Genomic DNA, 56748 nt, shown 5'->3' on the forward strand with positions numbered 1-56748 from the left:
ACTCACTCGGGTAGGGCTTGGGCACAGCAACATCCTTCCAGGCCCACCCCTCGGGCAAGCCAGATCAGATGTCACCTACTCGTGCAGCAATCCCAGGCCCTCGGTGACGACGTGAAGCACAAATACACGCGCCCGTACCGGCCGCAGACCAACGGGAAGATCGAGCGGTTCCACCGCACCCTCGCCGACGAATGGGCCTACGCTCGCCACTACGACTCAGACCCGCAGCGAGCCGCCAGCTACCCCGCCTGGCTGCACCACTACAATCATCACCGACCCCACACCGGCATCGGAGGCCAATCACCCATCGACCGCGTCCACAACGTCCGTGGGAAGAACATCTAGCGCGCCTGCGCTGACGTCGGCTTTGGTCGTTCCGGCATGTTGCCGAATCGGTCGAAAAAGCTTCCCCGGACAGAAGCTGCACGTCACGGCCCCGAGTAACACACAGGAGCGTGCGCTTACCGCGGCCTCCGGCCTCGCTATGTTGAACGTTGGGAGGGAAACATGGCCTTGTTGGGCGCGCTCGACGAGATTGCTGGCGGGACACCACAGCAGACTCGGTCGTTCTTCCATGTGATCGGAGAACGAGCTATTCCAGACACACGCGTCAATTACCGCGTCCATTGGCTGACGTTGGATGGGAATGGCCGCGACCGAACCGTAGCGCTAGCGCAACATCTCTATTTCAAGATCGCAGACTATTGCACCCCGCGTAGTCGGATCCTTGAGGCTCGCGCACGCGATGACCGCGAGGGTGGCAACGTCCAGATGATGATGTTGCAGGAGGAAGCCCGTCGCTTGTTTATCGATTCGGACACCTCTGGTGAAGGTGGAGAACTCTTGCTCTATTTCCTGCTGGAAGCCGAACTCGGGCTTCCGCAGGTGCTCTGCAAGATGCCGTTGAAGACTAACTCGAAGATGCCCATTCATGGTGTCGACGGCGTCCACGCGGGGCTTCTCGACAAGGGAGGACTTGCGGTCTACTGGGGGGAGTCGAAACTGTACGCGGACGTGCAGTCGGCGATGACTGACTGTTTCACGAGCATCGCCCCGTTTCTTCTCGACGATGGGACGGGCGACGCGCACCGCGACCTCGTACTCGTGCGCGAGAGGCTCGATACCGGCGACCGCGAGCTGTCATTGAAGCTCGTCCAGTACTTCACCGATGATGCTCCTGAGCGCACCAAGCTCGAGGTTCGTGGGGCATGTCTGGTGGGTTTCAGTCACGACGGTCATGGCCACCCTTTCGAGGACGACGAAGTCACGATGCTCGCGGAGGTCGAGGAGCGTGTCGATGCGTGGGCGAAGAGTGTCGGTACCCGGGTGTCGAATCGTGAGATCGAAGGTTTCGAGATCGAGTTCTTCTGCATGCCGCTGCCTTCTGTGGAGAAGTTGCGGACCGCATTCAACAACCTGCTGAGGCATAAGTGAACGACGACGAATACTGGGCCGAGGTATCCACCCTCACTGCATTCACCGAGGGTGTCCGGCTCTCGACGCTCAAGTCCACTCGCGGCTTCTTCGCCAGCGTGCGACCGAGTGAGCCCACTCCAACCCTCGATTGGGGTCGTCACCTACTAGCGGCAAGTCTCGTGACCCTTCACGCGCCGGAAACTGTGCAGGCGGGAGCCCTCCGAATCGTGCAGGGGTGCCTCCAGGATCCTGATGCATCCGCATCGCATAAGGAGGCCGCGGAGTACCTATTGCGTCGGCTCGGGAACGGACGAGCGGCGGAACTCGCCCACGACAAGGGGCTCGCGCCGGACAGTGGCGATGAGATCGCGGCCACTCCACTGTCGCTTGACCTCATTCGTCGAACTCTCGAACTCAGCGTCGACGGGGGAGGCGAGCGCATCCCCGTGAACCAGTTCCAGCGGCAGTTTTGGGACTCGGCCGAAGAATCGCGTTGGACGAGTGTCTCAGCGCCGACCTCTGCTGGGAAGTCCCACATCGTTCGGTTATGGCTGGCGGCACAAATCGCTTCCCATGAACGGTACCGGGCTGTGTATCTGGTACCCACGCGCGCGCTTATCGAAGAGGTTAGCCGTGAGCTGGAAACCACGCTGGGAAATCGCGCGACCGTTACCACGATGCCCTGGGATACACGCGTCGAGGAGAAGCCCCATGAGGTCTACGTTCTAACTCAGGAGCGTCTGCACATCCTGTTGCGCAAGCAGCCGGACATGTCCTTCGACTTGCTGTTCGTGGACGAGGCGCAGAAATTGAATGACGGTGCGCGCGGTGTGCTGCTCCAGAGAACCTTGGACGAAGCGGCTCGCCGGGGTGAGCCGAAGATTATCTTCGCCAGCCCGCTGACTTCGAACCCGGAGCTCCTCGTCGCTGGCGTCCGCGGGACATCGACCGCCTTCGTGAGCGAGACGGTTACGGTCAATCAGACCCTGATCCACGTCAACCAGCGACGCTACCGTCCCACAACGTGGGACATGGTCGCACTCGTTGACGGAGAGCGGATTGCGATCGGTGAGTTTGATCTGTCGGCTCGGCCAACGTCTCTCAGAAAGCGACTGTCGCTTGTAACCGTTGCGCTCGGGAGTCAACACTCGGGCAATGTCGTGTACGCGAACGGGGCAGCCGAAGCCGAACTGGTCGCCGGGCAGATCTGCGATGCGCTCATCGAACCTGGTTGGATAGCGTCGAAAGAGACGCTCGAAGTCGTCGAGCTCATCGAGAAGACCATTCATCCCCAGTATCTCTTGGCTGCATACCTCAAGCAGGGCGTCGCGTTTCACTACGGGAACATGCCACTTCTTGTCCGGGAGGCGGTCGAGCGGCTGTTCCGTAACGGAGACATTCGGTACCTCGTCTGCACCTCGACCTTGCTCGAAGGGGTAAACCTGCCCTGCCAGAATCTCTTTGTCAGAGCGCCTCGCAAGGGCAACGACACCTTGATGTCCGCATCAGACTTTTGGAACTTGGCGGGTCGAGCGGGTCGATGGGGCGTGGAATTCCAGGGGAACATCGTGTGCGTCGACACAGAAGTCGCGAGTAACTGGTTGGAGGTTCCCACGCGCCGTTCACGGCAGCCGATGGCACGAGCTACAGACGCGATCTTGCACAACTACTCGGATCTGCGACAGTACATTGAGGACGACACACCCGTGGATGCGGCGCGGACCGCTCCGATCTTTCAGGCGCTGTTTGGCATCCTCACGACCGCTCGGAGGCAAGGGCTGGAGTTACAAGAGTTGCCCTGGCTCCAGTCGACGGCTGACCAGTCTGCGGTGCTTTCGAACCTCATCGACGAGAAGCTAGCTCCTCTAACCATCTCTCCGGGGACTCTTCAGGTCCACGCCGGCATCAGCCCGATCTCGATGCAGCGATTGCACGACCACTTCCAAGCGGTCGGCAGGAGAGACGCATTCGAACTGCCCCCACCGGAAAGCTACGACGCCGTTGATGCGTACCTGCGTGCTATCGCGATTTGCTTCAGATTCCTTGGCGCCGACTTCACTCAGAACGAGGGGCGGCAGTTCGCGCTCGCGCTTCTCTTCGTCGAGTGGATGAAGGGCCGCCCCCTCGCGGTTCTCATCTCCAGTCGGTTGCGGTACCTGAGGCGAGCTGGCAGAAAGCACACCCTCGCGGTGGAGATTCGGAGTGTGCTCAAGGACGTGGAGCAGTACGCGCGCTTCGAAGGACCGCTTTTTCTCGCGTGCTACGCCGATGTCCTGAACGAGGCAATTCCGTCGGAATCGAAGCATGAGGAAACTCGGGACATCGCGATGATGATGGAGCTAGGCGTGTCTCGAGTGACGGAGGTGTCGATGATGAGTCTCGGTCTCTCCCGCACCAGCGTCGTGGCACTGTCCGAGCACATCATCAAGGATGATCTCACCCCCGAACAATCACTGGAGTGGATCGCATCGCACGACATCGGCGCCTACGATCTACCCGCCCTCGTCGTCGCCGAGATCGCGAATATGACCCGCCGCCGAGCCGGCGTTTAATAGGCACTGCTCACAACATAAAGGGGGAGCCGTGGGTGCTAAGCCAGTCACTCTGCGTACGTTTCGGTGGGGCACCATCAAGGAAGCGAAGGCAGCGTTCCAGAAGATCTTGCGCGGATATGGACTGAACGAGGAGGTAACGGATCCCGTACATGTGGCGATGCTTCACGAGCTTCTCGAGCGGCACCCGCGAGGGCAGGAGAAGACTGGGGCCGGCGTCGACCACTTCTACATCGGACGCACCCAGCAGGAGGACGGCGCCGTCCGCTACTGGAGCGGTCGAGGCATCTGGATTCGCCGAGTGGACGGTAGTCCTGCTGATCTTGGCTATACGGCTGCCCTTGTGGGGCCATCTCCGAAGGTGGACGCCAAAGACGCCATGCGGCATGCGGTGAGTTCGCGCCGCGATGATTACCGTGATAGTCGATACGTGGATCGTTCGGACGTGTCGTGTTTTCTCAGCGGTGAGCCACTTGATGAGTCGGACGCGCAGGTGATCTATGTGGATCCAGCTTGGGAGCAGATTACGTATCGGTTCGCCCAAGCCGAGGGCGGATGGGAGCAGCTGCGGGTCAATTCTGGAGACGGTGCCGCGCAGATCGGCGGTCGACTTGCGGATCCAGACGTACTCCGGAGGTGGTTGGAGTTTTTCGACGCTCACGCCAACATGGAGCTTGCGTCACGGTCAGCGGCAGCCCGGCGCCCATGGCCCGACGAAACGGCATGGGATCCGTCACTTTGAGTTGACGCGATGAATTCGTCCGCGCCTGACCTGCTCAACGTCTGGTGCATCGGCTTCCGCGCTTGCGCGCTCCACATGGGTACTGTGCGCTCAGGTGTGCCGGAACTCGGCGATGTCATCGACCCAGTCGTCGGTGATCGCCTGGATCGCTGCGAGGCGATCTGGAAAGTCTTTATGGGTGGCCATCTGAGCAGTGCGCCCGAATCGGAACTGCCACTTCCCAGTTGGGGAGTACAGGCACGCCGCGACGACATCGAATCCGTCTGTCGTGTAGAAGCGCGACGCCGGGTCACCCTTAGACGCTCGCGTCTTCTGCACCTCAACCTTGAACTGGCCGCTCGCTGAGGTCCGCGGGCTTGCGTTCTTGCACTCGACGCGAAGAACTGTGCCGTCTTCAAGCGTCACGTTGAAGTCGTGCATCGCGTCGACGTCGAGTCGCTCGACTGTCTCGATTCCGAGCGCGCCGGTCAACTGCTGTTCGAGGTGGTGCTCGGCGACACCACCGCGAACCGCGACGGAGAGGCGGTTCCGTCCGCGAATGATGTCCAGGATCTGCTCACTTGTCAGCGCGAACTGCTCCTCCAGGGCGTGTCGCCGGGGCGCTTCATCGGGCAGCGGCGGGGTAGCCATGTCGAGAGCAGCGGTGTACCGCAGGGCAGGATCGAGGCGAAGCGCGGTCGCGCGGCGCTCGAGCCGGGCGTAGTCGATTAGCCGGTTCGGGGTGAATGCGACCACTGTTTCGAGGTTCGTGGGTGAGCGAGCCTCACTTCGCTTTGCCCCGGCGCGGTTGATCTTCTCCCACACGTGCCAGCTGCTCCGGGCCGCCTCATCGATATCGGCCTCCTTCGCGTAGAAGGAGATTCCCATGGGGAGGGGATCCCACAGATTGGAGTCGAGACCGAGAAGCACTCCGTCCATGAGGTCGACGCCGACGATCATCGTGACGTCGACGCCAGCGATATCGCGCCCGACCGGATGATCCCGCTCCCAGCTCTCCTCGGCACCGTATCGAAGCTGGCCTCGCACCTCGTCGTCAGGACGCCCTTTGGTTGCGACCTTCGTGATCCTGAATGGATAGATGAGCATGCCGATTCGCTCATCGGAGTCCAACTGGACTCCGAGGTAAACCGGCGCACGGCTTGGATCGCTGGCGTAGATGACACGGCCCCCGGAGGCCTCGATGGAACTGACCAGGAACTCGTGGACGTCCGCTCGGCCGCTCACCCGGTAGACCTCTCCGAACGCGCGGCCGGCAACGGTCTGTTCCTCCACAAGCCCTCCTGGCGTCGACAAATCCACAGATCGCATTGGCTCCGATCGCATGTCGGCGCCTAGCGGCAGACTGATGTCGACGATACTTGTTTGACGCGACAGTCCCGGCCCTCGGCGACGGCGCGTTCCTGGCGGATTGAGGTGACAGATGGCCGAGGAGCTCCCCGTGGTGAGCTTGTTCTCCGGCGCAGGCGGGCTGGACCTCGCGGTCGACAGAAGTGACGCGGAGCCACTCGTGACGAGCGACACTGGGAGCGGATTGCTTCGCGTCAACGTCGCCACCGATTACAATGAGCCGGCACTCCAGACCCTCACAGCAAACTTCGCCGACACGGCAACGCTGACAGGCGATATTCGAGAAGTGACGACGGAGCAGATCCTTGCGCGGGCGGGACTTCGCGCCGGGGAGCCGGTGCTGGTCGTCGGCGGGCCGCCGTGCACGCCTTTCAGCAAGTCCGGATTCTGGCTCGAGCAGAAGCGCGAGAGCAGGGACCCCAACGCGTCTCTGCTTGACGAGTACGTCCGAGTTGTTGCCGAGTCTCGACCCGAGGCATTCATCCTTGAAAACGTCCAAGGTCTGACCTACAAGACCCACAAGGCCCAGTTCGAACGTCTGCTGAAGGGCCTCGGAGAACTCGGGTACAACCCTCAGTGGAAAGTGCTGCTGGCCGCCGACTACGGCGTCCCACAGCTCCGCCGCCGCGTCTTCGTCGTCGGCCGCCGAGATGGGGAGAAGTTCGAGTTCCCAGAGCCAACGCACTCGGGTTGGAGCGAACACTCACGACGGATTGACACGAGCAAGCTTCCGCACGTGACGGCCGGAGACGCGTTCGCGGATCTGCCTCGCTTGGTCCGCGCATCAAACGATGAGATCGTCGACGGAAGCTACGGGGAACTCGCCGCCGAGATCCCACCCGGGCAGAACTACCTCTGGCACACGGATCGCTATGGCGGGCGGAACCATTTCGAGTGGCGCAGCCGCTACTGGACATTCCTCCTTCGACTCGATCCCAATCGGCCTTCGACGACCCTCCAGGCTCAGCCGGGGCCCTGGGTCGGGCCATTCCACTGGGAGAACGTCCGCACCTCAAATGGGGACGAGCGAGCGCGACGCCTGCGAGTCAACGAAATGCTTCGCCTGATGTCTTTCCCGGACGACTTCAAGATTGCTGGATCACGTGCCGACGTGCAACGGCAGCTCGGAAACGCCGTTCCGCTGGAACTTGGCAAGGCAGTCGTACGCGCCTTGGTGACTCAGCTCGGGTACATCGACCACAGAGCGAGTTCTCGCCTTGTCGCCGCTGGATAGCTGGCACACTGCGATCGGTCTGGAGTCGCTGATCCCTCAGCGCCTAACTTCCTAATCGCGGGATCGTGCTGGATGTCCGACCGACGGACAGGACGGATGCGAAGTGGTCGCGGAGATCCGGATCGCACACATAGATGTAGGTTCCCAGGATTCCTCTCGTCAGCAGCACGCCATAGATGTTCCGGATCAGCGTAAGGAGATCCTCGTCGGTCGTCTGCCGTCGTAGCTTCTTTAGGTTTTCCTTGCCCTTCTTGTCGCGGTAGGCGTCGCGGTCCATGACCACCTGTCGCCTGAACTCGTCGTATCGGAGATCCCCGCCGATGATCACGCCGGCGTAGTTCAGGTCGTAACCCTGCACCGTGTGAATGGAGCCGACCTCGTCGATCGATGTCTTCGAGTTGATCCAGTCTTTATCGGTTCGGTTCCAGACGAACTCGGTTCCCTCGAGTTTGAAGTCGAAGCCGGGTTTGTTGCCACGCGTCTTCCAGTCCCAGGCGTAGCCGGCGACAAGTCGAGCGAGGCCGACCTCGCGGTCGCGTTCGCGGATCGCTTCCTGCATGTCGACGACGCTTCCAAAGAACCGCAGGTCGTACTCGCCGAAGTCCGGGCGGTCCCCGGCGCGAAGCTCGCCTTGAAGAAGCTGGCGAATGAATCCCACGTAGTCTGCGTCCGCCCGCACTCGCATCTGCGTCGCCAATGGGAAACACCGATGCGATCGCTTCGCAGCTGCGACCTCAATGGCGAGAGTCTCACTCGGGAGGTCCGCTGGCCGCACGCCTTGGCGCTCGTCGATGAGCAGGATCTGGTGCGTGCTCTGGGCGCGGATCCAGTCGAGCTGGGTCTTGCTGAGATCATCGGAACCGAAGAGGCGTTCGTTGATCTCGATGAAGTCGCGGTTGCGCATACCCGAGGACTGGTTCGCGCGGCGATTGAGCCGGTGCGTCTCGTCGACGATGAGCAGGTCGAACGGTATGGACGACTTGCCGACGTCGAACGGGTTCAAGACGAGGTCTTCACTGACCTTCGGCGTCTTCTTGAACACCTTCTTGATCGAGTTTCGAAGCGACTGCTGAGGTACGACGAACCCGACGCGAACGCCCTTCAGTAACTCGCGGTTCTCCGGGACAAAGAACTCCGAGAAGAGTGAGTCTTGCTCGATCTCATCCGTATCTTCGTAGTCGCGAATGTCGGCCAGCAGCTTCATAAGGAAGATCGCCACGATCGTCTTGCCCGTACCCGGATTGCCCTGGATGACGCTGGTCGATCGTGTGCCCGTCGCGAGGTCCGCGAGCAGCGATTCAACGATCTGCTCGACGGCGATGGCCTGCTCTCTGGTGAGGACCTTGAAAGGCGAGAGCTTGAAGAGATCGCTGTTCTCGATCTCGGGGATGCTGCGCTGAAAGATCCCGTCCGATCGCAGCTGCTCGAAGATGTCACGGAAGCTCTCGCGGTATTGGTCGCGCTCGTAGTACCGCGCGTCGATGATGCCCTCGTTGCCATTGAGCACTGTGAAGTGACCGTCGCCGGCGAGCCAGCGGATGAGGTGCGACTCGAGGTCGAGACACGCCGACTTGTTGAACCTCTCGTCAATGACCACACGCACCCGGCGGAACCCCGCCTTTGATGGATTCTGGATGTGCTGACGCATGCGTGACACAGCACTGACCGTCTCGCCGACATAGACAGATGGCGCATTTGGGGAGCCGGCGCTGTCGAGAACGTAGACGACGGGCCAGTTCGTCCGCCGTTCATCGCCGGACGCCCAAGTTGAGATCGCGGGTGTGGTGAAGTCGAGCCGTTCGATCTCAAAGGGCGTCATACTTCGTGCTCCGCCCTCTCGATCGATCGGCGGGGTACTTCGAGCCTGTTACCGCGAGCTTCTGCAGGACGATCTCGTCCAGGTCGACTCCCAGTTGAGCGGCGAGCAGTGTGCAGTAAGTGACGACATCGGCGAGTTCATCGCGCACGCGAACATCGTCTGCATCGTCGCTCCACTGGAAGCACTCGAGCAGCTCGCCAGCCTCGATCGAAATGCTCTTCGCGAGGTTCGCCGGCGTATGAAACTGAGCCCAGTCGCGCTCGCGCACGAACTCCGACAAGGCTTCACGAACTCGCTCACTCGTCACGGTGTGACGGTATCGCACAGCGGCCTCCCCTCCGACATCCAGCCAATTCAGCGATCGGGCGCGGCGCAGTGCTCGTCGTCAAACGGCTGCTAAGCGACGCGCGCAAGCGCGGAGTCTGCAAGGAGTGAGCGGCGAGAACGGAGGCACGAACGATCGCTACACTCTCGGCGTCGGAGGGAGGCGGCCCCTCCAACCCAACGCCAGTTGACGACGTCCTTGAGCATCTATCCACATCTTCGACCGGTGGCGTTGACGACGTCCGATCAGTGTCCGACACTGGCCCGATACTGACCCGCAACCCGGGATTGATCCGAGGTCGAGATGGGCACCATCACCCCGTACGAAACGGCGAAGGGCCGCCGCTACCGCGTGCGCTACCGCAAGCCTGATCGCACCGAAACGCAGAAGCGCGGCTTCACGACGATGCGCGAGGCGAAGCTCTACCTGTCCATGGTCACCGTGTCCAAATCGAAGGGCGAGTACATCGATCCCGTGGCGTCGCGGGTGCCGGTCCGGATGTTCGCCGACAGTTGGCTGCGGTCGAAGCAGCCGCCGATGTCGAAGCCTTCGTACTACATGACGCTCGAGCGGGCGTGGAAGAACCACGTCGCTCCAGTCTGGGCAGACAGGGAGATCTGGTCGATCCGGCGGTCTGAAGTTCAGGACTGGGTGTCGGAGCTCGCGACGCAGAAGTCGCGCACGGTCGTTCTCCGCGCGCTGGGAGTCCTCGCAGGCATCCTCGATGTCGCCATCGATGATCGTCGCCTTGCGAACAATCCGGCGCGACACATCCGCAATCTCCCTCGGAGCGGACCAGGCAAGCGCCGCGTCTATCTTTCGCACGACCAGGTGGCGACGTTGGCGGTATGCTCGGCGTATCCCACTATGGTCCTGACCTTGGCCTACACCGGCCTGGGCTGGGGCGAGGCGACCGGGCTGCGCGTGCGCAGTGTGAATCGACTGCGTCGACGCTTCGTGATCGAGGAAAACGCGGTGATGATCGCCTACGAGATCCACGTCGGCACGCCCAAGACGCACGAGAAGCGCTCGGTCCCTTACCCCGAGCGCCTCGCGCCGATGATCGAACAGGCCTGCGCAGGCAAGGGCCCGGAAGGGCTGCTCTTCGGCGACGGCGTCAACCACATGCGCAACTCCGGCGCACAGGGATGGTTCGCGAACGCGGTCCGTCGCGCGCAGGCTGTGGACCCATCGATCCCTCGGCTGACGCCTCACGACCTCCGTCACACCGCCGCATCACTCGCGATCAGCTCCGGCGCGAACGTGAAGGCCGTGCAGCGGATGCTCGGGCACGCATCGGCGGCCATGACGCTCGACACCTACGCCGACCTCTTCGACGACGATCTGGATGCCGTCGCATCGCGCCTCAACGACGCCATGCCGCTCGTGGCGCTGCCGTCAGGTCCGCAGACCCGCTACGCCCGACCGACGTAACGCCGGAGAGCAGACTGCTCAACTTTTCGACGAGGCTCAGGACGCCCGAAATGCTCGATTTCGTCGTCCTCAGGCGTCGAACGACGCTCCGTGAAGGGCGTCGAATCTGCCTCGTTTTCGGCTCACACGTTTCTCAAATGCGGCCAAAAAGCGGCCAAAAACACATTCTGAGTGGTCGGACCTCAGAAGAAACTCCTGGTCAGAGGCAAAAAGAGACTGTGCCCCTGGAGGGACTCGAACCCCCAACCGTTTGCTTAGGACGCAACTGCTCTTCCATTGAGCTACAGAGGCTGACCCGACCGAGTCTACCGGGGCTCCACGGTCAGGCAGCCGTCAATGCTTGCGCTCGATCCACCACTCGGTGAACTCCCTCGCGCGACCGTCCGGACCGAAGCGTACGAGCCACAGGTTGTCGTACGTCCCGATCTTGGCGCCCGCGGCATAGGTCGTGACGCCGCGAATGGCGGCGGCATCCGTCGTCTCGATCTCGACGTGGCCGTCGAACGTCCACTCCCCCGGCTCGTCGCGCTCATCGCTCCACAGCGCGAGGATTCGGTCGATGCCGACGGCGGGTTCGAGATCGTCGGGCGACCCGCGATACACCGCGTCGTCGGTGAACAGCGCGCGGATCGCATCCGGTTCGTTCGTGCGCCACGCCTCGACATAGCCGCTCAGAAACCGCTCCGCGTTGCTCATGCGACGACACTGGCACGACGCTCACCCCCGCGCCAGGGCGGTTCCTCCGTATTGCGTGGGAATCGGGGCGGATCGCCGGCGCACGGTTGCATCCCGGCGCGGATCTCGGAATCGTGGCCGGTCCTATTGCCCGAAACGGAAGGACCGACATGCTCACCATGACCGATACCGCCGCTGAAGCCGTCAAGGCGATCGTCTCGCGCGTGCCGAACGTGCCCGACGAGGGCGGCGTGCGCATCCGCGACACCGGCACCGCCGAAGGCTTCGAGCTGAGCGTCGCACCGGCGCCCGAAGAGACCGACACGGTCGTCGCCGAGAGCGGCGCGAACGTGTTCCTCGACGTCGGCGCGGCCGCGGCGCTGGATGACCGCGTGCTCGACGCCGAACTCGCGCAGGACGGCTCGGTGCGCTTCGCCCTGGGCACCCAGGGCTGAGACATTTCGCGAGGCGGGCTCCTGCGGGGGCCCGCCTTCGTCGTGTCAGGAGATCGCGTGCCTGATCACACCGTGCGGCTCTGGGCGACGTAGACCGTGTTCGACGAGGTTCCGCCGGTGACGGGGTTGTCGAAGTCCACGACATGCGCCGCGCCGTCATCGAAGACCTCGGCGAGCACGGTCATGAACTCGGCGTCGGGCGGGTCGTCCGACCACAGCGCGAAGACCCCACCCTCGACCAGGTGCCGGTCGAGGGCGCGCAGGCCGTCGGCCGTATAGAGGTCGGCGTGGGTCGGGTCCAGTTGGTGCCGCGGGGAATGGTCGACGTCGAGCAGGATCACGTCGTACCGCGCATCCGCATCGACCGGCTCACGGCGCATCAGCGCGAAGAAGTCGTCGCTGACGAGCGTGGTGCGCGGGTCGCCGACCAGCTCGCGCGAGGCGGGGAGCAGCATCCGCTCATGCCAGCCGATCACCGCATCGAGCCGATCGATCACGGTGAGCGCCGAGACGCGCGCGTCGCGCAGGGCGGCGACGGCGGTGTATCCGAGCCCGAGTCCGCCGACGAGCACGGTGAGCTGGCTCCCGGATGCCGCGGCCAACCCGAGGTCGGCGAGCGCCTCTTCGGCGACGGTGAACAGGCTCGACATCAGGTACTCGTCGCCGAGCTTGACCTCGTAGATCTCCTGCCCCACCGAAGGTTCCGACCGTCGCCGCAGGGCGAGGTCTCCCATCGGCGTGGGTTGCCAATCGAGCTCTTCGAACCTTGCGATCACAGGTGTCCCGTCGTAGGGTGCCCACACTACGCGGCGGGGCGCTCCTCCCCCACTTCCCAGCTCGCGGCCCGGTGCTCCGGCGCGCGGATCAGCGGAAGTCGCGCGACTGGTGGTGCACGCCCACCCGCAGATCCTCGACGCGGTCGGCGACGAGGTTCGTCACCCCCTCGACCGAGCGTTCGAGCAGGCCCCGCACGATGAGCGCCGGCGCATCGCGCACGACGCGGCGATACCGGTTCCACACCCCCACCGAGCAGATGACGTTGACGATGCCGTGCTCATCTTCGAGGTTGAGGAACGTGATTCCGGATGCTGTCGCCGGACACTGCCGATGCGTGACAAGCCCGGCGACTTCGACTCTTCTCTCGGCCTCGTGCGTGCGCAGCTCGCGAGAGGTGAGCACGCCGCGCGCGTCGAGCCTCGACCGGTAGTGCGTCAGCGGATGGTCGTCGACCGAGACACCCGTCGCCCACAGGTCGGCGGCGAGCACGTCGTAGCTCGTCGGATCGGTGAACAGCGGCGGCTGCACGAAGGCGAGCGAGTCGGGCAGGAACTCGGCGCGATCCTGCGCGGCGGCCCCGGCGAGCCACGTCGCCTCGCGGCGGGTGAGTCCGAAGCAGTCGAAGGCTCCGGCCGTCGCGAGGGCCTCGACCTGGGCGGCCGTGAGGCCCGTGCGGCGGACGAGATTGCGCTGGTCGCGGTAGGGGCCGGCCGCCTCGCGCTCTTCGACGATGCGGGTGGCGACGTTCTTGCCGATGCCTTTGACCGCGGCGAGGCCGAGACGGACGGCGTAGGCGCCGTCGCGGCGGTGGGCGGCGGAGTCGTCGGGGGCGGTGGGGTCGAAGTCTCCGGTGGGGGGTTGGTGGCGGTGGGTGCAGGAGGGGAGGCCGGTGGGGGGTCTCGACCCTTCGGCGGGCTCAGGGACCGGTTCGTGGAGAGGGGGCGACCCTTCGGCAGGCTCAGGGACCGGGGCGGGCGACCCTTCGGCGGGCTCAGGGACCGGTCTCGACCCTTCGGCGGGCTCAGGGACCGAGGCGGGCGACCCTTCGGCGGGCTCAGGGACCGGTTCGTGGGGAGGGGGCGACCCTTCGGCGGGCTCAGGGACCGAGGGCTCGAGCAGGGGGTCGACGCCGGAGGCGTGGAGGTCGGGGCGGCGCACCTCGACGCCGTGGCGGCGGGCGTCGGCGACGAGCGTCGCGGGCGAGTAGAAGCCCATCGGCTGCGCGCGCAGCAGCCCGGCGAGAAACGCCGCCGGATAGTGCAGCTTGATCCACGAACTGGCATAGACGAGCAGCCCGAACGACAGCGAGTGCGATTCGGCGAACCCGAAGTTCGCGAACGCCTGGATCTTGGCGTAGATCGCGTCGGCCTCCTCTCCCACGAGGCCGTTCCGCGCCATCCCCTCATAGAGCTTGGTCTTGAGCGAATCGATGCGTTCGATGCCGCGCTTCGAACCCATCGCGCGGCGCAAGAGGTCGGCATCCTCACCGCTCACCTCGCCGATCGCGACCGCCATCTGCATGAGCTGTTCCTGGAAGACCGGCACCCCGAGCGTGCGCTCGAGCACGGGTTTGAGCTTCGGATGGGCGTACGTGACCTCTTCGCGCCCCAGCTTGCGCCGCACATACGGGTGCACCGCCCCGCCCTGGATGGGCCCGGGCCGGATGAGCGCGATCTCGATCACGAGGTCGTAGTAGCGTCGCGGCTGCAGTCTCGGCAGCAGCCCCATCTGCGCGCGGGACTCGACCTGGAACACCCCGATCGAATCCGCCCGGCACAGCATGTCGTAGACCCCCTTCTCTTCCTTCGGCAGGGTCGACAGCTCCCACTCCTCGCCGGTCGCGGCGCGGATCATGTCGAAGCAGTACTGCAGTGCGGCGAGCATCCCGAGGCCCAGCAGGTCGAACTTGACCAGGCCCATCCAGGCGGCGTCGTCTTTGTCCCACTGGATGACCGTGCGCCCCTCCATGCGCGCGTGCTCGATCGGCACCACCTCACCCACGGGCCGGTCGGTGAGCACCATGCCCCCGGAGTGGATGCCGAGGTGCCGCGGCGCCTTGAGCAGCTCGCCGGCGAACTCGAGCACCTGATCGGGGATGTCATGTGCGTCGGCAGGCCCGGCAACCGAGCGGCCCGACCCCCCCGCGCCCTCCGGTGGTCGAGTAGTCGACGACGTCGGCGTATCGAGACCCGGAGCCCACCGCTCGACCTGCTTCGACCAGGCATCCTGCTGCCCGGGCGAATGCCCGAGCGCCTTCGCCATGTCGCGGATCGCGTTCTTCGGCCGGTACTGGATGACATTCGCCACCTGCGCCGCCCGCTCGCGCCCGTACTGCTGGTACACCCACTGGATGATCTCTTCGCGCCGGTCCGAGTCGAAATCGACGTCGATGTCGGGCTCCTCGTCGCGCAGCGACGACAGGAACCTCTCGAACGGCAGGTCGAAGGCGATCGCGTCGACGGCGGTGATGTCGAGCAGATAGCAGATGGCACTGTTCGCGGCGGATCCGCGCCCTTGACAGAGGATGCCGCGGCGCCGAGCCTCTTGCACGATGCCATGCACGATGAGGAAATAGCCCGGGAAGTCCTTCATCTCGATGACGCCGAGCTCTTTCTCGATGCGGGCGCGGTTCGCCTCGGACAGATCGGGATACTTGCGCGGCACCGCCTGCCACACGAGGTGCCGCAGCCACGACATCGGCGTGTGCCCCTCGGGCACCTTCTGCTTCGGCAGGGCGGGTTTCGCGCGCCGCAGCGGGAACGCCAGTTCGTCGGCGAGCGGCACGGTGCGGGCGACGGCATCGGGATGCCGCGTGAACCGCTCGGCCATCTCGGCCCCCGAGCGCAGGTGCGCTCCGGCGTGCGCGGGCAACCATCCGTCGAGCTCGTCGAGTCCGCGGTTGGCGCGCACGGCCGCGACGGCGGCGGCGAGCAGCTGGCGCTCGGGCACCGCATAGTGCACGTTGTTGGTCGCGACGGTCGGCAGCCCCTTCTCGCGCGCGAGCCCGGCGAGCACGTCGTTGTCGCGGGTATCGAGCGGGGAGCCGTGGTCGATCAGCTCGACATAGACCCCGTCGCGGCCGAACAGGTGCACCAGGCGGTCGAGCTCGCCCGCGGCGGCGCCTGCTCCGGAGGCAGCGAGCGCGCGGCGCACGCTGCCCTTGCGGCATCCGGTCAGCACGGCCGTGTGTCCTGAGAGCTGCGCCGACAGCTCGTCGAGGTCGTACTGCGGCCGCCCCTTCTCGGCCCCCTGCAACTGGGCGTGCGTGAGGGCGCCCGCGAGTCGGTGATACCCCTCTTCGCCGCGCGCGAGCACGAGCAGATGCTCGCCGACGGGATCGGGCTGACCCGCCTGCGGGGCGGGCAGATCGAGCGACAGCTCGGCGCCGAACACGGTCGCCAGCTGCCGGGTCTCGGCGGCTTCGGCGAACCGCACGATGCCGTAGAAGCCGTCGTGGTCGGTGACGGCGAGCGCGTGCAGTCCGAGCCGCTCGGCCTCTTCGGCGAGCTCTTCAGGAGACGAGGCCCCGTCGAGGAACGAGTACGACGAGTGCGCGTGCAGCTCGGCGTAGGGCACGACGTCGGCGGGGCGGTCGATCGGCATGGGCACGTAGGGTCCGCGCTTGCGCGACCACGCGGGACTGTCGCCGCCGTCGGCTCCGGCGGGGCGGTGATCGGGGCGGCGCCGATCGCTCAGCACGCGCTCGAGGTCGGACCACGACACCGACGGGTTGTTGAAGCCCATCAGTCGTCCTCCCACCCTTCGACAAGCTCAGGGATCGAGCCAGGGGCGAGGGCGGGGGCGGGGGCGAGGGGCGACCCTTCGACAAGCTCAGGGACCGGGGCGGGGCCGGGGGACGACCCTTCGGCAAGCTCAGGGACCGGGGCGGGGCCGAGGGGCGACCCTTCGACAAGCTCAGGGACCGGGGCGGGGTCGAGGGGCGACCCTTCGGCGAGCTCAGGGACCGAACCAGAGGCGAGGGGCGACCCTTCGACAAGCTCAGGGATCGAAGGGCGCAGGCACTCAGTCATACGCCCCCTCCGCCGTCCACCGGCCGCTCTCGCAGACGAGCAGCCATGCGGCGCCGTCGGCGTCGACGACCTGAAAGCGGTGGGCGCGGCGTGCGCGCGCGGCATCCCACCCTCGTTCGATGACGGGCCAGGGCCCCGCCCACGCCTCGATCGCGCGGCGGCGGCCGCCCTCGACGAGCACGCCGGGCGCCGCCGAGAGGGTGCCGCGCTCGTCGACCTCGACGGCGTACCCGCCGAGCGTGGTCACCTCGACCGTCGGCGGCTCGGTGAACACGGTCGTCGGCAGCGGGTCGGGAAGGCTCCCCGGCCACGGTCGCGCGCGCTCCCTGTCGAGCACGGCGCGGTCGCCCCACGGCACGAGCACCTGCCGTTCGGCGAGCCAGCGTCCGCCGCCGATCGCGGGTGTCGCGACGGCGCGGTGGCCGAGCATCGCCTGCACGCGCGAGAGGGCGTGGTGCACGTGCTCTTCGGGTCCCGAGCCGAAGAGCGCGGGGCGGTGGTGCGCCGCGGCATCCACCGCTTCGGGTGCGATCCGCACGAGCGTGACGCCGCTGCGCAGCGCCTCGGAGTCCTCGCCCAGCTGCCACCGCACGCGGTCGACGACGGCCGCCGCGTCGAACGACGCCGGATGCAGCCACACCCGCTCACTGCGCTCACCCCGATCGCCGACAAGCTCGACGCGCAGCTCGGTGCAGACGAGATCGAGCGCGCCGAGTCCCCCGATGAACTCGTCGGCGGCGATGCGCATGCCGAACGCGACCTGCTCGGCGATCTCGATCGGCGACTCGAACGCGACCTCGCGGTGCAGCTCGGGCGGCGGCGTGCGGGGGTCGACGGGCTGCGAGTCGCGCCCGCCCGCGAGCGCGTGCAGACGGATGCCGCGGGTCCCGAACCTCTCGCGCACGCGCTCGTCGGGCATGGCCGCGAACGCGCCGAGCGTATGGATGCCCAGGCGCGTGAGGAGGCTGATGAGGTCGTCGGGGGCGTGTTCGGTCTTTTTGGCCGCGGTGTTGTCGAGCGCGGTGATGGGGAGCGGTGCGAGAAAGCCGGCCGCTCCCCCGGCGGGCACCGTGAAGATCGGCTCGGCACGGGTGGATGCCGCCATCGCGGCCCGCTCGGCCGTGAAGGGTCCGTCGGCGATGCCCGCCCGCACGTCGGGCAGGCCGAGCTCGCGCAGAGCGGTGACGAGCACGCGCGCGGCGTCGACCTCGCCGCCGTAGTAGCGGGCGGGGCCCTTGGCCTTGAGGGCGCAGAGTCCGGGGCGCACGAGCTGGACTCCGGGTGCGCGCTCTTCGATGCACGCGATGACCGGGGCGAATGCGCGGTGGTCGCGGGCGTCGTCGGCGGGGACGATCTCGAGCGACGGGCAGCGCGCCTGCGCGTCGCGGCGGCGCTGCCCGCGGCGTACGCCCTCGACCCGCGCGGCGGCCGAGCACGCGACGACGCGGTTGGCGTGGACGATGGCGATCGGGCGGGCGGCTTGGGCGGACGACCCTTCCGCCCCCGACCCCGGCTCGGTCCCTGAGCTCGCCGAAGGGTCGATCCTCGACCACGGTTCGGTCCCTGAGCCCGCCGAAGGGTCGGTCCCTGAGCTCGCCGAAGGGCCGACCCCCGACCCCCGGTCGGTCCCTGAGCCCGCCGAAGGGTCGGTCCCTGAGCTCGCCGAAGGGTCGATGGGGGTGAGTGCCGTGATCGGCCAGTCGGGGAACCAGAGCACGAGAGTGCGCACGCTCATCCGGCCTTCGACCATTCCGTGGGGCGTTCGGTGCCGTGCTCGACCCGGGTGAGCCTCGCGGGGGCGGCGGCGACCGTGCCCGCGGCATCCGGAAGCAGCATGCGCCCCGTGCGGGCCACGGGCCACCGTCGGCTCGCCGACGTCACGGTCACGGTGCGTTCGGCGAGGTAGCCGTGGCCGCGGCCGACGCCCGTCCACGAGGCGTCGCCGACCTCGAGCACGGCTTCGGCTTGCGGCCAGGGTCCCTGCACGAGCAGCACGGCGCCCCGGTCGCGCAGCCGGCCCGCGAGCCGGGCGATCTCGCCGTCGGGAGCACGCCCCGCGGGGCGTACGGCGACGACGGGCAGCACGTCGGCGATCGTCGCGGCGACGGCGAGCCAGCGCCGGCCCGGGTCGGGCACGAGCACGAGGCGTGAGAGGTCGACGCCCATCGATTCGGCTGCTTCGGCGCCGAGGCGCGGCATCCCGATCACTCCGCACCACGAACCGTCTTGCGAGGCGCGGGCGAGGAGGGCGAGCAGCAGCGAGGTCGAGCGCGGGAGCGAGTAGGCGCTGCCGGGGCGCAGGCCACCGCCGGGAAGCAGATCGGCCAGCGCGGGGAGCACCGGCAGCACGGGCGCATCGAGCTTGCGCCCCTGCATGCGCTCGACCTGAGCGCGCAGTCGGGTCAGCTCGTCTGCGTGTGCGGCCACGATCCCCCTCATTCCACCAGGCTAGAACTGATGTTCTATTAACTCAATCCCGTGGAATGACGCTACCCCGCACTTCCGACACCTATGTTCGACTCTTGACCGCGAGACTGCAACGGCAGGCCGAGACCGTGGGTAAACCCCACGGTCTCGGCGCTCGGTTGCAGTCTCGGCGTCAGAGGGGTCGGACGAGCGACGCCGTCGTCGCGATGCGGGCGAAGCCGCCCTCCTGCAGCACGAGCGCCGTCGAGGCCATGAGCTCATCGGCCGTGCGCGTGACGACGCCGACGCCGGCGATCTCTCCGGTCAGGTCGAACGTGCGCGTCGCATCGAGGACGACCGTGACGTCGTAGCCGAGGTTGCCCGCCATGCGCGCCGTCGTCTCGACGCACATGTTGGTCTGGATGCCGCACAGCACGAGCTGCGTGATGCTCCGCTCCTGCAGCCAGGCGTGCAGATCGGGGTCGCCGTAGAACGCCGAGTTGACGTCCTTCGTGACGAACAGCGCGGGGTCGACGGCGGCGACGGCATCGACGAGCGCGTTGCCTTCGTGCGACGGCGCGAGCGGCGATCCGGACGACGTGGAGTCGTGCCGCACGACGACGATCGGCTCGCCGGCGGCGGTCCACGCCTCGATGAGCGCCGCGACGTGGGCCTCGCACGCGGGGTTGGTCGTGGCACCCCAGAAGTCGAGGTCGTCGAAGGCGCGTTGCATGTCGATCACGATGAGAGCTCGGGTCATGCGCCCATCCCATCACGCGCACCCCGGCCCGCGGCATCCGTCGGCTGCCAACCCTCGCCCGAAAACGGCGAGACTGCATCGGGGCGCCGAGAAAGCGGGTGAACCCCACGGTCTCGGCGCGCCGTTGCAGTCTCGCGGTCAAGAGGGGGCGCGGGTGCGCGCGGGCGAGCGCCGGGCCGCGGGGGAGCGCCGGGCCGCGGGCGAGCGCCGACGCGCGGGCCAGCGCCGGGCCGGCGAGCGCCGTGCCGCGGGCGAGCGCCGCCCAGGCGACCCCGCGCTCGAACGACAGGTCAGGCCGCGAGCGCCAGGTAGGGCTCCCAGCGGGGGTCGGCGCGGTCGGTGCCGCGCACCGTCCACTGCCCGCCCCGCGGGACGCCCGGCGACAGCCGCAGCTCCCACCGCATCTCCTGCGGCGTGCGGTCGCCCTTGATGTTGTTGCAGCGCAGACAGCACGCGACGAGGTTCTCCCACGAATCGGCGCCGCCGCGCGAACGCGGCAGCACGTGGTCGATCGTCGACGCCGGCGTGCCGCAGTACGCGCAGCGGTGACTGTCGCGGCGCAGAACACCGCGGCGTGTCACCGGCACGCGTCGGGCCCCCGGCATCCGCACATAACGCGTCAGCAGGATGACCGCGGGTCTGTCGTAGACCCCGCGCGCTCCCCAGACAGGATCATCTTCGACGAGTTCGATGACGGTCGCCTTCTGGTTCAGCACGAGCACGATGGCCCGTTTGAACGACACGACAGCGAGCGGCTCGTAGCCCGCATTCAGCACCAGTGTGCGCATTGCTCATCCTCTCGAACGTCCGAGACGGCTTCTCGGGTTGTTCGGTTCGTGACGATGAGTTCCGACGTCAGGGTACGAAAAAGGCGCTGTCGATTACAGACAGCGCCTTGGCGCCACGGTAGGACCGTGGCATCCGTTCGTGCAATGCCGCAGGACGAGGCGACCTAACGCATCCATGGTTCGGATGCGAGGAATGCTGCCCATGGGCTCCCTCCGCTTCTCTCAGCGTCGGGGATCAGGCTAACCCACCACACCGACACCGCGGCCGGTTGAGCGTGAACCGGAGGTGTCGTGTCGCCGACGAGCCGATTGCGCTATTGGCCGGCCCCCGGCCACCGAACCGTACCGATCCCGTCCAACTCGACGTCGACGACGTCCGCTTCGACCGAAACGGTCGGGTTCGACGAACCGCACCAGCCCGACCCGAGCGGATGCCGCCACCCGCCGTCCCCCGACGGATCAGCCGGCGTCACCGACGAGCCGATCGCGCCACCGTCCCGCCGGCCCCTGGCCACCGAACCGCATCGATCCCGCCGAACTCGACGACGACGACGTACGCCTCGACAGAAACGGTCGGGTTCGACGAACCGAACCGAACCGACCGAGCGGATGCCGCCACCCGCCGTTCCCCGACGGATCGGCCGGCGTCACCGACGAGCCGATCGCGCTACTGTCCCGCCCCTGGCCGCCGAACCGCACCGATCCCGTCGAACTCGACGTCGACGACGTACGCCTCAACGGAAACGGTCGGGTTCGACGAACCGAACCGAACTGACCCGACCCGAACCAACCCAACCCAACCCGAGTGGCTACCGCCACCCGCCGTCACCCGACGGATCAGCCGGCGTTGGCGACGAGCCAGGCCCACGGGTCGACGAGGCCGTTGTTGACGCGCACCTCGAAGTGCAGGTGGTTCGCGGTCGAGCTGCCGGTCGAGCCGACGAGTCCGATGAGCTGTCCCGCCTCGACCGACTGACCGGCGACGACCTGGCGGCTGCCGTAGGTCATGTGGCCGTACAGGGTCGACACGCGCTGTCCGGCGATGACGTGATCGATGACGACCGCGACGCCGTATCCGCCGTAGGCCTCTTGCGCGATGCGCACGACACCGGCCGCCGCCGCGTACAGCGGCGTGCCGCCGGGGGCCAGCAGGTCGACACCCTGGTGGTAGCCGGAGTCGCCGATACCGCGGCCCTTCGTGAAGTTGAGGATCGGCCAGCGCACTTCGCCCGTGCCGGGCGAGACGAGGTTGATGTTGACGGGCACCGACGAGACGCTCGACGACGCAGCGGCGGCTGCCGCCTGTGCGCGGGCGCGCGCGGCCGCGGCTTCGGCGGCCTTCTTCTTGTTGATCTCGTCTTCGGTGGTCGCCGAGTAGCTGTCACGGGCGAGCTCGGTGCCCGAGGCATCCGAGGCGACGACGAGCGACTGCGCGTCGACGGCGGACATCTGCTGCAGCGTCTGACTGTCCTCGATCGGCATGCGCGTGCTGGCGGCGTAGGCGGGGATCGCGACGGTCGCGACGAGTCCGCCCACCATCGTCAGGATGACGAGGCTGCGCACCGGCCCATGTCTGCGGGCGGCGGTCGGTCGGGTCGAGCGCGTCTTCGTCGAGCGCTTCTTGATCCATGTTCGCGATGTCGCGGGGGTGACCGGACGGTCTTGCGACTCGATCGCGGTCTGGTCGTACTCTTCAGCCAAGCTGTCCTCCGGCGCCTCTGCGCCGTGGCGCTGGCTCGTCAACACTCGATGTCGGGGCACGATGTGCGGGTTTCACCGCGCAGACGACGAACCGATGAGGCAATCCGCGCGGAGTCCGTCGGCGGGCTTCTCACCTGTGGACCGTTTGAGGTTACCCGATGGTAACGAATCTGTCACGTTACCCACCTGGCAGACCCCTGGACGTCACGCCGCGTCGTCGAGCAGGAAGATGTGCGAGGCGATCTCGATGGGCAGTTCGAGGCCCTCTTCGCTGCCGTCCATCTGCACGAGCACGTAGCCCTCGTTGTACCGGAAGTCGCCCTCCGCGCCCGGCAGCACACCGGCCGATTTGAGTTGCTGCAGCAGTTCGGGATCCACCTGAGCGGGCTCGGCGAGTCGGCGCACCGTGCCGCGGATCGGCTCGCCCGCCTCGTTCATGCGCGCGACGAGGCCCACGACGTCCTGCTCGAATTCGACGGCCGCCACGTCGCCGAGCTGATCGAGCCCGGGGATGGGGTTGCCGTACGGCGACTCGGTGGGGTGGCCGAGCAGCTCGATGAGCCGGCGCTCGACCTGCTCGCTCATGACGTGCTCCCAGCGACAGGCCTCGTCGTGCACGTAGGCCCAGTCCAGCCCGATGACGTCGGAGAGCAGGCGCTCGGCGAGCCTGTGCTTGCGCATGACGTCGACGGCCTTCTGGCGCCCCGCGTCGGTGAGCTCGAGCGTGCGGTCTTCGGCGACGACGACCAGTCCATCGCGCTCCATGCGCCCCACGGTCTGCGACACCGTCGGACCGGAGTGGCCGAGCCGCTCCGAGATCCGCGCGCGCAGCGGCTGGATCTTCTCCTCTTCGAGCTCGAGGATCGTGCGCAGGTACATCTCGGTGGTGTCGATGAGATCAGTCATGCGGGCGCCCTCGTAACAATGGAACAGGTAAGGCCAGCCTATCCCGCAGGGCGGACACCGGGCCGCGGCATCCGGGTCCGGGTCAAGGGCCCGGGTCAAGGGCCCGGGTCAAGGGCCCGGGGCGGGCATCTCTAGAATCGACGCATGTCCCACGTGCTGCTCCCCCGCGAGATCCTGCCCTCCGACGGACGATTCGGGTGCGGCCCGTCGAAAGTGCGGCCCGCCCAGCTCGAACTGCTCACCGGACGCGGCGCCGCCGTGCTCGGCACATCGCACCGCCAGGCGCCCGTGAAGGACCTCGTCGGCAGTGTGCGCGCGCGCATCGGCGAGATCTTCCGCCTGCCCACGGGATACGAGGTGATCCTGGGCAACGGAGGCTCCACCGCCTTCTGGGATGCCGCGGCTTTCGGCCTGATCGAGCGCCGGTCGCAGAACCTGGTCTTCGGCGAGTTCGGCGGCAAGTTCGCCAAGGCCGCCGCCGCGCCGTGGCTCGAGGCTCCCGACGTGCGCAAGGCCGAGCCGGGCACCCGCGCCACGCCCGAAGCCGTCGAGGACGTCGACGTGTACGCCTGGCCGCACAACGAGACCTCGACGGGCGTGAGCGCGCCGGTCGAGCGCGTGCACGGCGACGACGGCGCCCTCACCGTCATCGACGCGACGAGCGCGGCGGGCGGCATCGACTTCTCGGCGCACGAAGCCGACGTCTACTACTTCGCGCCGCAGAAGAACCTCGGTTCGGACGGCGGCCTGTGGCTCGCTCTCGTCTCGCCGGCAGCGATCGAGCGGATCGAGCGGATCGCGGCATCCGATCGGTACATCCCCGAGTTCCTCAGCCTGAAGAACGCCCTCGACAACTCCCGCCTCAACCAGACCCTGAACACCCCCGCCCTCACGACGCTGCTGCTGCTCGATGACCAGCTGGGCTGGATCCGCGACAACGGCGGGCTGCAGTGGGCGGATGCACGCACGCGCGAGTCGTCGGATGCCCTCTACGCGTGGGCCGAGGCCGCTGCCTACGCGACGCCGTTCGTCGCCGATCCGGCCGACCGCTCCCCCGTCGTCGCCACGATCGACTTCGACGACTCGGTCGACGCCGCCGCCGTGGCCAAGAGCCTGCGCGCCAACGGCATCCTCGACACCGAGCCGTACCGCAAGCTCGGCCGCAACCAGCTGCGCGTCGCGACGTTCGTCTCGATCGAGCCCGACGACGTGCGCCAGCTCATCCGCTGCATCGAGATGACCGTCGAGGGCCTGTCGGCGTAGCCGGTAGGGCTGGACTGGGCTGAGCTGGGCAGGGTTGGGCTGGGCTGGGCCGGGGCAGGGTTGGGCTGGGCCGGGCTGAGCTGGGCCGCGTCCCGGTGCTACGCGCTACCGAAACCTGCACTCGCGCCCGTTTATCCAGGCGCGCCTGCAGGTTCTAGTAGCGCGAGCGGATGCTGCACCCCGACCTCAGTCGTCGGGGTCATCCTCGTCGGGGTCGCCGCCGGAGCCATTGGCCGCGCAGCAGGCTGAGCTGAACTTGGCTGGGCAGGGTTGGGCTGGGCAGGGTTGGGCTGAGCTGAGCCGCATCCCGGTGCCCCGCGCTACCCAAACCTGCACTCGCGCCCGTTTATCCAGGCGCGCCTGCAGGTTTTAGTAGCGCGAGCGAATGCCGCACCCCGACCTCACTCACCGGGGTCATCCCCGTCGAGGTCGCCGCCGGAGCCATTGACCGCGTAGCAGGCTGGGCTGGGCTGGGCTGGGCTGGGCTGAGCTGAACTTGGCTGGGCAGGGTTGGGCTGGGCTGAGCTGAGCCGCATCCCGGTGCCACTCGCTACCCAAACCTGCACTCGCGCCCGTTTTTCCAGGCGCGCCTGCAGGTTTTAGTAGCGCGAGCGAATGCTGCATCCCGACCTCAGTCGTCGGCGTCGTCCCCGTCGGAGCCGTCGTCGGAGCCATTGACCGCGTAGCAGGCTGAGCTGAACTTGGCTGGGCAGGGTTGGGCTGAGCTGAGCTGAGTCGCATCCCGGTGCCACTCGCTACCGAAACCTGCACCCGCGCGCGTTTATCCAGGCGCGCCTGCAGGTTTTGGTAGCGCGAGCGGATGCTGCACCCCGACCTCACTCACCGGGGTCATCCTCGTCGGGGTCACGGCCGGAGCCATGACCGCGTAGCAGGCTGAGCTGAACTTGGCTGAGCTGAACTTGGCTGAGCTGGGCTGGCCTGAGCCGCCATACCGGTGCCACGCGCTACCCAAACCTGCACTCGCGCCCGTTTTTCCAGGCGCGCCTGCAGGTTTTGGTAGCGCGAGCGGATGCTGCATCCCGGCCTCAGTCGTCGGCGTCGTCCCCGTCGGGGTCGTCGTCGGAGTCGTCGTCGTCGGAGTCGTCGTCGTCGCCCGAGTCATCGTCGTCGCCCGAGCCATCGTCGTCGTCGTCCGAGTCGTCGTCGTCGCCCGAGCCATCGTCGTCGTCGTCCGAGTCGTCGGCGTCGTCATCGTCCGAGTCGTCGTCGTCGTCGGAGTCGTCGTCGTCGGAGTCGTCGTCGTCCGAGTCGTCGTCCGAGTCGGCGTCGTCCGAGTCGTCGAGCTCGTCGATGTCGACGCCGTCGACGTCTCCGGAGTGGAGGATCGAGGATCCGTCCTCGTCGAAGTCCGCGGCATCCAGGTCGTCGAGATCGTCGTCCAGGTCATCCTCGTCGAGGTCGTCGTCGGAGCTCTCGGCGTCGGCGTCAGCGCTCTCGGTCTCCGCGGCGGCGGCCTGCGCGGCCTGGTAGTCGGCGAGGCGCTCGTCCCACGGCACCCACTCGGGCGCGAGCAGCGCTCCGTCGCCCGGCAGCAGCTCGGCTTCGAGCACCGTCGGATCCTCGTCGGCGGCGCGCGCGAGAGAAACGGTCCAGAACCATCCGGGGTAGCCGGAGAGACGGTTCTGGAACCGCAGCGAGACGACACCGTCGGCTTCGACACGGTGTCCCGCGGCGGGGCCGATCGTCGTCTCGGGAGTGATCTCCTTCAGCGCTGCGAGCGCGAGGTCGTGCGACGCGAGCAGCACGGCGTCCGGCGTCACGGGGGCCTCGGTCTCTTCGCCGTCACGGGCGGAGCCGTCCGCAGTCGAACCGTCCGCGGTCACACCGTCGCGGGCAGAACCCTCCACAGTCGAACCGTCCGCAGTCGAACCGTCCGCAGTCGAACCGTCGCGCGCGGAACCGTCCGCGGTCACACCGTCGCGCGCAGAACCGTCCGCAGTCGAACCGTCACGGGCAGAACCGTCACGGGCGGAGCCGTCGCTGACGGAACCGTCGCGCGCGGAACCCTCCGCGACCAACCCGTCGCGCGCAGAACCCTCCACAGTCGAACCGCCCGCGGCCGAACCACCCGCGTCGTCGCCACCGGTCGCGCCGGTCTCGTCCCGACCAGCGTCGGCGTCTGCCGCGTCGGGCTCAGGCATCGAGTTCATCGGCGACCTTGCGCAGTACCGCGGCGACCTTCTTGGCGTGCGAACCGCTCGGGTAGCGGCCGCGACGCAGGTCGCCGCCGATGTCGTCGAGCAGCTTCACGAGGTCTTCGACGATGATCGCCATGTCGTCGGCCGGCTTGCGCGAGCGCTTCGAGAGACTCACGGGAGCTTCGAGCACGCGCACCGAGAGCGCCTGGAGTCCGCGCTTACCGTCGGCCACGCCGAACTCGAGGCGCGTGCCGGCTTTGAGCGTCGAGGTTCCCGCGGGCATCGCCGTGGCGTGCAGGAAGACGTCCTGGCCGTCATCGGATGTGATGAAGCCGAACCCCTTCTCCTCGTCGTAGAACCTGACCTTGCCGGTGGGCATGCGAACCTCGCTGGATGAACGGCCCGCGGATCGCGGGCAGGGCGGAACCGGAGCCGTCGAGACCCCACCCTCAAGACTACGGCACGGCACGACGAGAGTAGGCTGGAGCGGATGAGCACGCGACCCCCCGCCGACGACGTCCCCGCGCGTCGGATCGACAGCATTCTGGCGTTCACGGCCCTGGGCCTGCTGGTGGTGTCCATCGTCTGCTTCTTCTCGATCATGATCGGCACGGCGACGGGGCTCGAGCAGGCCGACTTCGCCTCGGGCATCTGGCCGGTCGTCACCGTCGTCGTGTGGGTCGGCCCGATCCTCGCGTTCGCGATGATCCTGTTCATCCTGATCTCGAGCTTCGTACGCAGAGGCCGCGCCAACCGCGGAGCCTGAGTGGTCTCCGATGAGCGGGGCCTCGCGACGTGGCTGGCACGGCGCGACGACACCGCGCTCGCCGAGACCTTCGCCGCGCGCGGCGTCTCACCGGGCGTCGGGTGGCACGACTTCTTCGATGCCGCCGCGGCGCTTCTCGAAGCGGCATCCGTCGACCGGGCGCTGACCACCCTGCCGCGGGCCGCGCTCATCGCCGCGGCCGCCGGCGACGCCTCCCCCGTGCCCGAGCGGCTCGCCCTGCGCGATGACGCCGGGCGCCCGTACGCCGCGGTCGAGTCTCGCCTCACCGCCGCCGCGCAGGCGAACCCCGACGCCTTCCGCCCCTCGCCGACCCGGCCATCGACCCCGACCGCCGGCGAGGCCGCCGCCGCGGAGCGCGCATTCGCGACGTCGGGAGCCCTCGCCGACGTTCTCCTGGCCTGCCTGCACGCCCCCCTCACCCGCACGATCGCGGGAGCCGTGAGCGCCGTGGACCGGCGACGACTGATGGATGCCGGTGCCGTCGAGTCGCCCGATGAGCTCGACGAACTCGTGGTCTCGGCCTCGATGGCCGGGCTCGTCGTCGCGGTCGACCGCGAATGGGTCGTCACCGAGGCGGGCGATGCGTGGCTCGAGGCGTCGACCCTCGAACGCTGGTCGACCATCGTGCACGGCCTCATCACGCGGATGCCCGACGGGCTTCGCACGGCTGCGGGCGGCATCGTCGACCCGCGGGACTGGGCCGACGCGTACCCGCTCGACACCGACTGGCCCGCGCGGGCGCGGCGCCTGCACACGGTCGCGCGACGCTGGGGTCTCGTCTCGGACGACGGCACCGAACCGGTCTGGACCACCCGGCTGCGCGCGGGCGCAGACCTCGACACCGCCGCCTTCGCGGCGCAGCTGCCCGCCGAGATCGATCGGGTCTACCTGCAGGCCGACCTGACCGCGATCGCCCCCGGTCCCCTCGCCCCCGCACTCGATCTGCGGCTGCGGCGCATCGCGCACCGCGAGTCGCGCGCGCAGGCGTCCACCTACCGGTTCACGGCCCAGTCGCTCGCGACGGGCCTGACCGAGGGCGAGACCGCGGCGTCGATCCGCGACTTCCTCGGCGCGCTCTCGCTCACCGGCATCCCCCAGCCCCTCGACTATCTCGTCGAGAGCACCGCCGTGCGCCACGGTCTCGTGCGCGTGCACCGTGATGAGCGGACGGGCACGACGCGTGTCGAAAGCGCGGATGCCGCAATCCTCGACGCCATCGCGGTGGACCAGGCGCTGCGCCCGCTCGGCCTGATCCCCGAGGCGGGGATGCTGACCTCGCGCGTCGCGCGCAACACCGTGTACTGGTCGCTCGCCGACGCGCGATACCCCGTCATCGCGCTCGATCCGACGGGTTCGCCCGAGTCGCTCCATCGCGGCGCGCCCACGCTCGCCGCAGCGCCGACCCGCACCCCCGCCGACACGTACGCGGGCCTCATCGGGACGTTGCGCGACCGGCACGAGGGCGACACCGACGCGGCGTGGCTCGGGCGCGAGCTCGAGCAGGCGGTGCGCCTGCGCGCTCTCATCGAGATCACGGTGCGCCTGCCCGACGGCTCTGAGCGCGTCTTCGCCCTCGAGGCCTCGGGCTTCGGCGGCGGTCGCCTGCGCGGCCTCGACCGCGCCGCCGACATCGAGCGCACGCTGCCCGTGTCGCACATCGTGGGCGTGCGCCCGCTCTGACCTCGGCGGCGTTCCGCGAGGCCCCGTCCCGGAGGCCCCGTCCCGCGAGGCCCCGTTCCGCGGAACCCCGGCCTCAGCCTGCCGCGAGGTGACGGCGCAGTTCGACGACGATGTCGTCGAGGTAGTCGTCGACCTCATCGGCGACGTAGCCGGCTCCGAACCGACGTGCCCTGAACTGCTGGGTGACGATGCCGTCTGCGGCGGCCGCGGAACCGCGCCCGGCCTCGGCCGCCGCGAGCGCGTCGGCGCAGACCACGAGGAAGGCGTCGACCTCGTCCACGTCGTACAGCTCACGACGCAGACCGGACAGGCCCCGCGCTGTCGCGAAGCGCCTTCTGCGGATCTCAGAGCTGTGCATGCCGCGAGCGTATCCGAGGCGGCGGGCACGAACTCCGCCTCTTTCGCCTCCGACCCGCCCACCCCGGCGGGCACCGGTAGACTGGACGGCTATGTCTGACGGCCCCCTCATCGTGCAGAGTGACCGGACGGTGCTGCTCGAAGTAGCCCACCCGGACGCTGAGAACGCCCGCCACGAACTCGCGATCTTCGCCGAGCTCGAGCGCGCCCCCGAACACATCCACACCTACCGCGTCACGCGGCTCGGACTGTGGAACGCCCGCGCCGCGGGCCACGACGCCGAGGACATGCTCGCGACCCTCGACCGGTGGTCGCGGTTCCCCGTGCCGCCCTCGGTGTCGATCGACATCCGCGAGACCGTCAACCGCTACGGCCGCCTCGTCATCGACCGCACCGACGAGGGCGACCTCATCCTCAAGTCGACGGATGCCGCCGTGCTGGCCGAGGTGTCCAAGAACAAGCGCATCCAACCGCTGCTCATCGGCCACCCGTCGCCGGACACCTTCCTCGTCGACGCGTGGGCGCGCGGGCACATCAAGCAGGAGCTGCTCAAGATCGGCTGGCCCGCCGAAGACCTCGCCGGCTACACGCCCGGCACGCCGCATCCCATCGAGCTCGAAGAAGCGGACTGGCAGCTGCGCCCCTATCAACGCAAGGCCGTCGACATCTTCACGGAGGGCGGCTCGGGAGTCGTCGTGCTCCCCTGCGGCGCCGGCAAGACCCTCGTCGGGGCCGCCGCCATGGCCGACACGAAGACGACGACGCTCATCCTCGTCACGAACACCGTCAGCGCGCGCCAGTGGCGCGACGAGCTGCTCAAGCGCACGTCGCTCACGCCCGACGAGATCGGCGAGTACTCGGGACAGGTGAAAGAGGTCAAGCCCGTCACGATCGCGACCTACCAGATCCTCACCGCCAAGCGGAAGGGCCAGTACGCGCACCTCGCACTGCTGGACGCGCTGGACTGGGGCCTCATCGTCTACGACGAGGTGCACCTGCTGCCCGCGCCGGTCTTCAAGCTGACCGCCGATCTGCAGGCCCGCCGCCGACTCGGCCTGACGGCGACGCTCGTGCGCGAAGACGGGCGCGAAGGCGACGTCTTCAGCCTCATCGGCCCCAAGCGCTTCGACGCACCCTGGAAGGAGATCGAGGCCCAGGGCTTCATCTCACCCGCCGTCTGCTACGAAGTGCGCGTCGATCTGCCCGCGTACGAACGCCTCGAATACGCCGCGGCGGCCGACGACGAGCGCTACCGCCTGGCCGCCACCGCCCCGGCGAAGATCGATGTCGTGCGCCGGCTCGTCGAGCGGCACAAGGGCGAGCGCATCCTCGTCATCGGACAGTACCTCGACCAGATCGAGGTGCTCTCAGACGCCCTCGGCGCCCCCAAGATCACCGGCGCGACGCCCGTCGACGAACGCGAAGAGCTCTATCAGGCGTTCCGCGAGGGCGAGATCGAGGTGCTCGTCGTGTCGAAGGTCGCGAACTTCTCGATCGATCTGCCCGAGGCATCCGTCGCCATCCAGGTCTCGGGATCGTTCGGATCACGCCAGGAAGAGGCTCAGCGGCTGGGACGCCTGCTGCGCCCCAAGCAGTCGGCCAACACCGCGAGCTTCTACACGCTCATCGCCCGCGACACGGTCGACCAGGACTTCGCCCAGAACCGCCAGCGCTTCCTCGCCGAGCAGGGTTACGCCTACACGATCCTGGATGCCGACGGTCTCGCCGCCTGACGGTTCGCCCGCAGCATCCCCAGATCACACCCTCACGCCGCCGCGAACTCCGCGATGCGCCGAGCGACAGCGGCGGGCTGCTCGTCGGCGAGCCAGTGCCCCGCGTCCGCGATCGTCTCGATCGCGACGTCGGGCATGTGGTCCTCGACGCCGGCGAGCGCTTCGCGCGGCACGACCGGGTCGTCCGCACCGAGCAGCACGAGCGTCGGCATGATCGGCAGTCGGTCGCGATAGCGACCGAGCACGATCCGCAGGAACTCCGGCACGACGAGCTGCCGGTACTTCTTCGACCCCGCCCGCGCCTGCGCCCGATCGCGCAGATCGGCGAGATACGCGTCGATGTCGGCCGCCGACACGCCGCCGCGATGCGCGAAGGTCGCGAACAGCCACCGCGGCAGCCGCTGCCGACCGCCCCGCAGCAGCCGCGCGCCGAGCCCCGGCACGGCGAGCGCGTACTGGAACCACAGGTACTTCATCGACCCCACCATCGACCCCGTCATGCGCAGGTACATCGGCGGCACCGACATCACGACGAGGCGAGAGACCCGCTCCGGATGCCGCATGGCGAGGTCCGCCGCCACGAGAGCGCCGATATCGTGACCGACCACGACGGCGCGCTCGATGCCGAGAGCATCGAGGAGCCCGAGCGCGTCATCGCCCAGGACCTCGAGCCGATACGACCCGCCCGGCGCACCGCTGCGTCCGGATCCGCGAAGATCGGGAACGACGACGCGGGCATCGTTCGCGAGCAGCGACGCGACTTCCGCCCATTCCCGCGAACTCTGCGGAAACCCGTGCAGCAGCACGATGGGGGTCCCCGCGCCCATCTCGACGACGTGCAGATCGACGCCCGCGAGCGACACGGTGCGCTCGACGGCGGTGGCAGCATCCCCCGTCTCGTCCATGGCGCGATCGTACTACGTTCGTAGTGCTGTGTCACTACATCCGTAGTGCGACTGATACGCTCGCCGCATGCCCAGCATCCGGGAACGTGCTCTCGACGCAGCCGTCGAGCTCATCGGGACCCAGTCGATCCGGGCACTCACGCATGCCCGCGTGGACGAGCGGGCGGGCCTGGCCCGCGGTTCGACCTCCAACCACTTCCGCACCCGCTCGGCCCTGCTCGCCGGCGTCACGCAGTGGATCGCCGACCGCGAAAGCAGTGACCTCGGCGCCGCGGCCTCACGTCCGTTCGACGACGTCGACGGCTTCGTCGACCTCTTCAGCGACGCGATCGAGCTCCTCACCGGGGTCTACGCCGTGCGCACACGCGCGCGGTACGCCCTCTTCCTCGAGGCCGCGTCCGACCCCGACCTGTTCGCGCCCCTGCACGCGCAGCGCGAGGGCCTGGCGACGTGGGCGCGGAACCTTCTGACGGCACTGGGTGCGCAGCATCCGGATGCCGCGACGCAGGCCTTCATGGCTTTCAGCGACGGCATCATCCTCCATCGCCTGAGCGTCGAGCCGGACGCCCCCGTGCGCCCGGTGGTCGCGATCGCCGTCCGCGGCTGCCTCGCCGCCTGACCGCGCGCGTCCACCGCCCACCCCGAACCGGTCGCCCGGGGCAGGACCGGCCGATTCCGCCGGAATTCCGCCTGTTCTGGCCAGAACACCCGGTGCCGACGAACGGGCTCAGGATGCCGCCGAGCTCGCGTGCGCGGGAGCGTGAAGGCGGCTCGCACACAGATATCCAGCATCCGCATCACTTCCGGTGCCAGTATTGGCCTATGACCGCACCGCGCATCCTCGTTGTGGACGACGAACCGAACATCCGCGACCTGCTCATCACGAGCCTCCGCTTCGCCGGGTATCAGGTGAAGGCCGTCTCGAACGGAGCCCAGACGATCTCGGCTGTGCTCGAAGAGGAGCCGGACCTGATCATCCTCGACGTCATGCTGCCCGACATGAACGGGTTCAGCGTCACCAAGCGCCTCCGGGGCGCCGGCTATACGGCGCCGATCCTCTTCCTCACGGCGAAGGACGAGACCGAAGACAAGATCGCCGGCCTCAACGCCGGCGGCGACGACTACGTCACGAAGCCGTTCAGCCTCGATGAGATCGTCGCCCGCATCCAGGCGATCCTGCGCCGCACGATGCAGGCCGACGAAGAGTCGGTCATCCGCGCGGGCGAGCTGACGATGGACCAGGACACGCACGACGTGCAGGTCGGCGACGTCTCGATCGATCTGAGCCCCACCGAGTTCAAGCTGCTGCGCTATCTCATGCTCAACCCGAACCGCGTGCTGTCGAAGGCGCAGATCCTCGACCACGTGTGGGAGTACGACTTCAACGGCGACGCCGGCATCGTCGAGAGCTACATCTCGTACCTGCGCCGCAAGATCGACCCGCACTCGACCGAGCCGCTCATCCAGACCAAGCGCGGCTTCGGGTACATGCTGAAGGTCGGCAAGACCACCTGATCGGCCGCACAGACGCGAGGGGGCCGCGTGGCGCACCAGACTGACCCGGTCACCCGATGGTGGCGCGGAACGAGCCTGCGTGCCAAGGTGACCGGCGTGACCGTCACGGTGCTCGCGCTGGGGCTCACTGCGACCGGTGCGGGTGCGAGCGTGTTCCTGCGCAACGCTCTCATCGTCAACCTCGAGAGCACCGTGCAGCAGGTCGCGGCGACCGAGATCGGCCTCGGGCTGTTCGACATCACGCTCAACGAGGGCGTCGTGGACGCGACCGAGAAGGAAGAGGTCCCGCGCACCGATTACCACGTCGCCCTCTACCAGTCCCTCGATCCCGGGGAGCTCGTCATCTCGGCGGGCGCGGGCGCACCGACACCGGCGTTCCCCGCCGACTATTCGCTGCAGAAGGCCCATGGCGAGGGCCCGGCGCCGTTCGAACTCACCGATCCGGAGACGGGGACACGGTTCGTCGCGAGCGTCGTGCCCCTCGAGCTGCCGGGCGGCACGTTCGTTCCGCAGCTCGTCGCCGCCTCGGTCGCCCCCGTCAATCAGGTCGTGACGACCTTCCTCAGCATCTACTCGATCCTCGCGCTCATCGTGCTCGTGATCGGGGCGTTCGCGACGCGCTGGCTCGTGACGTTCGCCTTCCGCAGCCTCGGCCAGGTCGAATCCACCGCCATGGCGATCGCGGCGGGTGACTTCGGGCAGCGCATGACCGACATCGAGCCGACGACGACCGAGGTCGGGCGGCTCAAGACGGCCATCAACGCGATGCTCGGCCGCGTCGACACCGCGATCACGCAGCGCGATGCGACCGTGCGGCAGATGCGACGCTTCATCGGCGACGCGAGCCACGAGCTGCGCACTCCCCTCGTCACGGTGCGCGGCTACGCCGAGCTGTACCGGATGGGTGCGATCCGCAGCGAAGAAGACATCGCGCAGTCGATGGACCGCATCGAGAGCGAAGCGAAGCGCATGGGGTTGCTCGTCGAGGACCTCCTCGCGCTCGCGCGTCTCGACGAACGCCGCGACGTCGTGATCACGCCGGTCGACCTGCGACCGATCGCCCGGGATGCCGCGCTCGACGTGCGCGCGACGGCGCCCGGTCGCCGTGTCACGGTGATCGACACGACCGCCCACGAGCCTCCGCGCCCGCCCACGACGCCGCGCGAGGACATTTCGGAGAGCGAGCGCAAGCGCCCCTCGACCTCGGCGATCGCGGCGCTTCTGCGTCGCAAGCCCAAGCCCGCGCCGACCGACCCGGCGCCGGATGCATCCCCGGCCGAGCCGGCCGAACCGCCCATCGTCGCGCATCCCCCCGCGAATCCGGTGCCCATCGTGCTGGGCGACGAGAACCGCGTGCGGCAGGTCGTGACGAATCTGCTCGGCAACGCCCGGCGCTTCACCACGGCGGACTCGCCGATCGAACTGCGGATCGGAGTCGATGCCGCGGCATCCACCGGATGGGTCGAGATCGTCGACCACGGCGAGGGTGTGCCCGATCAGATCAAGGAGAAGATCTTCCAGCGCTTCTGGCGCGCCGACACGTCGCGGACGCGCGAGACGGGCGGTTCGGGTCTCGGCCTGTCGATCGTCGCGTCGATCGTCGAGGCCCTGCACGGGTCGGTCGGAGTCGTCGACACCCCCGGCGGGGGTGCAACCTTCCGCTTCTCGCTTCCGCTGGCGAAGGGACGGGATGCCGCCGAGCATCTGCACCTCGAGACGCAGCCGCTCCCCCGTCTGCCGCAGAGCCTCGCCGACGACGCCGGTCGCTGACGGCTCCTCCCCAACCGAGCCCGGGGATCATCCGTCCACCGCTCGGTCGGCACGGCCTCGGCGAGACGGGCCGGGCGCCTACCGTTGCGGCAGAGCGGGCAGCATCCGGCAGCCCCGTCCGGAAGGGTTTCGTCCATGGCCGTCTTCTCCGTCGACAGCGACGCCGTCCTCTCGTCCACGACCGCCGTACGCGGCACGATCGACCGGCTGCAAGCCGAAGTCGCCGCGCTCATGGGGCAGCTGACGCAGCTGCAGGGTTCGTGGACGGGCGCGGCGTCGGTCGCCTTCCACTCCAGCGTCGAGCAGTGGCGCGCGACGCAGCGCACCGTCGAGGACTCGCTGACCGGGCTCAACGCGGCACTCGCCACGGCGGGCCGCCAGTACGCCGACGCCGAGCAGGCCTCGATGAGCCTGTTCCGGTGAACGACGAAGGGCCTCTCCGCTGGGGAGAGGCCCTTCGCTGTGAGGCTGGGGCCTCGATACGCCGCCTACGGCGGCTACTCGACCTTGACCCATCGCGGGTCAACGCGGCTTCGCCGCATTGACCCGCGCTGCGTCAAAAGTCCATGCCACCGGTCGGGTCGGCGGGCATCGCCGGGGCCTTCTCAGGCTTGTCGGCGACGACGACCTCGGTCGTCAGGAACAGCCCGGCGATCGACGCGGCGTTCTGCAGCGCCGAACGCGTGACCTTGGCGGGGTCGATGATGCCCTGTGCGAACATGTCGCCGTACTCGCCCGTGGCGGCGTTGAGGCCGTGACCCGTGGGGAGTTCCGAGACCTTGTTCGCCACGACGCCCGGCTCGAGACCGGCGTTCAGCGCGATCTGCTTGAGCGGTGCCTCGATGGCCACGCGGACGATGTTCGCGCCGGTCGCCTCGTCACCCGAGAGTCCGAGTTCCGACAGCGCCTTCTGGCCCGCCTGGATGAGCGCGACGCCACCACCGGGGACGATGCCCTCTTCGACGGCCGCCTTCGCGTTGCGAACGGCGTCCTCGATGCGGTGCTTGCGCTCCTTCAGCTCGACCTCGGTGGCCGCGCCCGCCTTGATGACGGCGACGCCGCCGGCGAGCTTGGCGAGACGCTCCTGGAGCTTCTCGCGGTCGTAGTCGCTGTCGGTGTTGTCGATCTCGCGACGGATCTGGGTCACGCGACCTTCGATCTGGTCGGCCTCGCCGGCACCCTCGACGATCGTGGTCTCGTCCTTCGTGACGATGACCTTGCGCGCACGACCGAGCAGGTCGAGCGTCGCGTTCTCGAGCTTGAGGCCCACCTCTTCGGTGATGACCTGGCCGCCCGTGAGGATCGCGATGTCCTGCAGCTGAGCCTTGCGACGGTCACCGAAGCCGGGCGCCTTGACGGCGACCGACTTGAAAATGCCGCGGATCTTGTTGAGCACGAGCGTCGCGAGAGCCTCGCCCTCGACGTCCTCGGCGATGATGACGAGCTCCTTGCCGTCCTGGATCACCTTGTCGACGACGGGCAGAAGGTCCTTGATGTTCGAGATCTTCTGGTTCGCGATGAGGATGTACGGGTCCTCGAAGACCGCCTCCTGGCGGTCGGGGTCCGTGACGAAGTAGGGGTTGATGTACCCCTTGTCGAAGCGCATGCCCTCGGTGAGCTCGAGCTCGGTGCCGAAGGTCTGCGACTCCTCGACCGTGACGACGCCTTCCTTGCCGACCTTGTCGATGGCCTCGGCGATGAGCGCGCCGATCTCTTCGTCAGCGGCCGAGATCGATGCGGTGGCAGCGATCTCCTCCTTCGTCTCGACCTCCTTGGCCGAAGCGAGCAGCTCGTCGGAGATGGCCGTGACGGCCTTCTCGATGCCCTTCTTGAGGCCGATCGGGTCGGCGCCGGCTGCGACGTTGCGCAGACCTTCACGCACGAGCGCCTGAGCGAGGACGGTAGCCGTCGTCGTGCCGTCACCGGCGACGTCGTCGGTCTTCTTCGCGACCTCCTTGACGAGCTCCGCGCCGATCTTCTCGTACGGGTCGTCGAGCTCGATCTCCTTGGCGATCGAGACGCCGTCGTTCGTGATCGTGGGGGCGCCCCACTTCTTCTCGAGTACGACGTTGCGACCACGCGGGCCGAGCGTCACCTTGACGGCGTCAGCCAGCGTGTTGAGGCCGCGCTCGAGGCCACGACGGGCCTCCTCGTCGAAAGCGATGATCTTTGCCATGTCTGTCTCGTCCCTCCCGGACGTTGGCTTGCGGAATTAGCACTCAAAGGTACGGAGTGCTAACGCTCATTCTGGCACTCGACCTATGCGAGTGCAAGCCGCGCCCCGTGTCACTCGGTCGGCGCAGGCTCAGGAGGAGTCGAAGTGCGGTCGAGACCGATGACGATCGTGAGCTGCTTCGTGTCGGGATCGCCGAGCTGATACGCCTCGCTCTGCTCGATCTCGGCTCCGCCGATGACGTCGGCGAGGCCGAGGGCAGCGGCCTCGTCGTCCGCGTCGAGATAGAAGACGGTCGTCATCGCGAAGTCGTCGCTGCCGGCGCCGCTGGCCAGAACGCTGTCGGCGGGCCAGCCCGCGGCGACCACGACGTCTTTCAGCTGGGTCGCCAGCCCCTCTTCGGGCGTCGCGTTCAAGACGTTGACCGCGTAGGTCGTGTCGATGACCGGCTCGACCTGCACGGTCGGCTCGGGCGTCGGCTCCGGCGTGGGGAAGAGCTCGATGCGCCCCGATGCGAGCAGCGTGCCGAAGATCCCGATGACGATGAGCACGATCGTTGCGAGGACGGCCCACAGCAGCACGACCCAGCCGCGCATGCGGGGGTTCTCGGCGCGATGGGCGCCCACGCGGCCCACTTCTGCCGGGATGTCATCGAAGCGATCCCGCGGGAAGGTCGATTTCGGCACTCCCCGATGCTACCCGTCCGCGCGACGAAGCCTCGCGCGCTCACGCGCGTCGCGCAGACGCCGGAGCCGCTTCACGAGCATCGGATCGTGGGCCTGCGCCTCGGCCGTGTCGAGCAGGCGACCGAGCAGCTGGTAGTACCGGGCGGGTGAGATGCCGAGGTCGGCCCGGATCGCCTCTTCTTTCGCGCCGGCGTGCCGTCGCCACTCCGCCTCGAAATCGAGGAGGGCGCGGTCACGGTCGCTGAGGGGCACGTCTTCACGCTAACGCGCCGGAGCCGCTGCGCCCGCGCGCCACTCCACGCTCCGCCCGAGCGGATCGACCGCCGCCAGCGGCACGCCGTCGCGGCCGAGCACGAAGCCACCCCACGTGGCCGGGTCGATCGGCGGATGCCACGCATCGTGCAGCCCCGGCGGATCGATCGTCACCCACACGGCCTCGAGGCGCTGCACGATCTCGATGAGCCGGTCCCGGCCGCGGCGTGGGATGTGCGGCAGCACACCGGGCGTCGTGACGACGACGCGCGCGCCCTCCGGAGCCCGGCGGACGACCCCCTCCAGCTCGCCCGGCTCGGTCGCATCGCCCCGCACGAGCAGCGGCGGATCGGCCGCGACGATGTCCAGCGCCGCCGTGACCCGCTCGGCGCGACCGGTTTCGCCGGGCCACACGAGGGCCGTGAGGAAACGGCGATCGGCCGGATGCGCGGCATCCTTCGGATCCAGGTCGATGCCCGCGCGCCACACGATCTCGGGCAGCCGCAGTTGCGGACGACCGCTCAGGGCCGACGCGAGGACGACGGCCGACTCCCCCTCGGACGGGTCGAGGTCCGGACCGCCGTCGTAGCGGTACGAGTAACGGTCGGGATACAGGCACAGTCCCGCGCTCGCGCCCACTTCGACGAGGGCGATCGGGCCGTCGATCGTGCTGAGGGCCGGCAGGAGCGCGGCGCAGCGCAGGGGTTCGTTGGTCTGCAGACGGCGACGGGATGCCTCGGCGACGAGGTCGTCGGCGTGCTCCGCGACCCACGCCGACCACTCGGCGAACGGCTTCTCGGGGGCGCCGAGCATCCGCGCGACGGCGAACACGAGGGGCGGCTGCCGCCGGGTCTCGGGGATCCGCGCGAGGATCGCCGCGGTGGGCGCGTCGCCCGCGACGCCGGCCGCCCAGTCTTCGTACAGCGCCGATCGCCCCCGCGCCTCGGTCACGGCGAACCGCGCGTAACGATCGGCGGTGGCGGCGGCATCCGGATGCATGTCCTCATTCTCGCGGGGACATCACGAGTCGCGCGCCGACCCCCGACCTTCCTCCCGACCTCCGAAGTCCACGACGTTCGGAATCTCGCACCAACCCCGGAATCTCGCGCCAACTCCGGATCCATCACGACCCGCACTCCGAACCTGGCCCCGCCCTCCGAAGTCTGTGAGGCGTCAGACGACGGCGGTGTCGCACCGTGCCATGCGAAGGAACAGTGGAGCGCGGACTGCGGTTGAATGAACAAGAGCACCGAGGAGGACGACATGGCGTACGAGATCGACAAGAGCGACGAGCAGTGGCGCGCAGAGCTGACCCCCGAGCAGTACGCGGTGCTGCGCGAGGCGGGCACCGAGCGCGCCTGGACAGGCGAGCTGCTCGATGAGAGCCGCGCGGGACTCTACGCGTGCGCGGCGTGCGGTTCGGAGCTGTTCCGCAGCGGCACGAAGTTCGACTCGCACTGCGGCTGGCCGAGCTTCTACGAATCGGTCCGGCCCGAGGCGGTCGAGCTGATCGAGGACAACAGCCACGGCATGGTGCGCACCGAGGTGCGCTGCGCGACGTGCGGTTCGCACCTGGGACACGTGTTCCCCGACGGCTTCGGCACCCCCACGGGCGACCGGTACTGCATGAACTCGCTGTCGTTGTCATTCGCCCCCGAGGGCGAGGCGTGACGGCCCCCGCACCCTCTCCCCCCGCCGCGGACGCGGCGCGCGGAGCCTCGGGGCGCGTGGGCCCGACCCTCGAGGCGGTGCGCGCGCGTCGCTCGTGGTCGAAGGTCACCGACGAGGCTCCGACGCACGACGAGCTGCTGACGCTCGTGTCGGCCGCCGCCCGCGTCGCCGACCACTCGTCGCTGCGTCCGTGGCGGCTCATCGAGCTGCGCGGGCCCGACCGCGAACGCCTGGGCGCGGCGCTGGCCGAAGCCGCCGGCGATGACGAGCCGTCGCGCAAGCCGCTGCGCGCACCCCTGCTCATCGCGGTCGTCGCGAGCTACCGCAAGAGCCACAAGGTGCCGCGCTGGGAGCAGGAGGCCGTCGCGTCGGGGGTCGCGCACATGCTCAGCCTGCTACTCGATGACGCGGGCTGGGGCGTCATCTGGCGCACGGGGTCGCACACGCGCTCGAAGCCGGTCGCGAAGGCGCACGGCCTGGGAAAGCGCGAAGAGCTGCTCGGCTGGCTCTACGTCGGCGGCAAGCCCTCGGCGAAGACGGGCAGTCGCCGCGAGGTCGATGCGCGATCGCTCATCTCGCCGATGCCGACGGGCACGAAGAAGTCCTAGTCACGTCCGCGCCGCGGCCGTCTCCACGGCGCGACGGCGACGATGACCGACGCCAGGGCGATGCCCACCATGATGCTCACCTGCAGGATGCCGGGGGCATCGGCCGCCGGCCACAGCGCGTCGAGCACGACCGACGTCACGAGCTGACCGACGACCGTGCCCAGGCCCAGCAGCAGCACCCCCGTGTGCGCGACGAGCGCCGCCGACAGGAAGATGTAGACGACCCCGAGCGGCCCCGCGATGTAGAGCCACGGCTCGGTCGGAAACGCCCGCGGCGGTCCCGAGACGATGCCGCTCACGATGGCCGCCACGACGAGCACGAGCGTTCCGCCGATGAAGTTCACGAGCGTCGCCGTGAGCGGCGTGCCGACGCGCTGACGCAGTCGGCCGTTCGTCGCCTGCTGCCACGCGATCCCGACTCCCGCCAGGAACGGCATCACGATCATCCACAACGGGATGCCGCGCACGCCGTCGCCGACCAATGACACGCCGACCGCGACGAGCGCGAGGAGCCCCCCGAGCAGGCGCGGGATCGTGACGGCGACGACGCCGGCCGGCCCGAAGCCGAGCCGGTCCAGGACGAGCCCGTTCACGGCCTGTCCCGCGACGACGCCCACCGTGAAGAGGGAGACGCCGATGACGGCGACCGCGAGGCCCTGCGTGGCGACCGTCAGGGCTCCGGCGGCGCCGCCCACCAGCATCCACCAGGGAATCGATCGTCCGCGCATTCCCGCGACGAGCGTGCGGAAGCCCCGCCTGCCCTGGGGAAGCGCGGCGGAGAGCACGATGGCGAGCACGAGCCCCGTGCCGAAGGACACGCCGCCCGCGAGAATTCCATCGTCCAGGCGCATGCCGAGGACGCCGTTGATGCGCGCCTGCACGGCTGTCAGTGCCCCGATGAACGCGGCACCGGCGAGCGCGATCCAGACGGGCAGACGTCCACCGCTGCCACGGGAGTCAGCCGTCACGAGCCGGCTGCGGGATTTGAACCCGCAACCCCCTGTTTACAAGACAGGTGCGCTGCCAATTGCGCCAAGCCGGCGAAGTCACCCATTCTATCGGGATGCCGCGGGCTACTCGGTCGCCGATGAGCGACCGCCGCGGGTCACTCCGCCGGGGTCGCGGTGGGAGTCGGCGTGGGGGTCGCCTTGTAGTACGCGTCGCTCGCCATCGTCAGCACGAACTGCGCGAACTCCTTGGGGTCATCGAGCGCTCCGACGTAGGGCGCGCCGTTGACGAGCACCATCGGCGTTCCGGTGAGCGCGACGCCGTCGGTGTCGGGCAGTCCGGACAGAGCGCGCTCGGTCGCGGCCTTGGCCCACGCGGCGAAGGACTGATCCTGGATGCACGCGCGCACGACCTTGGGCGAGTCGACACCGCTCGCCTGCGCGATGTCGGCCAGGACGACATCGGTGAAGCCGTCGGAGTCGAGCTCGGGCTGCTGCGAGAGCAGCGCGTGGTTGTAGGCGAAGAAGGTGTCGCGCGAATGCGTCGCGACGCACGCCGCCGCACTCGCGGCACGCAGCGAGTACTTCGTGCCGTTGGACTTCGCCGTGAGCATCGCGACGGGGTAATAGGTCAGGTCGGCGGCACCCTCACCGACCCATTTGGACAGCTGCGGGGCGTTCGCGAGCTGGAACTCGCGCGAACCCGCCGAAAGGTAGTCGACGTAGACGCGGATGTCGACGACGGACTGCTCGGTGGGCTCGGGCGTCGCCGTCTCGGCAGCGGTCTCTTCGGGCTCGGCGCCCTCGTCGGCCGCGGGAGTCGGCGTCGGGGTCCCCGACGTGGGCCCGCCCGTGTCGGCGAGACCCGTGGCGCTGGTGACGAAGAAGCCGTCGTCGGCGACGTTCGCGGGGCTCAGCTGAGGCTTGGATGCCGCCGAGCCGACGGCCCACGCCACGACGACGGCGGCGATCGCCACGATGGCGACGACGGATGCCACGACCGACAGGGCCCGCAGGCGTCGCGTGCGCGCCTGGCGCGCCTGCACCTGCTGCGCCTTTTCGCGCACGGCATCACGACGTTCGCTCGGGGCGTTCGAAGACTCGTCGCTGGACATGGGACCTCTCGGGGCGGTGCGTTTCGGCCGGTATCGGCGGGGGCGCGCCGCGAGAAGGACGGGGGGCTTCACCACGATCGGGCCGAGGACGATGCTAACCAGCCACCCTGGGAAATGACCAGAAGCGGGCTCGGCAGACCCCGTGGCATACTGGCCGTGCGCCCATAGGCGGGCGCGCGGGATAGCTCCCGCTCATCCATCACTACGGATCGTCCGGCACGTACCTGCCGGTGAAGGAGAAGAAAGCATGGCGTCCGTCACGTTCGACAACGCAACCCGCCTGTATCCCGGGGGCACGCGCCCCGCCGTGGACAAGCTCAACCTCGAGGTCGCCGACGGTGAATTCCTCGTCCTGGTCGGTCCATCCGGCTGCGGAAAGTCCACCTCGCTGCGCATGCTCGCGGGCCTCGAAGAGGTCAACTCGGGTCGCATCCTGATCGGCGACCGCGACGTCACCGATGTTCCGCCGAAAGACCGTGACATCGCGATGGTCTTCCAGAACTACGCGCTGTACCCGCACATGACCGTCGCCGAGAACATGGGCTTCGCGCTCAAGATCGCCGGCATCGGCAAGGAGGAGCGCGCGACCCGCGTGCTCGAGGCCGCGAAGCTGCTCGACCTCGAGGAGTACCTGACCCGCAAGCCGAAGGCCCTCTCGGGCGGTCAGCGTCAGCGTGTCGCCATGGGCCGTGCCATCGTGCGTCAGCCCCAGGTCTTCCTCATGGACGAGCCGCTGTCGAACCTCGACGCGAAGCTGCGCGTGCAGACGCGCACGCAGATCGCGTCGCTGCAGCGCCGACTGGGCGTCACGACCGTCTACGTCACGCACGACCAGACCGAGGCCCTCACGATGGGCGACCGCATCGCGGTCCTCAAAGACGGCCTGCTGCAGCAGGTCGGCAGCCCGCGCGACCTGTACGAGCGCCCGAACAACGTCTTCGTCGCCGGCTTCATCGGCTCGCCCGCGATGAACCTGTTCCCCTCCGACCTCGCCGAGGGCGGCGTGCAGTTCGGCACCGAGGTCGTGCCGCTGGACCGCGACACCGTCGGCCGCGCGCACGGCAGCCAGGTCATGGTCGGCGTGCGCCCCGAGGACATCGAGGTCGGACCCGCCGACGGTCGTGGCCTCAGCGTCGTCGTCGACCTCGTCGAAGAACTCGGCGCCGACGGCTACCTCTACGGCCACGCCGAGATCGCCGGCACGCGCACCGACATCGTCGCGCGCGTCGACGGGCGCAACCACCCCGACGCGGGCGAGACGGTGACGCTCGCGGCCAAGCCCGGCCACGTGCACGCGTTCGACCTCGAGACGGGCGACCGTCTCAACGACACGGTGACCGCCTCGATCTGACATTCCACGGCAAAGGCGCGGGCGGTCACAGCGACCCCCGCGCCTTCGCTTACTCGGAGGACCTGTGCCCGACGCCCTCAGCATCACCGCGAGCTCGGTCGACCCGGCCCTGCTCGAACTGCCCTGGGCCACCCCGCTCGCGGACTGGCCCTCGAGCGCCATCGTGTCGCTGCCCAAGGGCCTCTCGCGTCACCTCGTGCGGTTCTCGAGCCTGTCCGGCCGTGTCGTCGCCGTCAAGGAGACGACCGAGGAGATGGCTCGGCGCGAGTACGACATGCTCGGCAACCTCGCGCGGCTCGATGTGCCGTGCGTCACGCGCGTCGCCGTCATCGCGGGCCGGTCGACTCCCGCGGGCTCGCCCCTGCCGGCGGCCCTCGTCACGGCGCACTTGCGGTTCTCACTGCCTTATCGCGCGCTCTTCACGCAGGTGCTGCGCCCCGACACCGCGACCCGCCTCGTCGACGCGCTGGCGGCGCTGCTCGTGCAGCTGCACAACGTCGGCTTCTTCTGGGGCGACGTCTCGCTGTCGAACACGCTGTTCCGCCGCGACGCCGGGGAGTTCGCGGCGTACCTCGTCGACGCCGAGACGGGCGAGCTGCATGAGAGCGGACTGACGCGCGGACAGCGGGAACACGATCTCGACGTCGCGCGCACCAACATCGCGGGCGAGATCATGGACCTCGAGGCCGGCGGCCGTCTCGAGGGCGGCGTCGACGCCGTCGCGATCGCCGACGGCATCGTGAGCTCGTACCGGGCGCTGTGGAACGCCCTGACCGAAGCCGAGACGTTCCGCGCCGACGAGGCCTGGCGGATCACGGAGCGCGTGCGACGGCTCAACGATCTCGGCTTCGACATCGGCGAGATGTCGATCGAGGCGACGAGCGACGGCACGCGGGTATCGATCAGACCGAAGGTCGTGGATGCCGGACACCACCAGCGCCGCCTGCTCCGGCTGACCGGGCTCGACGTCGAAGAGAACCAGGCGCGGCGCCTGCTCAACGACCTCGACGAGTTCAGCGCCCGCATCTCGCGGCTCGGCGCCGATGAGGAGATGGTCGCCCACGAATGGCTCACGCGCGTCTTCGAACCGGTCGTCAAGGCGATCCCGTGGGACCTGCGCGCCAAGCTCGAGCCCGCCGAGGTGTTCCACCAGGTGCTCGAGCACCGCTGGTACATGTCGCAGGCGCAGGATCGGTCGACGCCGCTCGCCGAAGTGCTCGCGAGCTACATCGACACCGTGCTGCGCCACCGCCGCGACGAGGCGACCGTCATGGGCCCGCCGACCGAGACGATGGCGATCCCCGTCATCACGGCCGCGATCCCGCTCGACACCGGAGACGACGGGGTCGACTGGCGCGACCTCGTCTGACGTCCGGCGCGGTCAGTAACCCACCGTGAAGCGCTCACGGCGGTGCTTCGGGTTCTCGATCTCGTCGAGCACGGCCACGCCGAAGTCGGCGCCCGAGATGAAGGACTCCCCCGCGGCATCCGTCACGAGGACGTCACCGCCGTCGCGGTACTCACCCGTCCGCTCGCCCGGAGCCCACGACCCGAAACCGCCGGCGGGATGCACGTAGAACCAGTCGCGCGACGCGGGCGTGGTCTGCAGGTCCTCGAGCACGCCGATCGCCTCGAGCGCCTCGGGCTTGTACTCCTCGGTGAACGAGGGCTGGTCGACGAGCCGCTCGCCACCGGGGGCGATGAGGCTGCCGCCGGCACCGCCGACGACACCCACCCGCACCTCATCGGGAAGATCGGCGACCAGCTGCGCCATCGCCGGACGCACGTTGCCGAGCATGTCGCCGCGGGCGGCGACGGCCGAGACGACGACGTCGACGCCCTGGATCTCGGTGATGAGCGTCGGCACATCGAGCAGGGTGCCCTCGATGTAGGTGGCGCCGTCGACGCGGTCGGACGGAATCGTGCGGGCGACCGATACGACCGTGTGCCCGCGGCGCACGGCCTCGGCGACGATGTTGCTGCCGGCGTAGCCGGTCCCCCCGATGACGGCGATGCGAGCCATGCAGATCAGTCCTTTCCTGCGGCGCGCAGCGTCGCGATCTGGTACAGCGCGACCGAGGCCGCGATGCCGGCGTTGAGTGATTCGGTCGCCCCCGAGATCGGGATCGACACGACCTGGTCGCACGTCTCGGTGACCAGGCGCGACAGTCCCTTGCCCTCGGAGCCGACGACGACCACGACGGGCCGGTCGGCGAGCTCCAGCGCGGGCAGCGAGACGTCGCCGCCGCCGTCGAGGCCGAGCACGAACACACCCTGCTTCTTGAAGTCCTTGAGGGTCGTCGTGAGGTTCGGGGCGAGCGCGACGGGGATGCGCGCGGCGGCGCCGGCACTCGTCTTCCACGCGGCGGAGTTCACGCTCGCCGAGCGACGCTGCGGCAGGATGATCCCCTGCCCGCCGAATGCCGCCGTCGAGCGGATGATGGCGCCCAGGTTGCGCGGATCGGTGATGCCGTCCAGTGCGACGAACAGCGGCACCGCGCCGGTGTCGATGACGTTCTCGAGCAGGTCCTGCGGGTGCGCGTACTCGTACGGCGGCACCTTGAGGGCGACGCCCTGGTGCACACCGTCGAAGCCCGCCATGCGGTCGAGCTCGGGACGCATGACCTCGAGGATCGGGATCTCGCGATGCGTCGCGATCGAGAGCATCTCCTTGACGCGGTCGTCCATCTCGACGCGCTGCGCGATATACAGGGTCGTCGCGGGGATCTTGGCGCGCAGCGCCTCGAGCACCGAGTTACGGCCGGTCACCGTCTCGGTGTCATCGGCCGACTTCGACCGCGACGTGCGGTTCGTGCTGCTCGTGCGCGGCTTGGGCTTGCCGCCCGCCGCTGCCAGCCGCTCGGCCGCGGCCTTGCGCTTGCCCGCGGGATGCCACGCGCGTTCTTCGGCTTTGGGTGTCGGTCCGCGACCCTCGAGGGAGCGCTTGTTCTTGCCGCCCGTGCCCTTCGTGGGGCCCTTGCCGCCCTTGCTCGCGCCGGGGCGCCCTGGCTTGGCCATCAGTTCTCCTTCTCGGGCGCGCGCTCGATGCTCCAGCGCGTGCCCTGCTGTGTGTCTTCGAGGGCGATGCCCGCCGCCGCGATCGCGTCGCGGATGCGGTCGGCCGCCGCCCAGTCCTTCGCCGCACGAGCATCCTCGCGCTGCGTGATCATCGTCTGCACGAGGGCGTCGAGCGCCGCCGTCTCCGCCGTCGTGCCGGTGTCGCGCCACTGCGGGTCGAGTGGATCGAGCCCGAGGACCCCGACCATCCGGCTCACGTCCGTCGACGCGCGTGCTGCCGCGGTGCGGTCGCCGGCGTCGAGCGCCGCGTTCCCGGCGCGCACGGTCTCATGCACGACGGCGAGCGCCTGCGGCAGGCCCAGGTCGTCGTCGAGCGCGTCGGCGAAGGCCTGCGGCACGTCTGCCGCGGCGGTCCCGTCGTCTGCCGCCCCGAGCACGCGCTCGGCGCGTTCGAGGAACGTGCGGATGCGATCGAGCGCCGCGTCGGCCTCGTCGAAGGATGCCTCCGTGACGCTGAGCGTCGAACGGTAGTGCGCCGCGGCGAGCGCGTAGCGCACGACGAGCGGGTCGCGATCGCGCAGCAGGTCGTCGGCGAGCACGAAATTGCCGAGCGATTTCGACATCTTCTGGTCGCCGACGGTCACGAGGCCGTTGTGCACCCAGTACCGCGCGAACGCGTCGCCCGTCGCGGTCGACTGCGCGAGCTCGTTCTCGTGGTGCGGGAAGCGCAGATCGAGCCCGCCGCCGTGGATGTCGAACGACGGTCCGAGGTAGCGGCGCGACATCGCCGAGCACTCGATGTGCCAGCCGGGGCGTCCGGGGCCCCACGGCGAATCCCACGTCGCCGACGCGGGCTCGTCGGGCTTGCCGCCCTTCCAGAGGGCGAAGTCGCGCGGGTCGCGCTTGCCGCGCGGATCCGCGTCGGTCGCCGGCTCCATCGCATCGAGCGACTGGTTCGTCAGGGCGCCGTACTCGGGCCACGAGCGCACGTCGAAGTAGACGTCGCCTGCCGCTGCGGCATCCGTCGACGCGTACGCGTGCCCCGCCGCGATGAGGCGCTCGATCAGCTCGGTCATCTGCGGAATGGATGCCGTGGCCCGCGGCTCGTACGTCGGCGGCAGGATGCCGATGGCCGTGTAGGCACGCGTGAACGCGAGCTCCATGCGGTACGCCAGCGCCCACCACGGCTCGTCGGGCGACGCATTCGCGAGCACCTTGTCGTCGATGTCGGTGACGTTGCGCACGAACGTGACGCGTCCGTACCGGTGCGCCAGCCAGCGCCGCAGCAGGTCGAAGCTCAGCGCCCCGCGCAGATGGCCGATGTGCGGGCCCGACTGCACCGTCGGACCGCAGACGTACATCGTGACGTTCCCCGGGTCCTCGGGGGTGAAGTCACGCAGCGTTCGTGCGCGCGTGTCGTAGAGCCGGATCGTCACTGCGCCAGCCTACCGGCCGCGCCGCAGAGGCTCGGGGCAGCGCGGCGAGACCGGGCGCCGGGAACCGATAGAACTAGAGAGTGCATGTCCTCGCCGTCCTCGCCGCCGCCGTCCTGTTCGGCACGATCGGAACGGCGAAAGCCCTCGGTCCCGAGGGCGCGACGGCGCTCTCGGTCGGCATGGTCCGGATGGTGCTCGGCGGCATCGTGCTCGCCGTCGTCGCCTTCTCGCTCGCGGTGCGGCACGCGCGCCGCGATCCGCTCGCCGCACGGCCCCGGCTCGGAGTGCGCCCGCTCCTGCTCATGGTGCTCACGGGCGCCTGCCTCACGGTCTTCCAGCCGCTGGTGTTCCTGGGCATGGAGCGCAACGGCGTCGCGGTGGGCACCGTCGTCGCCCTCGGGGCGGCGCCCATCCTCGCCGGTCTGATCGAATGGGCCATGACCCGGCGCCGGCCCACCGCGACGTGGCTCACCGCGACGGCCGTGGCGACGGTCGGCGTCGTGCTGCTCGGCTTCGGCGGCGACGCACGCAGCGACGGCGGCACCGACCCGATCGGCCTTCTGGGCTCGCTCGGCGCCGCCGCGGCGTTCGCCGTCATCGCCAACGCGCAGCGTCGACTCCTCGACCAGGGGTGGGACCCCTCCACGGTCGTCGGCTCGATGGGCGCGAGCGGCGCCGTCCTGAGCGCCGCGGTGCTGCCTTTCGTGAGCCTGACGTGGCTCGGTTCCGCGGCGGGCTGGGCTCTCGCCCTCTGGCTCGGGATCGCCACGATCGGCGTCGCCTACACGCTGTTCACGTGGGGGCTGAGCGGGCTCACGGCGGCGACCGCGGCGACGCTCACCCTCGCCGAGCCCCTGACCGCCAGCATCCTCGGGATCGTCGTGCTGGGCGAACGGCTCTCGCCCCTCGCGGTCGGGGGGCTGGTCGTGCTGGGGTTCGGTCTCGCGCTGCTCGCGTGGGGTTCGCGCTCGCCGCGCGACGTGCGTCCGTTCGCCGTCGAAGGCTGACGCGGCTCACACCGGAACGACGAGCGCGACGGCGAACGCCGCGACGCCGTCGCCGGCACCGGTGAAGCCGAGTCCGTCGGTCGTCGTGGCGGCGACCGAGACGGGTGCCCCGCCCAGCGCCGCCGACAGCACCGCTTCGGATTCGGCGCGTCGGGCCGCGAAGCGCGGACGGTTGGCCTGCAGCTGCACCGAGACGTTGCCGATCCGCCAGCCCGCCTGCTCGAGCAGGTCGCGCGTGCGGGCCAGGAAGACGTCGGCGTGGGCTCCGGCATACTCCGGATGCGACGTGCCGAAGTGCGTCCCGATGTCGCCCAGCCCCGCGGCCGACAGCAGCGCGTCGACGATCGCGTGCGCCGCGGCGTCTCCGTCGGAGTGCCCCGAGAGTGCGCGTTCCCCCGGCCACTGAAGCCCCGCTAGCCAGAGCGAGCCCTCCCCGCCGTAGCCGTGCACGTCGGTTCCGATCCCGACGCGTGGCATCGCGACGGTGCGCCCGGCCGGAGGCGGCGGCGTGACGAGTGCGCGCGCGCGGTCGAGGTCGGCGGGCGTGGTGATCTTGAACGCGATGTCCTCGCCCGCGACCGCGGCGATGCGGTGTCCTGCGGCGGCGAAGAGCGCGGCGTCGTCGGTGAAGTGCTCGGATGCTGCCGCGTAGACGGCGTCGAGCAGGTCGCGCCGGAATCCCTGCGGCGTCTGCGCCGCGCCGAGCTGCGACCGGTCGACGGCCGCGACGATCTCGTCGCCCGCGACGCGCTTGATGGTGTCGACGACCGCGAGCACGGGGATGGCGGCCTCGGCGCCGCCGTCGATCGCCGCGACGACGCGTTCGAAGACCGCGGGCGGGGTGAGCGCGCGGGCCGCGTCGTGCACGAGGACGATCTCGACGTCGGCCCAGACGGCCGCGAGGCCGGCCGCGACGGAGGCCTGGCGCGTCTCACCGCCCGTCACGACCGAGACGAGGTCGCGCGCGTCGTCGAACGCGGCGCGGGCGTCGGTGAGCGCCTCGCCCTCGCGACCGGACGGTGCGACGACGACGATCTGGGCGCCCGCGAGGCCGGCGACCCGGTCGAGCGCATGCCGCAGGATCGTGTGCTCGTCGAGACCGACGAAAGCCTTCGGCGCCGAGGCACCCAGTCGCGAGCCGGAACCGGCCGCGACGACGACGACCGCGACGCGGGGGACGGGCGTGATGTTCACGCCGTCACGCTACCGGAGACGAGTCGTCAGGAGGCGAGGACCTCGTCGAGACGGACTCCGGCCTTCTCTTCGTCGGTCTTCTCGGCGAGCGCGAGCTCGGAGACGAGGATCTGCTTCGCCTTGGCGAGCATGCGCTTCTCGCCCGCGGAGAGTCCGCGGTCCTGGTCGCGGCGCCACAGGTCGCGGACGACCTCGCTCACCTTGATGACATCGCCCGAAGCGAGCTTCTCGAGGTTCGCCTTGTAGCGACGAGACCAGTTCGTGGGCTCTTCCGTGAACGGAGCGCGCAGCACTTCGAAGACCTGCTCGAGGCCTTCCTGACCGATGACGTCACGCACACCCACGAGGTCGACGTTCTCAGCGGGGACCTCGATGATCAGGTCGCCCTGTGTGACATTGAGCTTCAGGTACTTCTTCGCTTCACCCTTGATCACGCGTTCCTTGACCTCGATGATCTTCGCGGCCCCGTGGTGCGGGTAGACAACCGTCTCGCCAACCTCAAAAAGCATGCAGTTATGTCCTTTCGGCAACCTCTATGATATCACAGCCCGACATACGCTAAGGTTCTCCGTCCGCGATGCCGCACACTGCTCGATCGAGGCGCCGATGCGCGCGGCCGCTACCCCATAGGATGGGACGGATGCCGTCATCCACTCTGGGAGGATCCGTGAAATCGCGCCTCATCGCGTCGCTCGCCGTGGGCGCCGCCGTCGTCCTCGGAACCACCGGGTGCACCTTCATCACGCCGCAGTCGTCGACGATCACCTACGCTGCGGCGGAGGGCATCAACGTCTACGAGATGGGTGTCCTCGAGGTGCGCAACGCCTTCATCGTCGCCAATGACGAGGGTGACCTCGGCAACCTCGTCGCCGCCGTGATCAACACGAGCGACGAGATGCAGACACTCAACCTCTCGATCGGCGAGGGCGACTCGATCGACCTTTCGATCCGGGTGCCCGCGGGTGAGACCCTCAGCTTCGGCACCGACGACCTCGAGCCGATCGAGCTCGACGGCATCGAGATGGTGCCGGGCACCGACGTGCCCGCGCAGTTCTCGACCGATGGCGCCGAGAGCCACATCACGGTCCTTCCCGTGCTCGACGGCCGCCTGGACTACCTCACGGCGCTCGTTCCCCGCGACTGATCCGCGCGGGGCTCAGGCCTCGAAGCGATAGCCGAGGCCGCGCACCGTCACGAGCATGCGCGGGCTGCTCGGGCTCTCTTCGATGCGCGAGCGGATGCGCTTGATGTGCACGTCGAGCGTCTTGGTGTCTCCGAAGTAGTCGCTCCCCCACACGCGGTCGATCAGCTGACCGCGCGTCAGGACGCGTCCCGCGTTGCGCATGAGCACCTCGAGCAGTTCGAACTCCTTGAGCGGCATCGCGATCTCGGCGCCGCCCACCGCGACCGTGTGCCGGTCGATGTCCAGCACGACCCGTCCGGCCTCGAGCACGCGCTCGTCGAGGTCGGCGTCGGCCTGCGCGAGACGCCGCAGCACGGCCCGCATGCGGGCGAGGAGCTCGCGCGACGAGTAGGGCTTCGTGACGTAGTCGTCGGCGCCGAGCTCGAGTCCCACGACGATGTCGACCTCGGAGTCCTTGGCCGTCACCATGATGATGGGCACGCTCGAGGTGGTCCTGATCTGGCGGCACACCTCGGTTCCCGGCATGCCGGGCAGCATCAGATCGAGCAGCACGATGTCGGCGCCGCGCTCACGGAACGCCTCGAGGGCGGCCGGGCCGTCCTCGGCGATCTCGGCCTCGTACCCTTCCCGGCGCAGCAGATAGGCCAGGGGGTCGGCGAGATCGGGCTCGTCCTCGACGATCAAGACGCGGGTCATGCGGACTCTCCGTTCTGCGACGACGTCTCGATGAGGACGTCTCGCGGGTGGCTCTTCTTGCGCCGGGGGCGCGGCGGGTCGGCCGGCGGCGCGGCGAGGGGAAGCCGGACGGTGAACGTCGACCCCCGCCCGGGTCGCGACCACAGGCGCACCTCGCCGCCGTGCCGCTGCACGGCATGCTTGACGATCGACAGGCCGAGCCCCGTGCCGCCGGTCCGGCGGGCCCGAGCGGGGTCGGCGCGGTAGAACCGCTCGAACAGGCGGTCCTGCTCTCCCTCGGGGATCCCCACGCCACGATCGGTCACGGCGACCTCGACGACGTCGTCGGCGACCTTCACTCCGACGCCGACCTTCGACCCGCTCGGCGAGTAGGCGATGGCGTTGGCGAGCAGGTTGCCGACGGCTTCGGCGAGGATCTGGGCGTCGCCGCGCACGTGCGCTCCGCGCTCGCCGCCTCGCACGATCTCGATCCCCGCGGCATCCGCCTGGATCAGGTGCGCGTCCACCGCCGAGGCGATGATCTCGTCGATCGAGATGATGCGGTCCTCGGTCAGCTCATCCGTGGACTGCAGCCGGGACAGGCTCATGATGCGGGCCGTCAGCTGACCGAGACGCGTGGCCTCGGCGGTCAGCCGGCTCGCGAAATGACGCACCTGGGCGGGGTCGTCGGCGGCGGACTCGATGGCCTCGGAGAGCAGACTCACGGCGCCCACGGGCGTCTTCAGCTCGTGGCTCGTGTTGGCGACGAAGTCACGGCGCATCTGCTCGATGCGCTCGCGCTCGGTGATGTCGCGCAGCACGACGAAGGTCAGCTGCGCGGCGACGCGTGTCGCCCGGGCGGCGACGAGACGCGGTTCGAGGTAGGCCGCTCCGCGCCGCAGACGCAGGTTCTCGGTCGCCGGCAGGTCGGTGTCGCGCGCGCGACGGACCAGGTCGCGCAGCTCCTCGGACGGCAGCACGCTCCCCTCGAGCAGCCCGAACGCCGAAGCGGCCGCGGACGCCGCGGTGACCGTGCCCGAGCCGTCGACGACGACGGCGGCATCGTCCATCCCGTGCAGCACTTCGCGCATGCCGCCCGGCAGGCCGGCCGACCGCTGCACGCGGGCGCGGTCGCGGGCACGCAGGGCACCGACGACGACGATGGAAATGACGCCGCCGATGACGACTCCCGCGAAGAGGGCGAGCAGCGCCAGCTGCGTGCGATCCATGCCTCCACAGTACGGCCCGGGCGGGTGCCGTCCGCCCGTTCCGCGACCATCACGCCGTACGACGGGTACTATTCACCGGGTCGGCACCGATCGTTAACCTTTCCCGATGACAATCTTCCGGGATCGTCGTTGTGCCGCCGTGGACGAGCCGGAAGCGGCCGCCACGATCAAGAGAGGGTGCTGTCATGCGCGGAGTGTTCCACCAGTCACTCGAGGACGTCCAAGGACGCCTCGTCGAGATCGCCGACCTCGTCACGGTCGCGATCGACAAGGCCACACGGGCGTTCGGCACGAGCGATGTCGCGCTGGCCGAAGAGGTCATCGACGCGGACTTCATCATCGATGAGAAGGCCCTCGAGCTCGATGAGCTCGCCATCGAGATCCTCGCGCGTCAGCAGCCGGTCGCCGGCGACCTGCGCATCGTGGTCGGCGCCCTGCGGATGAGCGCGTCCCTCGAGCGGATGGGCGACATCGCCGAGCACATCGCGCAGCTGACGCGCATGCGCTTCCCCGAGCGGGCGATCCCCAAGGGCCTCAAGGGCACGTTCCTGCGCATGGGCGAGTTCGATGTCGCGGCCGCGCGCCACCTCACGGATCTGCTGCGCACGCAGGACCTCGCGATCATCGAGGACATCCGCAACGTCGACGACGAGGTGGACGAGCTGCACGCATCGGTGTTCGAGAAGGTGCTGAGCGACACGTGGAAGGGCGAGGCCGCGGCCACGGTCGACGCGACGCTCGCGAGCCGCTACCACGAGCGATTCGCCGACCACGCCGTCTCGGTCGCGAAGAAGGTCGCCTACCTGTCGACGGGCGACTGGACGGCGCCCACCGATGCCCTCGACATCGTCGCCGCCGCGGCCGACCCCGAGCTGTAGGTCAGCCCTTCCCCTGTGAGGCGACGGCCGCAGCCCCCGCGGCGGCCGCCTCGGGGTCGAGGTACTCCGCCGCGCCGATCGGCTCGAGGTTCTCGTCGAGCCGGTACACGAGCGGGATGCCGGTGGGGATGTTCAGCGTCGCGATGTCGTCGTCGCTGATGCCGTCGAGGTGCTTGACGAGGCCGCGCAGCGAGTTGCCGTGCGCCGTGACGAGCACCGTCTTGCCGGCCTCGAGGTCGGGCACGATCTCGTCGTGCCAGTACGGCAGCATGCGGTCGATGACGATCTTGAGCGATTCGGTGCGCGGCACGTCGCCGTCGATGTCGGCGTAGCGGGGGTCGCCGGCCTGGCTCCATTCGCTGTCGTCGGCGAGGTCGGGCGGCGGCACGTCGAACGAGCGACGCCAGAGCATGAACTGCTCCTGCCCGAACTCGTCGAGCGTCTCGGCCTTGTCCTTGCCCTGCAGCGCGCCGTAGTGGCGCTCGTTGAGACGCCACGAGCGCTTCACGGGGATCCACAGCCGGTCGGCGGAGTCCAGCGCGATGTTCGCGGTCTGGATCGCGCGGCTCAGCACCGAGGTGTGCAGCACGTCGGGCAGGAGCCCCGCTTCGGCGATCAGTTCGCCGCCGCGCAGGGCCTCCGCCCTGCCCCGCTCGGTGAGGCGGACGTCGACCCAGCCGGTGAAGAGGTTCAGCTCGTTCCACTCGCTCTGGCCGTGACGGAGCAGGATCAGCGTGTAGGGCGCACTCATGCTGACAGCTTATCGAGGGCCCGGCTGGGATGATGGAGTCATGCCGTCCGTTCGCCGCCCCGTCGGGCAGGCCACGCGTGGCACGACGGGCACGAACCGGCTGCGGCGCGTCGATCGCTGGATCGCGCGGCATCCCGCACTGCGCCGGGCCGAGGATCCGCTCGTCGTCGATCTCGGCTTCGGCGCGAGCGGCGTCACGGCGTTCGAGCTGGCCGCCCGGCTCACCCGGACGCGCGCCGACGTCGAGGTGCGCGGCCTCGAGATCGATGCGGAGCGCGTCGCCCGTGCCGAGGAGCAGCTCGCCGAGGTGCGCGCGGGGCGCTCGTCGTTCCCTCGCGATGCGCGCGTGTCGTTCAGTCGGGGCGGATTCGAGGTTCCGCTGCCGCACGCTCGGCACGCGGCCGTGATCCGGGCGATGAACGTGCTGCGCCAGTACGACGAAGACGACGTCGCGGCGGCCTGGCGGTCGATGGCTGGCCGCCTCGCCCCCGACGGGCTGCTCGTCGAGGGCACGTGCGACGAGCTGGGGCGCGTGTGCACGTGGGTCGCGATCGATCCGGATGCCACGCCTCGCAGCCTGACGATCTCGCTGCGCCTAGCGGGGCTCGAGCGCCCCTCGATCGCCGCCGAGCGGCTGCCGAAGGCGCTCATCCACCGCAACGTCGCCGGCGAGCGGGTGCATGACCTGCTGCGCACCCTCGATGCCGAATGGGATCGCGCCGCCGCCGTCGCGCCCTTCGGCCCCGTGCACCGCTGGCGCACGGCTCTCGAGGCGATGGATGCCGCGGGCTGGCCGCTCGGCCCGCGCGGGAGGTGGTCCCTCGGCGAGGTGACCGTGCCGTGGAGCGCCGTCGAACCGGCGGCCGGCTGACCGGGCGTCTCAGTCAGGCGGGCGGGTCGACGACCTTGCGCCGCGACAGCCGCGTCAGGCGCGGCACGTTCGCCGCCGCCCCCGCCTCGGGCGGCACGATGAGCTCCTGCGCCGCCGCGACGGCTCCGTCGGCGGTCGCGACGCGCAGGTCGGCGTCGGCGGGCGTCGACCGGCGCACGACGGCGAGCGCGATGGGTCCTTCTTC

Annotated in this window: 54 protein-coding genes and 2 tRNA genes (1 of these 56 only partly in view); 23 read left to right on the forward strand and 33 right to left on the reverse strand. The window is 69.0% G+C overall.

Annotated features, from left to right (window positions below; translation table 11 throughout):
* The 4 genes from ACWICD_RS12705 to ACWICD_RS12720 form a co-directional block, all read left to right on the forward strand.
* Positions 1-345, forward strand: a 345-nt coding sequence (locus ACWICD_RS12705) for an integrase core domain-containing protein (protein WP_454140379.1), incomplete at its 5' end; no start/stop codon positions are given.
* A gap of 162 nt (positions 346-507) precedes the next feature.
* Positions 508-1434, forward strand: a complete 927-nt coding sequence (locus tag ACWICD_RS12710) for a HamA C-terminal domain-containing protein (RefSeq protein ID WP_454140380.1) — start codon at positions 508-510, stop codon at positions 1432-1434.
* Positions 1431-3968: a DEAD/DEAH box helicase gene (locus tag ACWICD_RS12715; RefSeq protein WP_454140381.1), complete on the forward strand. Its 2538-nt coding sequence runs from the start codon at positions 1431-1433 to the stop codon at positions 3966-3968. Before ACWICD_RS12710 ends, ACWICD_RS12715 begins: the two co-directional genes overlap by 4 nt.
* A gap of 31 nt (positions 3969-3999) precedes the next feature.
* Complete coding sequence (locus ACWICD_RS12720; protein WP_454140382.1) at positions 4000-4710, forward strand: DCL family protein; 711 nt, start codon at positions 4000-4002, stop codon at positions 4708-4710.
* A gap of 90 nt (positions 4711-4800) precedes the next feature.
* Here the strand turns inward: ACWICD_RS12720 and ACWICD_RS12725 are convergent, their stop codons facing one another.
* Entirely contained in the window at positions 4801-5982 is a 1182-nt protein-coding gene (locus ACWICD_RS12725) for a hypothetical protein (RefSeq protein WP_454140383.1), read from the reverse strand.
* Positions 5983-6130: 148 nt separating this feature from the next.
* On the opposite strand from ACWICD_RS12725, the gene ACWICD_RS12730 reads away from it, so the two are divergent.
* Positions 6131-7291, forward strand: coding sequence for a DNA cytosine methyltransferase (locus ACWICD_RS12730; RefSeq protein WP_454140384.1), 1161 nt, complete (start codon positions 6131-6133; stop codon positions 7289-7291).
* Positions 7292-7334: 43 nt separating this feature from the next.
* Here the strand turns inward: ACWICD_RS12730 and ACWICD_RS12735 are convergent, their stop codons facing one another.
* Complete coding sequence (locus ACWICD_RS12735; RefSeq protein WP_454140385.1) at positions 7335-9110, reverse strand: DNA/RNA helicase domain-containing protein; 1776 nt, start codon at positions 9108-9110, stop codon at positions 7335-7337.
* Positions 9097-9417 (reverse strand): nucleotide pyrophosphohydrolase, encoded by a 321-nt coding sequence (locus ACWICD_RS12740; protein WP_454140386.1) that lies wholly within the window; start codon positions 9415-9417, stop codon positions 9097-9099. The genes ACWICD_RS12735 and ACWICD_RS12740 overlap by 14 nt, the downstream gene beginning before the upstream one ends.
* Positions 9418-9738: 321 nt before the next feature.
* Here ACWICD_RS12740 and ACWICD_RS12745 point away from each other — a divergent pair, with 321 nt between their 5' ends.
* A complete protein-coding gene (locus ACWICD_RS12745; RefSeq protein WP_454140387.1) occupies positions 9739-10869 on the forward strand; it encodes a tyrosine-type recombinase/integrase in 1131 nt (376 codons plus the stop codon).
* 219 nt (positions 10870-11088) lie between these two features.
* On the opposite strand, the gene ACWICD_RS12750 is transcribed toward ACWICD_RS12745, so the two are convergent.
* Together ACWICD_RS12750 and ACWICD_RS12755 are read right to left on the reverse strand one after the other, a co-directional pair.
* Positions 11089-11160 (reverse strand) — tRNA-Arg (locus tag ACWICD_RS12750).
* Positions 11161-11202: 42 nt separating this feature from the next.
* Positions 11203-11565, reverse strand: coding sequence for a nuclear transport factor 2 family protein (locus tag ACWICD_RS12755; RefSeq protein ID WP_454140388.1), 363 nt, complete (start codon positions 11563-11565; stop codon positions 11203-11205).
* Between the two features lie 149 nt (positions 11566-11714).
* On the opposite strand from ACWICD_RS12755, the gene ACWICD_RS12760 reads away from it, so the two are divergent.
* Positions 11715-11999 carry a Fe-S cluster assembly protein HesB gene (locus ACWICD_RS12760; RefSeq protein WP_376128060.1) on the forward strand — a complete coding sequence of 95 codons (285 nt, stop codon included), beginning with the start codon at positions 11715-11717 and terminating at the stop codon, positions 11997-11999.
* A gap of 65 nt (positions 12000-12064) precedes the next feature.
* On the opposite strand, the gene ACWICD_RS12765 is transcribed toward ACWICD_RS12760, so the two are convergent.
* The 8 genes from ACWICD_RS12765 to ACWICD_RS12800 form a co-directional block, all read right to left on the reverse strand.
* A complete protein-coding gene (locus tag ACWICD_RS12765) occupies positions 12065-12775 on the reverse strand; it encodes a spermidine synthase (RefSeq protein WP_454140389.1) in 711 nt (236 codons plus the stop codon).
* An 88-nt stretch (positions 12776-12863) separates the two neighbouring features.
* Positions 12864-16520, reverse strand: a complete 3657-nt coding sequence (locus ACWICD_RS12770; RefSeq protein ID WP_454140390.1) for an error-prone DNA polymerase — start codon at positions 16518-16520, stop codon at positions 12864-12866.
* A 279-nt stretch (positions 16521-16799) separates the two neighbouring features.
* Entirely contained in the window at positions 16800-18542 is a 1743-nt protein-coding gene (locus tag ACWICD_RS12775) for a Y-family DNA polymerase (RefSeq protein ID WP_454140391.1), read from the reverse strand.
* Positions 18539-19246 (reverse strand): hypothetical protein, encoded by a 708-nt coding sequence (locus ACWICD_RS12780; RefSeq protein ID WP_376128065.1) that lies wholly within the window; start codon positions 19244-19246, stop codon positions 18539-18541. Before ACWICD_RS12780 ends, ACWICD_RS12775 begins: the two co-directional genes overlap by 4 nt.
* A gap of 160 nt (positions 19247-19406) precedes the next feature.
* Positions 19407-19973 carry a cysteine hydrolase family protein gene (locus ACWICD_RS12785; RefSeq protein ID WP_454140392.1) on the reverse strand — a complete coding sequence of 189 codons (567 nt, stop codon included), beginning with the start codon at positions 19971-19973 and terminating at the stop codon, positions 19407-19409.
* 290 nt (positions 19974-20263) lie between these two features.
* Positions 20264-20761 carry an HNH endonuclease gene (locus tag ACWICD_RS12790; RefSeq protein WP_376128068.1) on the reverse strand — a complete coding sequence of 166 codons (498 nt, stop codon included), beginning with the start codon at positions 20759-20761 and terminating at the stop codon, positions 20264-20266.
* An 837-nt stretch (positions 20762-21598) separates the two neighbouring features.
* The gene (locus ACWICD_RS12795; RefSeq protein WP_454140393.1) at positions 21599-22462 is read right to left on the reverse strand and encodes a M23 family metallopeptidase; all 864 of its coding nucleotides are present in this window, start codon (positions 22460-22462) and stop codon (positions 21599-21601) included.
* 204 nt (positions 22463-22666) lie between these two features.
* Positions 22667-23368, reverse strand: a complete 702-nt coding sequence (locus ACWICD_RS12800) for an iron dependent repressor, metal binding and dimerization domain protein (protein ID WP_454140394.1) — start codon at positions 23366-23368, stop codon at positions 22667-22669.
* A 144-nt stretch (positions 23369-23512) separates the two neighbouring features.
* Between ACWICD_RS12800 and serC the strand changes: the two genes are divergently transcribed.
* Positions 23513-24631, forward strand: a complete 1119-nt coding sequence (gene serC, locus ACWICD_RS12805) for a phosphoserine transaminase (RefSeq protein WP_454140395.1) — start codon at positions 23513-23515, stop codon at positions 24629-24631.
* Positions 24632-25677: 1046 nt separating this feature from the next.
* Here the strand turns inward: serC and ACWICD_RS12810 are convergent.
* A complete protein-coding gene (locus ACWICD_RS12810) occupies positions 25678-26499 on the reverse strand; it encodes a DUF3027 domain-containing protein (RefSeq protein WP_454140396.1) in 822 nt (273 codons plus the stop codon).
* 286 nt (positions 26500-26785) lie between these two features.
* On the reverse strand, positions 26786-27169 hold the full coding sequence (locus ACWICD_RS12815) for a cold-shock protein (protein WP_454140397.1): 384 nt from the start codon (positions 27167-27169) through the stop codon (positions 26786-26788).
* A 111-nt stretch (positions 27170-27280) separates the two neighbouring features.
* On the opposite strand from ACWICD_RS12815, the gene ACWICD_RS12820 reads away from it, so the two are divergent.
* Together ACWICD_RS12820 and ACWICD_RS12825 are read left to right on the forward strand one after the other, a co-directional pair.
* Positions 27281-27556 (forward strand): multidrug ABC transporter ATPase, encoded by a 276-nt coding sequence (locus ACWICD_RS12820; RefSeq protein ID WP_376128078.1) that lies wholly within the window; start codon positions 27281-27283, stop codon positions 27554-27556.
* Positions 27557-29257, forward strand: coding sequence for a helicase-associated domain-containing protein (locus ACWICD_RS12825; RefSeq protein ID WP_454140398.1), 1701 nt, complete (start codon positions 27557-27559; stop codon positions 29255-29257).
* 73 nt (positions 29258-29330) lie between these two features.
* On the opposite strand, the gene ACWICD_RS12830 is transcribed toward ACWICD_RS12825, so the two are convergent.
* A complete protein-coding gene (locus ACWICD_RS12830; protein WP_454140399.1) occupies positions 29331-29615 on the reverse strand; it encodes a DivIVA domain-containing protein in 285 nt (94 codons plus the stop codon).
* A 91-nt stretch (positions 29616-29706) separates the two neighbouring features.
* Between ACWICD_RS12830 and ACWICD_RS12835 the strand changes: the two genes are divergently transcribed.
* On the forward strand, positions 29707-31347 hold the full coding sequence (locus ACWICD_RS12835) for a DNA repair helicase XPB (protein ID WP_454140400.1): 1641 nt from the start codon (positions 29707-29709) through the stop codon (positions 31345-31347).
* A gap of 32 nt (positions 31348-31379) precedes the next feature.
* Here ACWICD_RS12835 and ACWICD_RS12840 read toward each other — a convergent pair whose 3' ends face one another.
* The gene (locus tag ACWICD_RS12840) at positions 31380-32252 is read right to left on the reverse strand and encodes an alpha/beta fold hydrolase (protein ID WP_454140401.1); all 873 of its coding nucleotides are present in this window, start codon (positions 32250-32252) and stop codon (positions 31380-31382) included.
* 67 nt (positions 32253-32319) lie between these two features.
* Between ACWICD_RS12840 and ACWICD_RS12845 the strand changes: the two genes are divergently transcribed.
* The 4 genes from ACWICD_RS12845 (at position 32320) to ACWICD_RS12860 (ending at position 35960) form a co-directional block, all read left to right on the forward strand.
* A complete protein-coding gene (locus ACWICD_RS12845) occupies positions 32320-32871 on the forward strand; it encodes a TetR/AcrR family transcriptional regulator (protein WP_454140402.1) in 552 nt (183 codons plus the stop codon).
* Positions 32872-33074: 203 nt separating this feature from the next.
* Positions 33075-33767, forward strand: coding sequence for a response regulator transcription factor (locus ACWICD_RS12850; RefSeq protein WP_376128089.1), 693 nt, complete (start codon positions 33075-33077; stop codon positions 33765-33767).
* Positions 33768-33794: 27 nt separating this feature from the next.
* Entirely contained in the window at positions 33795-35537 is a 1743-nt protein-coding gene (locus ACWICD_RS12855) for an ATP-binding protein (protein WP_454140403.1), read from the forward strand.
* A gap of 135 nt (positions 35538-35672) precedes the next feature.
* On the forward strand, positions 35673-35960 hold the full coding sequence (locus tag ACWICD_RS12860; protein WP_376128092.1) for a WXG100 family type VII secretion target: 288 nt from the start codon (positions 35673-35675) through the stop codon (positions 35958-35960).
* Between the two features lie 133 nt (positions 35961-36093).
* Here the strand turns inward: ACWICD_RS12860 and groL are convergent, their stop codons facing one another.
* From groL to ACWICD_RS12880, 4 genes are all read right to left on the reverse strand, one after another.
* Complete coding sequence (groL, locus tag ACWICD_RS12865; RefSeq protein ID WP_376128649.1) at positions 36094-37713, reverse strand: chaperonin GroEL; 1620 nt, start codon at positions 37711-37713, stop codon at positions 36094-36096.
* A gap of 110 nt (positions 37714-37823) precedes the next feature.
* Complete coding sequence (locus ACWICD_RS12870; RefSeq protein WP_454140404.1) at positions 37824-38396, reverse strand: LytR C-terminal domain-containing protein; 573 nt, start codon at positions 38394-38396, stop codon at positions 37824-37826.
* Between the two features lie 9 nt (positions 38397-38405).
* A complete protein-coding gene (locus tag ACWICD_RS12875) occupies positions 38406-38648 on the reverse strand; it encodes a DUF3263 domain-containing protein (protein WP_376128645.1) in 243 nt (80 codons plus the stop codon).
* Between the two features lie 9 nt (positions 38649-38657).
* A complete protein-coding gene (locus ACWICD_RS12880; protein ID WP_454140405.1) occupies positions 38658-39647 on the reverse strand; it encodes a DUF2332 domain-containing protein in 990 nt (329 codons plus the stop codon).
* Positions 39648-39911: 264 nt separating this feature from the next.
* Here ACWICD_RS12880 and msrB point away from each other — a divergent pair, with 264 nt between their 5' ends.
* Positions 39912-40319, forward strand: a complete 408-nt coding sequence (gene msrB, locus ACWICD_RS12885) for a peptide-methionine (R)-S-oxide reductase MsrB (RefSeq protein ID WP_376128641.1) — start codon at positions 39912-39914, stop codon at positions 40317-40319.
* A 56-nt stretch (positions 40320-40375) separates the two neighbouring features.
* Positions 40376-40927 (forward strand): nitroreductase family protein, encoded by a 552-nt coding sequence (locus tag ACWICD_RS12890; protein WP_454140406.1) that lies wholly within the window; start codon positions 40376-40378, stop codon positions 40925-40927.
* On the opposite strand, the gene ACWICD_RS12895 is transcribed toward ACWICD_RS12890, so the two are convergent.
* From ACWICD_RS12895 to ACWICD_RS12905, 3 genes are all read right to left on the reverse strand, one after another.
* Positions 40924-41895, reverse strand: a complete 972-nt coding sequence (locus ACWICD_RS12895) for a DMT family transporter (RefSeq protein WP_376128639.1) — start codon at positions 41893-41895, stop codon at positions 40924-40926. The genes ACWICD_RS12890 and ACWICD_RS12895 overlap by 4 nt on opposite strands.
* A gap of 1 nt (position 41896) precedes the next feature.
* Positions 41897-41969 (reverse strand) — tRNA-Thr (locus tag ACWICD_RS12900).
* 63 nt (positions 41970-42032) lie between these two features.
* Positions 42033-42989, reverse strand: coding sequence for a DsbA family protein (locus tag ACWICD_RS12905; protein WP_376128637.1), 957 nt, complete (start codon positions 42987-42989; stop codon positions 42033-42035).
* Between the two features lie 247 nt (positions 42990-43236).
* Here ACWICD_RS12905 and ACWICD_RS12910 point away from each other — a divergent pair, with 247 nt between their 5' ends.
* Complete coding sequence (locus ACWICD_RS12910) at positions 43237-44340, forward strand: ABC transporter ATP-binding protein (RefSeq protein WP_376128635.1); 1104 nt, start codon at positions 43237-43239, stop codon at positions 44338-44340.
* 64 nt (positions 44341-44404) lie between these two features.
* Complete coding sequence (locus ACWICD_RS12915) at positions 44405-45709, forward strand: DUF4032 domain-containing protein (protein ID WP_376128633.1); 1305 nt, start codon at positions 44405-44407, stop codon at positions 45707-45709.
* 12 nt (positions 45710-45721) lie between these two features.
* Here the strand turns inward: ACWICD_RS12915 and ACWICD_RS12920 are convergent, their stop codons facing one another.
* From ACWICD_RS12920 to cysS, 3 genes are read right to left on the reverse strand one after another with little or no spacing between them, the layout of a single operon-like run.
* Positions 45722-46363, reverse strand: a complete 642-nt coding sequence (locus ACWICD_RS12920; RefSeq protein ID WP_376128631.1) for an NAD(P)-dependent oxidoreductase — start codon at positions 46361-46363, stop codon at positions 45722-45724.
* 5 nt (positions 46364-46368) lie between these two features.
* Positions 46369-47358 carry a 23S rRNA (guanosine(2251)-2'-O)-methyltransferase RlmB gene (gene rlmB / locus ACWICD_RS12925; protein ID WP_376128629.1) on the reverse strand — a complete coding sequence of 330 codons (990 nt, stop codon included), beginning with the start codon at positions 47356-47358 and terminating at the stop codon, positions 46369-46371.
* On the reverse strand, positions 47358-48794 hold the full coding sequence (cysS, locus tag ACWICD_RS12930) for a cysteine--tRNA ligase (protein WP_454140407.1): 1437 nt from the start codon (positions 48792-48794) through the stop codon (positions 47358-47360). Before cysS ends, rlmB begins: the two co-directional genes overlap by 1 nt.
* A gap of 80 nt (positions 48795-48874) precedes the next feature.
* Here cysS and ACWICD_RS12935 point away from each other — a divergent pair, with 80 nt between their 5' ends.
* Positions 48875-49801 carry a DMT family transporter gene (locus tag ACWICD_RS12935; protein WP_454140408.1) on the forward strand — a complete coding sequence of 309 codons (927 nt, stop codon included), beginning with the start codon at positions 48875-48877 and terminating at the stop codon, positions 49799-49801.
* A 6-nt stretch (positions 49802-49807) separates the two neighbouring features.
* On the opposite strand, the gene ispD is transcribed toward ACWICD_RS12935, so the two are convergent.
* Together ispD and ACWICD_RS12945 are read right to left on the reverse strand one after the other, a co-directional pair.
* Complete coding sequence (ispD, locus tag ACWICD_RS12940; RefSeq protein WP_454140409.1) at positions 49808-50995, reverse strand: 2-C-methyl-D-erythritol 4-phosphate cytidylyltransferase; 1188 nt, start codon at positions 50993-50995, stop codon at positions 49808-49810.
* A gap of 26 nt (positions 50996-51021) precedes the next feature.
* Complete coding sequence (locus ACWICD_RS12945; RefSeq protein ID WP_376128621.1) at positions 51022-51504, reverse strand: CarD family transcriptional regulator; 483 nt, start codon at positions 51502-51504, stop codon at positions 51022-51024.
* 131 nt (positions 51505-51635) lie between these two features.
* Between ACWICD_RS12945 and ACWICD_RS12950 the strand changes: the two genes are divergently transcribed.
* On the forward strand, positions 51636-52139 hold the full coding sequence (locus tag ACWICD_RS12950; protein ID WP_376128619.1) for a DNA modification methylase: 504 nt from the start codon (positions 51636-51638) through the stop codon (positions 52137-52139).
* Between the two features lie 12 nt (positions 52140-52151).
* On the opposite strand, the gene ACWICD_RS12955 is transcribed toward ACWICD_RS12950, so the two are convergent.
* The gene (locus ACWICD_RS12955) at positions 52152-52835 is read right to left on the reverse strand and encodes a response regulator (RefSeq protein ID WP_376128617.1); all 684 of its coding nucleotides are present in this window, start codon (positions 52833-52835) and stop codon (positions 52152-52154) included.
* A complete protein-coding gene (locus ACWICD_RS12960; RefSeq protein ID WP_376128615.1) occupies positions 52832-54043 on the reverse strand; it encodes a sensor histidine kinase in 1212 nt (403 codons plus the stop codon). Before ACWICD_RS12960 ends, ACWICD_RS12955 begins: the two co-directional genes overlap by 4 nt.
* A gap of 185 nt (positions 54044-54228) precedes the next feature.
* Between ACWICD_RS12960 and phoU the strand changes: the two genes are divergently transcribed.
* Positions 54229-54921, forward strand: a complete 693-nt coding sequence (phoU, locus tag ACWICD_RS12965) for a phosphate signaling complex protein PhoU (protein ID WP_376128613.1) — start codon at positions 54229-54231, stop codon at positions 54919-54921.
* A gap of 1 nt (position 54922) precedes the next feature.
* Here phoU and ACWICD_RS12970 read toward each other — a convergent pair whose 3' ends face one another.
* Complete coding sequence (locus tag ACWICD_RS12970) at positions 54923-55672, reverse strand: phosphoglyceromutase (RefSeq protein WP_376128611.1); 750 nt, start codon at positions 55670-55672, stop codon at positions 54923-54925.
* 40 nt (positions 55673-55712) lie between these two features.
* On the opposite strand from ACWICD_RS12970, the gene ACWICD_RS12975 reads away from it, so the two are divergent.
* On the forward strand, positions 55713-56543 hold the full coding sequence (locus ACWICD_RS12975) for a class I SAM-dependent methyltransferase (protein WP_376128609.1): 831 nt from the start codon (positions 55713-55715) through the stop codon (positions 56541-56543).
* Between the two features lie 13 nt (positions 56544-56556).
* Here the strand turns inward: ACWICD_RS12975 and ygfZ are convergent, their stop codons facing one another.
* Positions 56557-56748, reverse strand: the 3' end of a protein-coding gene (gene ygfZ, locus ACWICD_RS12980; protein ID WP_454140410.1) for a CAF17-like 4Fe-4S cluster assembly/insertion protein YgfZ. It continues 921 nt past the right edge of the window; the window shows 192 of its 1113 coding nt (coding positions 922-1113); the start codon falls outside the window, past its right edge; it ends in the stop codon at positions 56557-56559.

It is taken from the genome of Microbacterium sp. NPDC055357 (assembly GCF_053644835.1).

Bases quoted from the DNA above. Each gene is read 5' to 3' on its own strand.
- ACWICD_RS12780 (WP_376128065.1), bottom strand. From the start codon at position 19,246: ATGAGGGGGATCGTGGCCGCACACGCAGACGAGCTGACCCGACTGCGC.
- ACWICD_RS12960 (WP_376128615.1), bottom strand. From the start codon at position 54,043: ATGGATCGCACGCAGCTGGCGCTGCTCGCCCTCTTCGCGGGAGTCGTC.
- ACWICD_RS12920 (WP_376128631.1), bottom strand. From the start codon at position 46,363: ATGGCTCGCATCGCCGTCATCGGGGGGACCGGCTACGCCGGCAGCAAC.
- ACWICD_RS12955 (WP_376128617.1), bottom strand. From the start codon at position 52,835: ATGACCCGCGTCTTGATCGTCGAGGACGAGCCCGATCTCGCCGACCCC.
- ACWICD_RS12880 (WP_454140405.1), bottom strand. From the start codon at position 39,647: ATGCATCCGGATGCCGCCGCCACCGCCGATCGTTACGCGCGGTTCGCC.
- ACWICD_RS12850 (WP_376128089.1), top strand. From the start codon at position 33,075: ATGACCGCACCGCGCATCCTCGTTGTGGACGACGAACCGAACATCCGC.
- ACWICD_RS12770 (WP_454140390.1), bottom strand. From the start codon at position 16,520: ATGGGCTTCAACAACCCGTCGGTGTCGTGGTCCGACCTCGAGCGCGTG.
- ACWICD_RS12820 (WP_376128078.1), top strand. From the start codon at position 27,281: ATGAGCACGCGACCCCCCGCCGACGACGTCCCCGCGCGTCGGATCGAC.
- ACWICD_RS12755 (WP_454140388.1), bottom strand. From the start codon at position 11,565: ATGAGCAACGCGGAGCGGTTTCTGAGCGGCTATGTCGAGGCGTGGCGC.
- ACWICD_RS12790 (WP_376128068.1), bottom strand. From the start codon at position 20,761: ATGCGCACACTGGTGCTGAATGCGGGCTACGAGCCGCTCGCTGTCGTG.
- ACWICD_RS12710 (WP_454140380.1), top strand. From the start codon at position 508: ATGGCCTTGTTGGGCGCGCTCGACGAGATTGCTGGCGGGACACCACAG.
- msrB (WP_376128641.1), top strand. From the start codon at position 39,912: ATGGCGTACGAGATCGACAAGAGCGACGAGCAGTGGCGCGCAGAGCTG.
- ACWICD_RS12945 (WP_376128621.1), bottom strand. From the start codon at position 51,504: ATGCTTTTTGAGGTTGGCGAGACGGTTGTCTACCCGCACCACGGGGCC.
- ACWICD_RS12910 (WP_376128635.1), top strand. From the start codon at position 43,237: ATGGCGTCCGTCACGTTCGACAACGCAACCCGCCTGTATCCCGGGGGC.
- rlmB (WP_376128629.1), bottom strand. From the start codon at position 47,358: ATGGCCAAGCCAGGGCGCCCCGGCGCGAGCAAGGGCGGCAAGGGCCCC.
- ACWICD_RS12845 (WP_454140402.1), top strand. From the start codon at position 32,320: ATGCCCAGCATCCGGGAACGTGCTCTCGACGCAGCCGTCGAGCTCATC.
- serC (WP_454140395.1), top strand. From the start codon at position 23,513: ATGTCCCACGTGCTGCTCCCCCGCGAGATCCTGCCCTCCGACGGACGA.
- ACWICD_RS12730 (WP_454140384.1), top strand. From the start codon at position 6,131: ATGGCCGAGGAGCTCCCCGTGGTGAGCTTGTTCTCCGGCGCAGGCGGG.
- ACWICD_RS12950 (WP_376128619.1), top strand. From the start codon at position 51,636: ATGCCGTCATCCACTCTGGGAGGATCCGTGAAATCGCGCCTCATCGCG.
- ACWICD_RS12860 (WP_376128092.1), top strand. From the start codon at position 35,673: ATGGCCGTCTTCTCCGTCGACAGCGACGCCGTCCTCTCGTCCACGACC.
- ACWICD_RS12745 (WP_454140387.1), top strand. From the start codon at position 9,739: ATGGGCACCATCACCCCGTACGAAACGGCGAAGGGCCGCCGCTACCGC.
- ACWICD_RS12735 (WP_454140385.1), bottom strand. From the start codon at position 9,110: ATGACGCCCTTTGAGATCGAACGGCTCGACTTCACCACACCCGCGATC.
- ACWICD_RS12760 (WP_376128060.1), top strand. From the start codon at position 11,715: ATGCTCACCATGACCGATACCGCCGCTGAAGCCGTCAAGGCGATCGTC.
- ACWICD_RS12815 (WP_454140397.1), bottom strand. From the start codon at position 27,169: ATGCCCACCGGCAAGGTCAGGTTCTACGACGAGGAGAAGGGGTTCGGC.
- ACWICD_RS12835 (WP_454140400.1), top strand. From the start codon at position 29,707: ATGTCTGACGGCCCCCTCATCGTGCAGAGTGACCGGACGGTGCTGCTC.
- ACWICD_RS12905 (WP_376128637.1), bottom strand. From the start codon at position 42,989: ATGTCCAGCGACGAGTCTTCGAACGCCCCGAGCGAACGTCGTGATGCC.
- ACWICD_RS12785 (WP_454140392.1), bottom strand. From the start codon at position 19,973: ATGACCCGAGCTCTCATCGTGATCGACATGCAACGCGCCTTCGACGAC.
- ACWICD_RS12775 (WP_454140391.1), bottom strand. From the start codon at position 18,542: ATGAGCGTGCGCACTCTCGTGCTCTGGTTCCCCGACTGGCCGATCACG.
- phoU (WP_376128613.1), top strand. From the start codon at position 54,229: ATGCGCGGAGTGTTCCACCAGTCACTCGAGGACGTCCAAGGACGCCTC.
- ACWICD_RS12975 (WP_376128609.1), top strand. From the start codon at position 55,713: ATGCCGTCCGTTCGCCGCCCCGTCGGGCAGGCCACGCGTGGCACGACG.
- ACWICD_RS12840 (WP_454140401.1), bottom strand. From the start codon at position 32,252: ATGGACGAGACGGGGGATGCTGCCACCGCCGTCGAGCGCACCGTGTCG.
- ACWICD_RS12970 (WP_376128611.1), bottom strand. From the start codon at position 55,672: ATGAGTGCGCCCTACACGCTGATCCTGCTCCGTCACGGCCAGAGCGAG.
- groL (WP_376128649.1), bottom strand. From the start codon at position 37,713: ATGGCAAAGATCATCGCTTTCGACGAGGAGGCCCGTCGTGGCCTCGAG.
- ACWICD_RS12800 (WP_454140394.1), bottom strand. From the start codon at position 23,368: ATGACTGATCTCATCGACACCACCGAGATGTACCTGCGCACGATCCTC.
- ACWICD_RS12830 (WP_454140399.1), bottom strand. From the start codon at position 29,615: ATGCACAGCTCTGAGATCCGCAGAAGGCGCTTCGCGACAGCGCGGGGC.